At 72.3% G+C, this 56,546-nt stretch carries 52 protein-coding genes and 1 riboswitch (1 of these 53 only partly in view); of the genes, 35 read left to right on the top strand and 17 right to left on the bottom strand.

The features are described 5' to 3' along the window. Nucleotides 1-108: 108 nt before the first annotated feature. The 5 genes from AB0B35_RS14165 to AB0B35_RS14145 all read right to left on the bottom strand — a co-directional run bounded on the left by AB0B35_RS14165 (nt 109) and on the right by AB0B35_RS14145 (nt 5,191). The gene (locus AB0B35_RS14165; RefSeq protein WP_361044879.1) at nt 109-2,775 is read right to left on the bottom strand and encodes an ABC transporter permease; all 2,667 of its coding nucleotides are present in this window, start codon (nt 2,773-2,775) and stop codon (nt 109-111) included. After that, nucleotides 2,772-3,491 (bottom strand): ABC transporter ATP-binding protein, encoded by a 720-nt coding sequence (locus AB0B35_RS14160; RefSeq protein WP_361044876.1) that lies wholly within the window; start codon nt 3,489-3,491, stop codon nt 2,772-2,774. The genes AB0B35_RS14165 and AB0B35_RS14160 overlap by 4 nt, the downstream gene beginning before the upstream one ends. After that, nucleotides 3,488-4,051, bottom strand: a complete 564-nt coding sequence (locus AB0B35_RS14155) for a PadR family transcriptional regulator (protein ID WP_360540987.1) — start codon at nt 4,049-4,051, stop codon at nt 3,488-3,490. Before AB0B35_RS14155 ends, AB0B35_RS14160 begins: the two co-directional genes overlap by 4 nt. Before the next feature lie 68 nt (nt 4,052-4,119). Beyond that, a complete protein-coding gene (locus AB0B35_RS14150) occupies nt 4,120-4,557 on the bottom strand; it encodes a ferritin-like domain-containing protein (RefSeq protein WP_361044874.1) in 438 nt (145 codons plus the stop codon). Nucleotides 4,558-4,672: 115 nt separating this feature from the next. Beyond that, nucleotides 4,673-5,191: a hypothetical protein gene (locus AB0B35_RS14145; RefSeq protein ID WP_361044872.1), complete on the bottom strand. Its 519-nt coding sequence runs from the start codon at nt 5,189-5,191 to the stop codon at nt 4,673-4,675. 152 nt (nt 5,192-5,343) lie between these two features. Here AB0B35_RS14145 and rimP point away from each other — a divergent pair, with 152 nt between their 5' ends. The 18 genes from rimP (at nt 5,344) to dapB (ending at nt 24,691) form a co-directional block, all read left to right on the top strand. Next, a complete protein-coding gene (gene rimP, locus AB0B35_RS14140) occupies nt 5,344-6,000 on the top strand; it encodes a ribosome maturation factor RimP (protein WP_361044870.1) in 657 nt (218 codons plus the stop codon). Continuing rightward, nucleotides 5,997-7,052, top strand: coding sequence for a transcription termination factor NusA (gene nusA, locus AB0B35_RS14135; RefSeq protein WP_360540997.1), 1,056 nt, complete (start codon nt 5,997-5,999; stop codon nt 7,050-7,052). Before rimP ends, nusA begins: the two co-directional genes overlap by 4 nt. A gap of 69 nt (nt 7,053-7,121) precedes the next feature. Further along, nucleotides 7,122-7,388: a YlxR family protein gene (locus AB0B35_RS14130; RefSeq protein WP_203736382.1), complete on the top strand. Its 267-nt coding sequence runs from the start codon at nt 7,122-7,124 to the stop codon at nt 7,386-7,388. Nucleotides 7,389-7,608: 220 nt separating this feature from the next. Continuing rightward, the gene (gene infB, locus AB0B35_RS14125; protein WP_361044868.1) at nt 7,609-10,692 is read left to right on the top strand and encodes a translation initiation factor IF-2; all 3,084 of its coding nucleotides are present in this window, start codon (nt 7,609-7,611) and stop codon (nt 10,690-10,692) included. Between the two features lie 155 nt (nt 10,693-10,847). After that, nucleotides 10,848-11,864 (top strand): SAM-dependent methyltransferase, encoded by a 1,017-nt coding sequence (locus tag AB0B35_RS14120; RefSeq protein ID WP_361044866.1) that lies wholly within the window; start codon nt 10,848-10,850, stop codon nt 11,862-11,864. A gap of 21 nt (nt 11,865-11,885) precedes the next feature. Continuing rightward, nucleotides 11,886-12,179, top strand: coding sequence for a DUF503 domain-containing protein (locus AB0B35_RS14115; RefSeq protein ID WP_360530182.1), 294 nt, complete (start codon nt 11,886-11,888; stop codon nt 12,177-12,179). Between the two features lie 219 nt (nt 12,180-12,398). Then, on the top strand, nt 12,399-12,887 hold the full coding sequence (gene rbfA, locus AB0B35_RS14110) for a 30S ribosome-binding factor RbfA (protein WP_203693942.1): 489 nt from the start codon (nt 12,399-12,401) through the stop codon (nt 12,885-12,887). After that, complete coding sequence (locus AB0B35_RS14105; protein ID WP_361044864.1) at nt 12,884-13,918, top strand: bifunctional oligoribonuclease/PAP phosphatase NrnA; 1,035 nt, start codon at nt 12,884-12,886, stop codon at nt 13,916-13,918. Before rbfA ends, AB0B35_RS14105 begins: the two co-directional genes overlap by 4 nt. Before the next feature lie 66 nt (nt 13,919-13,984). Then, nucleotides 13,985-14,392, top strand: coding sequence for a hypothetical protein (locus AB0B35_RS14100; protein ID WP_361044862.1), 408 nt, complete (start codon nt 13,985-13,987; stop codon nt 14,390-14,392). Then, nucleotides 14,389-14,607: a DUF6186 family protein gene (locus AB0B35_RS14095; RefSeq protein WP_361044859.1), complete on the top strand. Its 219-nt coding sequence runs from the start codon at nt 14,389-14,391 to the stop codon at nt 14,605-14,607. The genes AB0B35_RS14100 and AB0B35_RS14095 overlap by 4 nt, the downstream gene beginning before the upstream one ends. Before the next feature lie 588 nt (nt 14,608-15,195). Further along, nucleotides 15,196-15,972 carry a hypothetical protein gene (locus AB0B35_RS14090; protein ID WP_361044856.1) on the top strand — a complete coding sequence of 259 codons (777 nt, stop codon included), beginning with the start codon at nt 15,196-15,198 and terminating at the stop codon, nt 15,970-15,972. Nucleotides 15,973-15,977: 5 nt separating this feature from the next. Beyond that, on the top strand, nt 15,978-17,306 hold the full coding sequence (locus tag AB0B35_RS14085; RefSeq protein ID WP_361044853.1) for an MATE family efflux transporter: 1,329 nt from the start codon (nt 15,978-15,980) through the stop codon (nt 17,304-17,306). Nucleotides 17,307-17,317: 11 nt separating this feature from the next. Next, nucleotides 17,318-18,229, top strand: a complete 912-nt coding sequence (gene truB / locus AB0B35_RS14080; protein ID WP_361044850.1) for a tRNA pseudouridine(55) synthase TruB — start codon at nt 17,318-17,320, stop codon at nt 18,227-18,229. Continuing rightward, nucleotides 18,229-19,164: a bifunctional riboflavin kinase/FAD synthetase gene (locus AB0B35_RS14075; RefSeq protein WP_361044847.1), complete on the top strand. Its 936-nt coding sequence runs from the start codon at nt 18,229-18,231 to the stop codon at nt 19,162-19,164. The genes truB and AB0B35_RS14075 overlap by 1 nt, the downstream gene beginning before the upstream one ends. A gap of 299 nt (nt 19,165-19,463) precedes the next feature. Then, on the top strand, nt 19,464-19,733 hold the full coding sequence (gene rpsO, locus AB0B35_RS14070) for a 30S ribosomal protein S15 (RefSeq protein WP_203693934.1): 270 nt from the start codon (nt 19,464-19,466) through the stop codon (nt 19,731-19,733). A 230-nt stretch (nt 19,734-19,963) separates the two neighbouring features. After that, a complete protein-coding gene (locus AB0B35_RS14065) occupies nt 19,964-22,285 on the top strand; it encodes a polyribonucleotide nucleotidyltransferase (RefSeq protein ID WP_361044844.1) in 2,322 nt (773 codons plus the stop codon). A gap of 99 nt (nt 22,286-22,384) precedes the next feature. Further along, nucleotides 22,385-23,776: a pitrilysin family protein gene (locus tag AB0B35_RS14060; protein ID WP_361044841.1), complete on the top strand. Its 1,392-nt coding sequence runs from the start codon at nt 22,385-22,387 to the stop codon at nt 23,774-23,776. A 159-nt stretch (nt 23,777-23,935) separates the two neighbouring features. Beyond that, nucleotides 23,936-24,691: a 4-hydroxy-tetrahydrodipicolinate reductase gene (gene dapB / locus AB0B35_RS14055; RefSeq protein ID WP_361044838.1), complete on the top strand. Its 756-nt coding sequence runs from the start codon at nt 23,936-23,938 to the stop codon at nt 24,689-24,691. A 226-nt stretch (nt 24,692-24,917) separates the two neighbouring features. Here dapB and AB0B35_RS14050 read toward each other — a convergent pair whose 3' ends face one another. After that, on the bottom strand, nt 24,918-25,490 hold the full coding sequence (locus AB0B35_RS14050; RefSeq protein ID WP_203693930.1) for a GNAT family N-acetyltransferase: 573 nt from the start codon (nt 25,488-25,490) through the stop codon (nt 24,918-24,920). 49 nt (nt 25,491-25,539) lie between these two features. On the opposite strand from AB0B35_RS14050, the gene AB0B35_RS14045 reads away from it, so the two are divergent. Continuing rightward, nucleotides 25,540-26,781, top strand: a complete 1,242-nt coding sequence (locus AB0B35_RS14045) for a glycosyltransferase 87 family protein (RefSeq protein WP_361044835.1) — start codon at nt 25,540-25,542, stop codon at nt 26,779-26,781. Here the strand turns inward: AB0B35_RS14045 and AB0B35_RS14040 are convergent. Beyond that, nucleotides 26,692-27,222 (bottom strand): GNAT family N-acetyltransferase, encoded by a 531-nt coding sequence (locus AB0B35_RS14040; RefSeq protein WP_361044832.1) that lies wholly within the window; start codon nt 27,220-27,222, stop codon nt 26,692-26,694. The genes AB0B35_RS14045 and AB0B35_RS14040 overlap by 90 nt on opposite strands. A gap of 165 nt (nt 27,223-27,387) precedes the next feature. Between AB0B35_RS14040 and AB0B35_RS14035 the strand changes: the two genes are divergently transcribed. Together AB0B35_RS14035 and AB0B35_RS14030 are read left to right on the top strand one after the other, a co-directional pair. Further along, nucleotides 27,388-28,578 (top strand): crosslink repair DNA glycosylase YcaQ family protein, encoded by a 1,191-nt coding sequence (locus tag AB0B35_RS14035; protein ID WP_361044964.1) that lies wholly within the window; start codon nt 27,388-27,390, stop codon nt 28,576-28,578. Continuing rightward, nucleotides 28,575-29,093, top strand: a complete 519-nt coding sequence (locus AB0B35_RS14030; RefSeq protein WP_203693928.1) for a DUF2752 domain-containing protein — start codon at nt 28,575-28,577, stop codon at nt 29,091-29,093. Before AB0B35_RS14035 ends, AB0B35_RS14030 begins: the two co-directional genes overlap by 4 nt. 258 nt (nt 29,094-29,351) lie before the next feature. Here AB0B35_RS14030 and AB0B35_RS14025 read toward each other — a convergent pair whose 3' ends face one another. Next, on the bottom strand, nt 29,352-30,164 hold the full coding sequence (locus tag AB0B35_RS14025) for a DUF4097 family beta strand repeat-containing protein (RefSeq protein WP_360530140.1): 813 nt from the start codon (nt 30,162-30,164) through the stop codon (nt 29,352-29,354). A gap of 16 nt (nt 30,165-30,180) precedes the next feature. Continuing rightward, nucleotides 30,181-30,666 carry a toxin-antitoxin system HicB family antitoxin gene (locus AB0B35_RS14020; RefSeq protein WP_361044829.1) on the bottom strand — a complete coding sequence of 162 codons (486 nt, stop codon included), beginning with the start codon at nt 30,664-30,666 and terminating at the stop codon, nt 30,181-30,183. Between the two features lie 177 nt (nt 30,667-30,843). Here AB0B35_RS14020 and thyX point away from each other — a divergent pair, with 177 nt between their 5' ends. The 4 genes from thyX (at nt 30,844) to AB0B35_RS14000 (ending at nt 36,944) form a co-directional block, all read left to right on the top strand. Continuing rightward, a complete protein-coding gene (thyX, locus tag AB0B35_RS14015; RefSeq protein ID WP_361044961.1) occupies nt 30,844-31,587 on the top strand; it encodes an FAD-dependent thymidylate synthase in 744 nt (247 codons plus the stop codon). Between the two features lie 41 nt (nt 31,588-31,628). Then, nucleotides 31,629-32,525 (top strand): 4-hydroxy-tetrahydrodipicolinate synthase, encoded by an 897-nt coding sequence (gene dapA / locus AB0B35_RS14010; protein ID WP_361044826.1) that lies wholly within the window; start codon nt 31,629-31,631, stop codon nt 32,523-32,525. Between the two features lie 138 nt (nt 32,526-32,663). Next, nucleotides 32,664-34,334 (top strand): ribonuclease J, encoded by a 1,671-nt coding sequence (locus AB0B35_RS14005; RefSeq protein ID WP_275412067.1) that lies wholly within the window; start codon nt 32,664-32,666, stop codon nt 34,332-34,334. A gap of 114 nt (nt 34,335-34,448) precedes the next feature. Beyond that, a complete protein-coding gene (locus AB0B35_RS14000; RefSeq protein ID WP_361044824.1) occupies nt 34,449-36,944 on the top strand; it encodes a DNA translocase FtsK in 2,496 nt (831 codons plus the stop codon). A 104-nt stretch (nt 36,945-37,048) separates the two neighbouring features. On the opposite strand, the gene AB0B35_RS13995 is transcribed toward AB0B35_RS14000, so the two are convergent. Then, nucleotides 37,049-37,309, bottom strand: coding sequence for a hypothetical protein (locus AB0B35_RS13995; protein ID WP_361044822.1), 261 nt, complete (start codon nt 37,307-37,309; stop codon nt 37,049-37,051). 12 nt (nt 37,310-37,321) lie between these two features. Next, nucleotides 37,322-37,389: riboswitch (guanidine-III (ykkC-III) riboswitch) on the bottom strand. Nucleotides 37,390-37,543: 154 nt separating this feature from the next. Here AB0B35_RS13995 and rimO point away from each other — a divergent pair. From rimO to AB0B35_RS13970, 5 genes are all read left to right on the top strand, one after another. Next, complete coding sequence (rimO, locus tag AB0B35_RS13990; RefSeq protein ID WP_361044819.1) at nt 37,544-39,025, top strand: 30S ribosomal protein S12 methylthiotransferase RimO; 1,482 nt, start codon at nt 37,544-37,546, stop codon at nt 39,023-39,025. Nucleotides 39,026-39,035: 10 nt separating this feature from the next. Beyond that, a complete protein-coding gene (gene pgsA / locus AB0B35_RS13985) occupies nt 39,036-39,620 on the top strand; it encodes a CDP-diacylglycerol--glycerol-3-phosphate 3-phosphatidyltransferase (RefSeq protein WP_360530122.1) in 585 nt (194 codons plus the stop codon). Beyond that, a complete protein-coding gene (locus AB0B35_RS13980; RefSeq protein ID WP_361044816.1) occupies nt 39,617-40,540 on the top strand; it encodes an arylamine N-acetyltransferase in 924 nt (307 codons plus the stop codon). The genes pgsA and AB0B35_RS13980 overlap by 4 nt, the downstream gene beginning before the upstream one ends. Continuing rightward, a complete protein-coding gene (locus AB0B35_RS13975; protein ID WP_361044813.1) occupies nt 40,537-41,010 on the top strand; it encodes a CinA family protein in 474 nt (157 codons plus the stop codon). The genes AB0B35_RS13980 and AB0B35_RS13975 overlap by 4 nt, the downstream gene beginning before the upstream one ends. A gap of 214 nt (nt 41,011-41,224) precedes the next feature. Continuing rightward, the gene (locus AB0B35_RS13970; protein WP_360530113.1) at nt 41,225-41,668 is read left to right on the top strand and encodes a helix-turn-helix transcriptional regulator; all 444 of its coding nucleotides are present in this window, start codon (nt 41,225-41,227) and stop codon (nt 41,666-41,668) included. Between the two features lie 135 nt (nt 41,669-41,803). Here the strand turns inward: AB0B35_RS13970 and AB0B35_RS13965 are convergent, their stop codons facing one another. The 4 genes from AB0B35_RS13965 to AB0B35_RS13950 form a co-directional block, all read right to left on the bottom strand. Then, nucleotides 41,804-42,679 (bottom strand): hypothetical protein, encoded by an 876-nt coding sequence (locus AB0B35_RS13965; protein WP_360530110.1) that lies wholly within the window; start codon nt 42,677-42,679, stop codon nt 41,804-41,806. Between the two features lie 386 nt (nt 42,680-43,065). After that, nucleotides 43,066-43,845, bottom strand: coding sequence for an SAM-dependent chlorinase/fluorinase (locus AB0B35_RS13960; protein ID WP_361044810.1), 780 nt, complete (start codon nt 43,843-43,845; stop codon nt 43,066-43,068). A gap of 35 nt (nt 43,846-43,880) precedes the next feature. Beyond that, a complete protein-coding gene (locus AB0B35_RS13955; protein WP_361044807.1) occupies nt 43,881-45,083 on the bottom strand; it encodes an acyltransferase in 1,203 nt (400 codons plus the stop codon). 96 nt (nt 45,084-45,179) lie between these two features. After that, on the bottom strand, nt 45,180-49,625 hold the full coding sequence (locus AB0B35_RS13950) for an ATP-dependent helicase (protein WP_361044804.1): 4,446 nt from the start codon (nt 49,623-49,625) through the stop codon (nt 45,180-45,182). 217 nt (nt 49,626-49,842) lie between these two features. Between AB0B35_RS13950 and AB0B35_RS13945 the strand changes: the two genes are divergently transcribed. Further along, on the top strand, nt 49,843-50,223 hold the full coding sequence (locus AB0B35_RS13945) for a hypothetical protein (protein WP_361044802.1): 381 nt from the start codon (nt 49,843-49,845) through the stop codon (nt 50,221-50,223). A 206-nt stretch (nt 50,224-50,429) separates the two neighbouring features. Here the strand turns inward: AB0B35_RS13945 and leuE are convergent, their stop codons facing one another. Both leuE and AB0B35_RS13935 read right to left on the bottom strand, forming a co-directional pair. After that, nucleotides 50,430-51,086, bottom strand: a complete 657-nt coding sequence (gene leuE, locus AB0B35_RS13940; protein WP_361044799.1) for a leucine efflux protein LeuE — start codon at nt 51,084-51,086, stop codon at nt 50,430-50,432. Nucleotides 51,087-51,374: 288 nt separating this feature from the next. Next, nucleotides 51,375-52,577: a bifunctional pyridoxamine 5'-phosphate oxidase family protein/GNAT family N-acetyltransferase gene (locus AB0B35_RS13935; RefSeq protein ID WP_361044958.1), complete on the bottom strand. Its 1,203-nt coding sequence runs from the start codon at nt 52,575-52,577 to the stop codon at nt 51,375-51,377. Between the two features lie 88 nt (nt 52,578-52,665). Between AB0B35_RS13935 and AB0B35_RS13930 the strand changes: the two genes are divergently transcribed. Beyond that, entirely contained in the window at nt 52,666-53,991 is a 1,326-nt protein-coding gene (locus tag AB0B35_RS13930; RefSeq protein ID WP_361044796.1) for an aminotransferase class I/II-fold pyridoxal phosphate-dependent enzyme, read from the top strand. Between the two features lie 90 nt (nt 53,992-54,081). Here AB0B35_RS13930 and AB0B35_RS13925 read toward each other — a convergent pair whose 3' ends face one another. Further along, nucleotides 54,082-54,387 carry a zf-TFIIB domain-containing protein gene (locus AB0B35_RS13925; protein ID WP_361044793.1) on the bottom strand — a complete coding sequence of 102 codons (306 nt, stop codon included), beginning with the start codon at nt 54,385-54,387 and terminating at the stop codon, nt 54,082-54,084. An 84-nt stretch (nt 54,388-54,471) separates the two neighbouring features. On the opposite strand from AB0B35_RS13925, the gene AB0B35_RS13920 reads away from it, so the two are divergent. From AB0B35_RS13920 to AB0B35_RS13910, 3 genes are all read left to right on the top strand, one after another. Continuing rightward, a complete protein-coding gene (locus AB0B35_RS13920) occupies nt 54,472-54,978 on the top strand; it encodes a GNAT family protein (protein WP_361044790.1) in 507 nt (168 codons plus the stop codon). A gap of 92 nt (nt 54,979-55,070) precedes the next feature. After that, nucleotides 55,071-56,477, top strand: coding sequence for an MFS transporter (locus AB0B35_RS13915; RefSeq protein WP_361044787.1), 1,407 nt, complete (start codon nt 55,071-55,073; stop codon nt 56,475-56,477). A 4-nt stretch (nt 56,478-56,481) separates the two neighbouring features. Next, on the top strand, nt 56,482-56,546 hold the 5' end (the start) of the coding sequence (locus tag AB0B35_RS13910) for a DUF3046 domain-containing protein (RefSeq protein WP_203693909.1). 136 nt of this gene lie beyond the right edge of the window; the window shows 65 of its 201 coding nt (coding positions 1-65); the start codon lies at nt 56,482-56,484; its stop codon lies beyond the right edge, outside the window.

Raw genomic sequence — 56,546 nt, 5'->3', positions numbered from 1 at the left:
GAAAAGTCTTCATGTCTGTGGTGCGGCCGACCGGCTCAGCCGCCACCAGGCGTGAGGAAGGGCGCCTTCCACAGCGCGGAGCGATGTGAAGGCGCCCTTCCTTCGCCGTCACAGGCGGCGTTCGATGGGGAGGCGGGAGCGGGTGAGCAGGCCGGCGGCGGCCATCGCCACGAGCGGGACGGCCAGCACGACGGCGATGGTGTCCCAGGGCAGGACCAGCCGCATCGGGACGTCGCCGATGCGGATGTGGCCGCCCGCGTTCATGGCGAAGATCAGCACGGCTGCGGTGCCCGCGCCGGCCAGCACTCCGAGCAGCGCGCCCAGCCCGGAGATGACCCCGGACTGGCTCAGCGACAGCAGCCGCCTTACCCGCGGGCTGGCCCCGACAGCGCCGAGGGTGGCCAGGTCGGCGCGGCCGTCCGCGGCGGCCAGGCCGGTGGCGATGCCCGCCGCGCCGAGCGCGACCAGCGCCGCTACCACCGCGAGGACCCAGATCACCGGCTCCTCGCGGTACTGCGCACCCAGCTCGATGTCCACGTTGAGGTTGTCGGCCACCGCGTGCACGGCGGCCCTGAGGTGCTCGGATTCGGCCGGGGAGGGGATGTGCCCGACAGCCGCCAGCACCGTGTCGCGGCGCAGGCCGAGACCCAGCCGTTCGGCCAGCGCGGGCGTGGTGACCGCGAACGCGGCCGTCTGCGTGCCGCCGGGCAGCGCCGCGCCGGGCACGGTCACCGGCGTGCCGCGTACGCCCTCCTGCTGCTCCTTCCAGTCGGTCACGAAGACCGTCACCATGCCGTCGTCCAGGTATTTGGGGTCGGCGACCACGATGCCGCCCGCGGCCAGGACCTGCCGGGCCGGTGCCAGGTCTGCCGAGGGCGCGCTGCTGATCGCCGCCAGGGCGGCCACGTCGTCGATGACCGCGAACTGCATCGAGCCGATGCCCATCTGGTAGGCGCAACGGGAATCCTCCCGAGCGGCCCGGTCCCGTTCCTCCGGCGTGGTGTTCGGGTCCTCGACGGCCGGGCAGCGTTGCGCCGGCGGCAACTCGAGCTCCGGCGAGCAGTAGTGCTCCTTGGCCCGGTCGGCGCAGACGACCGACTGGAGCACGTACGGCCGCGCACCGGGCAGTGCCTGGCGTACCGCGTCGGAGATCCGGGCGACGTCCGGTTCGGGTGCGCTGTTCTCGGCCATCTGCTGGACCAGCACGTTGCCGACGGGCAGCCGCGGGTCGTAGCTCTCGTACGCCTGCTGCTGCTCGCTGCCGAGGAACGCCCCGATCGCGACCGCCCCGGCGACCGCGGCCATCACGGCCGAGATGGCGGGTGCGGCGGAGCCGCGGTTGCGGGCGGTGTCGCGCAGCGCGATGCGCGGCGCGAGCGGCAGCCACCGTCCGGCGCGGGCGATGAGCCCGACCAGCGACGGGGTGAGCAGCACCAGACCGAGTTCGCCGAGCACCAGGCCGGCCATGATGGCGGTGGTGCCTGCCGTTGCGGCCCCGGCGACGGCGATCGCCGCGCCCACGGCGACCAGGACCAGGCCGAGGGTGATCCAGCGTTTGCGGGAGCGGGTCTGGCCCCGGCGTCCCGCCAGCACGGTGACGACGCTCTGCCGTGCGGCGGTGAACGCGGGCACCATCGCGGCGGCGAGTCCCGCGGCGACCGCGAGCGCCACGACGCCGAGCTGAGCGGCGGGGAAGAAGCGCACGCCCCCGGCGCGGGCCAGGACCAGGTTCTGTTCGAACAGCGGGAGGGTCAGCACCGCGGTGGTGATGCCGACCGCGACGGCGGCGACCGCCGCGGCCAGGCCGAGCACCACCCCGTCGGCGAGCACGATGCGCCGCAGGTGGGAGGGGGTGCCACCGGTGGCGGCGACCAGCACGAGGTCGCGGCTGCGCCGCCGGGCGCCGACCGCGAAGGCCGGCCCGGCCAGCAGCACGACCTCCAGCATGATCAGCACGACGAGGATCGCGCCGAGGGCGATCTCCTCGACGTCGCTGCTGTTGCCCGCCACGACGACGTCCGGCACGGTGGGCGGGTCGAGGACGACCGCGCGGCTCTTGACCAGGATGCCGCGCTGGTTGAGCTGCTGAACGTCGGCCCAGAGCAGGGGTGCGGGCGTGTCGACGACCCAGCGGGCCGAGGGCGGCAGGATGCCCGGTCGGAAGACGACCGTCTCGCGCAAGGAGGTCGGGAACTCGACGATCGCGGTGACGGTGTACGTGTAATCGGGCCGCGCCGTGCGGATGGTGCCACCGACACCCACGCCGAGCCGGTCGGCCAGCCCTTCGTTGAGCGCGACCTCGTCGTTGCGCGTCGGCGCGGAGCCGTCCAGCAGTTCGACGAAACCGGACAGCCGCGGGGAGGTCAGGTCCACGCCCCGGGCGCTGACACCGCCGATGCCGTCCGGGGTGTGGACGTCGACCCCGCCCTCGGTGATCTGGCTGACGGTCGAGCCGGCTGGCAGCGCCGCGAGCAGCTCGGCTGCGCTCGGCGACGACGGGCGCGGCGCGCCGGTGCTCTCGTATCCGTCCCCGGCCGGCGACTGGGTGAGCGGGCCGTCGCTGATCCATTCGACCTGGGCGTCGTGCTGCCCGATCTGGCGGGTCAGCTCCTCGACCGGGGTCAGCCGGTGCATGTCGTACGCGGCCGCGACGAAGGACATCATCGCGATCGGCAGCCCGATCATGGCGACGACGAGCGCGGACCGGCCCCGGGAGCGCAGCACCTCCCGGCGTGCCATCCGCAGTGCCGGGGCCCAGCCCCGCAGCCACCTCATGACGCGGTCTCCAGCAGCTGCTCGGGCTGGGTCAGCGGGCCGGACGCGTCGACGATCCGGCCGTCGCGCAGGAACACCACCCGGTCGGCCCAGGCGGCGTGCCGGGCCTCGTGGGTGACCAGGACCGCCGCCGCCCCCGCGTCGACGCGGGCCCGCAGCAGCCGCAGGACCGCCTCGCCGGTCACCGAGTCCAGGGCGCCGGTCGGCTCGTCGGCCAGCACCAGGCGGCGCTCGCCGACCAGGGCGCGCGCGATGGCGACGCGCTGCTGCTGGCCGCCGGACATCTCGTCGGGGAAGCGGTCGGCGTACCCGTCGAGCTCCACCTCGGACAGTGCCGTCTCGGCCAGCGGGCGGGCCTTGCGGGCCGAGACGCCGTCCAGCTCCAGCGGCAGTGCCACGTTCTCCGCGGCGGTGAGGCTGGGCAGCAGGTTGAGGGCCTGGAAGACGTAGCCGACACTGCGGCGGCGCAGCCCGGCCAGCTCCCTGCGGCGCAGCGTGGACAGGGCGAGGCCCTCGACCAGCACCTCGCCCGTGTCCGGGGCGTCGAGCCCGCCGGCCAGGTTGAGCAGGGTGGACTTGCCGGAGCCGGACGGGCCCATGACGGCCACCAGCTCCCCGGCCAGCACGTCGAGGGTCACTCCGGCCAGGGCGTGCACGGCCGCCTCGCCGGTGCCGTGGGTGCGGTGCACGTCGCGCAGTTGCAGGACGGCGGTCATCGCCGGGCCTCCCGTGGGGTGTCGTCGTGTGACGGCAGCGGTGCGGCGGCGGGCTTCTCGTAGCGCACCAGGGCCGTCTCGCAGTGGTCGAGCCAGCGCAGCTCGGCCTCGGATTGGAAGATCATCGCCTCGAGCACGAGCCGCCAGGGCAGCTCGGCGTCGGTGCGCTTGAGCCGGGTGTACTCCTGCAGCGCGCGCATCGTCGCGCTGCGCTGGGTCTGCACCACCGCCTGCACGTCTATGCCGGGCGTGGTGATGGCGAGGGCGAGTTTGATCGCCAGCTCGTCGCGGGGCCGGTCGGCGCGGGCGATCGGGGTCGCGAACCAGAGCGCGAGCTCGGTGCGGCCCTCCCCGGTGATCTCGTACGGGCGCTGCCCCCCGTCGTTCTCCGGCAGCGCGCGCACGAGGCCGTCGCGTTCGAGGCGGTTGAGGGTGGTGTAGACCTGGCCGATGTTGAGCGGCCAGGTGGAGCCGGTGGAGTCTTCGAATTCGGCGCGCAGCTGGTAGCCGTAGCGGGGGCCGCGTTCGAGCAGGGCGAGCAAACCATGCCGGATGGACATGGCTACTGAGTATGCATACCCGGTATGCGGAAGGCAAGACGCCCGCCCCTGGTGGGACGGAAGGCCTGCTACTGGGTCTTGCGACCCGGGTACGGCACGGTGGCCGGGGCGATCTCGGCGAGCTTGCGCCAGCGGGTGCCGCGTACCGCGGCGTCGGTGTAGGCGACCAGGATCCGGCGGCGCACCTCGCCCTCGGCGTCGGCCAGCGCGGCCCGCCAGGTGGCCGCCACCCCGTCCTCGACGTAGGCGGCGAGCTTCAGCGCGGTGGCGTTGTCGGTCACCGGGAACGGCAGCGCGTAGCCCGCCTGGGCCACCGGCGCGGTCGCCTTCAGCTCGGCGAGCTGCACGAGCAGCGCGTCACGCCGGGTGCGGTGCATCTCCTCACCGGTTCGGGCCTCTTTCTGCGCCGACTTGTCGAGCCGCACCCCGAGCCGGGCGTACGCGAAGATCGCACTGTGCTCGGCACTCAGTGCCGCCTGCAGCCGCTCCACCAGCTTCTCGCTCACGCCTTCTCCTGCCTGCGGTCATGATCGCCCGACTTGCCAGGCACCTGGGCGAAACCGGCCTCAAGATACGCACACCTGCCCGGCAAGTCCGATGATCTTGGCGGGGTGGCCCGGGTCATACGAGCACCTCGGCGTGGGTGGCGCGGGCGGCGGCGATCTCGCCGACAAGTACGGCGCGCGATGTGGTGGTCGTTACACACGCCTCGGCGGCCTGCTTGGCGGCGGACGCCTCGGCCGTGCGCAGGCTCTTCAGGATCGCCTTGCGGTCGCCGGTCACCGGGGCGGTGCTTGGCGCGGTGAACGAGCTGGGCGAGGGCCGCGGGCTCATGATCGCGTCCAGGGCGGCGGCGTGGGTGCGGTGGGTCTCGCGCAGCGGGGTGAGCAGCGTGGTGAGGGTGGTGTCCGCGGCGAGCGCGGCGTCATAGGCCGCCACCAGGGCATAGGTGCCTGCCAGCAGGCCGGTCAGGGCATCCGGCGCGGGCGGGGTGTCCGGGCCCGGGTCGAGCAGGTCGCAGCCGGCCAGTGCGGCCCCGGCGAGCCCGGCCGCCGCCGTCGCGGCGCTCGCCCGCAGCAGCCGCCGTCGATTCGGTCGGAAACCCGCCGACCAGCTATGATCATTTCCCCGCGTACGCACCGCGCCAGTCTTCCTTAAGCCAGCCGCCGCTGCCACTCCGTGATCACGTGTCGGACGCCGCACGCGGCGACCGCAGCGCGCCGCTGGTCGTTGCCGCGTGCTCGCGGGTTACGCTCTGCGCAGTCGATGAATCACCGAGAGGGGTGCCCCAGATGGCTCAGCGTGGCCGTGCCTCAGGCCGACCGGCGGGCAAGGCGCCTGCCCGGACGGCGGCACCGGCTCCTGCCAGGACCTCTCCGGCCGAACTGGCGGCGCGCCGCGCCCGGTTGCAGGCCGTGATCGACCCCGTGGTGGCCGGCACCGGCTACGACCTGGAGGAGCTGTCGGTCAAGCAGGTCGGCCGGCGGCACCTGGTCCAGGTGGTCATCGACGGTGACGGCGGGGTGGGTCTGGACGCCATCGCCGACGTGTCCCGCGCGGTGTCGCGGGCGCTGGACGAGGCCGAGGAGTCCGGCACAGATCTGATCATGGGCGAGTACCAGTTGGAGGTCTCCTCGCCCGGAGTCGACCGGCCGCTGACGCTGCCGCGCCACTGGGCCCGCAACGTGGGCCGCCTGGTGAAGGTGAAGGCGGGGGAGAAGTCGCTGACCGGCCGGGTCCTCGACGCCGACGCCGACGGGATCACCCTCGACGTGGACGGCAAGGAGCACGCGCTGAGCTTCGACGCGCTGGGCCCGGGGCGTGTCCAGGTCGAGTTCAAGCGCATGAACGAGATCTCCGATGAGGAGCTCGCGGAGTTCGACGACGACTCGTCCGACGACGAGGAGCTCGACGACGACGAGCGGGACGACGAGGGGGAAGAGCGGTGAACATCGATCTTGCGGCGCTCCGGGCGCTGGCACGCGACAAGGAGATCTCCGAGGAGACCATCCTGCAGGCCATCGAGTCTGCGCTGCTCACTGCGTACCGGCACACCGAGGGCGCGCAGTCGCATGCGCGCGTGGAGATCAACCGCCAGTCCGGTGCGGCCGTGGTGTACGCGCAGGAGTACGGCGGCGAGGGTGAGCTGCTGCGGGAGTGGGACGACACCCCGCACGACTTCGGCCGGATCGCGGCGATGACGGCCAAGCAGGTCATCCTGCAGCGCCTGCGCGAGGCCACCGACGAGGTGCACTTCGGGGAGTACGTCAACCGCGACGGCGACCTGGTCACCGGCGTGATCCAGGCGCACGAGACGCGTACCGAGAAGGGCATCGTCTCGGTCGACCTGGGCAAGGTCGAGGCCGTGCTGCCGCAGTCGGAGCAGGTGCCGGGCGAGACCTACCCGCACGGCCAGCGCATCCGCTGCGTCGTGGTGCACGTGGCCAAGAGCTTCCGCGGCCCGCAGGTGACGCTGTCGCGCTCGCACCCGGCGCTGGTGAAGAAGCTGTTCGCACTGGAGGTTCCAGAGATCGCCGACGGCACCGTCGAGATCGCCGCGATCGCCCGCGAGGCCGGTCACCGCACCAAGATCGCGGTACGGTCCACCGTGCCCGGGGTCAACCCGAAGGGCGCCTGCATCGGCCCGATGGGCCAGCGCGTGCGCGCGGTGATGAGTGAACTGCACGGCGAAAAGATCGACATCATCGACTGGTCGGACGACCCGGCGGAGTTCGTGGGCAACGCGCTCTCCCCGGCCAAGGCCCTGAAGGTCGAAGTGGTGGATCTCGCAACGCGTGCGGCGCGCGTCACGGTGCCCGACTACCAGCTCTCGCTGGCGATCGGCAGGGAGGGGCAGAATGCCAGGTTGGCTGCCCGTCTGACCGGTTGGCGCATCGACATCCGCTCCGACGCGGCCGACTCCGGGTCGGCGCAGCCGCGCGGACCGCGTCCCGCGGCCGATCACGAGACGGAGCCGGGCGGCACTCCCGTCTCCGCGTAGGGGTAGACTCATCAGGTGGTACGACGCTCGCGGCCCGCACCGCTTGTGGCGGCCTCATCAGTCACGCCTGTGCCGCCTCCGGTGCGCACGTGCGTCGGATGCAGGCAGCGGGCGTCCGCTACCGAACTGCTCCGCGTCGTGGCGGTGGCGTCGGGAGCTGACCAGTTCAGTCTCCGACCCGACCCGCGACGCAGATTGACCGGCCGTGGTGCCCACGTGCACCCGACAGCGGCCTGTCTCGAGCTGGCGCTGCGACGTCGTGCCTTCGGGCGCGCGCTGCGGATAACCGGGGTCATCGACACCGGGGAGCTGGCCGGGGCGATCCACGGACCGTGACCGGTTCAGGGATCACGAACCGATCCGAAGGATCACCGCCAGACCATCACGGGGTGGCGGACCACCGTAGGCGGCGGCCTCATCAGCCCCGTCTGAGGATCAAGCAAGGTAGGACTACCGGCATGGGCACACGATGAAGTCGCAAAAATGATCAGGCTTCAAGTGCACAAGTGAGGTCGTAGCGGGTCACTGCCCGTGCGACCTCGGAGTGAGGAGTGCAGTGGCAGGCAAGGCCCGCGTACACGAGCTTGCTAAGGAGCTCGGCGTCGAGAGCAAGAACGTTCTCGCCAAACTCAAGGAGATGGGCGAGTTCGTCAAGTCCGCGTCGAGCACCGTAGAGGCTCCCGTCGCCCGTCGGCTGAAGGACGCCTTCGCGGCCGGCTCGGGAGCGCCCAGCGCCCCGAGTGCGCCGTCGGCGCCCCCGGCAGCGGCGACCACGGCGGCGACCGCGAACGAACCACGGGTGACGGCTAGGCCGGCGCCCCCCAAGAAGCCCTCGGCGCCCATGAAGCCGAAGGCACCGACCTCCATGGTCCCGCCGACCCCGGTGACGAAGCCGGCCAGCGCCCATGACATCGAGGTCGCCGCAGCCGAGGCCCGCGCTTCGGCGCTCAAGGCCGAGCAGGAGGCCTCCGTCCGGGCGGCCCAGCAGGCCGCCAAGCAGCGTGAGGACCAGCCCCGCGGCGACGGCCCGAAGCCCAGCTTCATGCCGCCCCGTCCCGGGTCCAGCGCGGCCGGCGCAGGCCGTCCGGCGGCTCCGGCCGGCCGTCCCGGCGTGCCCGGTGGCGAGCGCCGCGACGGGCGTCCCGGTGGCCCGCGTCCCGAGGGCGGCCGCGACGGCCGTCCGAGCGGTCCGCGCCCCGACGGCGGCAACCGTGAGGGCCGTCCGGCCGCTCCCGGCGCCGGTCGTCCGCCGCGCAGCGGTGGCAACAACCCGTTCGGCATCTCGCAGGGTGGCGGCGCTCCGTCGCGTCCGTCCCCGGCCGGCATGCCGCGTCCCAACCCGGCCTCGATGCCGCCTCGGCCCAGCCCGGCTTCCATGCCGCCGCGGCCGAACCCGGCGTCGATGCCCAGCCAGCGTCCGGCCCGTCCGGGCGGCGGCGCGGGTCGTCCCGGTGGTCCCGGTGGCGGCGCGGGCCGTCCCGGCGGTCCCGGTGGCGGCGGCTTCCGCGGCGGCCCCGGTGGCGGCGGCGGTGGCGGCTTCCGTGGCGGTCCCGGTGGCGGCGGTGGCGCCGGCACGGGCTTCCGTCCCGGTGGCGGCGCGCCCGGTGGCGGCGGCGGTTACCGCGGCGGTCCCGGTGGTGGCACCGGTGGCCCGCCGGCGGGTGGCGCAGGCCGTCCGGGTGGCGGTGCCGGCGGTCGCGGCCGTGGTGGCGGCGCTGCCGGTGCGTTCGGTCGTGGCGGCGGCAAGTCGCGCGGCCGCAAGTCCAAGAAGCAGCGGCGTCAAGAGTTCGACAACCTGTCCGCGCCCACGATGAGCTCGGGCGCACCGCGTGGCCAGGGGCAGCAGCTCCGGCTGCCGCGCGGCGCGTCGCTGTCGGACTTCGCCGAGCGCATCAACGCCAACCCGGGCTCGCTCGTCCAGGAGATGTTCAACCTGGGTGAGATGGTCACGGCGACGCAGTCGTGCACGGACGAGACGCTGATGCTGCTCGGCGAGCACCTCGGCTTCGAGGTGCAGATCGTCAGCCCCGAGGACGAGGACCGCGAGCTGCTCGCGCGCTTCAACATCGACCTCGACGCCGACATCGACGAGGAGCGCCTGGTCAGCCGGCCGCCGGTGGTGACCGTCATGGGTCACGTCGACCACGGTAAGACCAAGCTGCTGGACGCGATCCGGTCGGCGAACGTGGTCGAGGGCGAGGCCGGCGGCATCACCCAGCACATCGGCGCGTACCAGGTGCACGTTCAGCACGAGGGTGAAGACCGGGCGATCACGTTCATCGACACCCCGGGTCACGAGGCGTTCACCGCCATGCGTGCCCGTGGTGCCCAGGCCACCGACATCGTCGTGCTGGTCGTGGCGGCCGACGACGGCGTCATGCCGCAGACGATCGAGGCGCTCAACCACGCCAAGGCGGCCGATGTGCCGATCGTGGTCGCGGTGAACAAGGTCGACAAGCCGGAGGCCAACCCGGGCAAGGTGCGTCAGCAGCTGACCGAGTACGGCCTGGTCGCCGAGGAGTACGGCGGCGAGACCATGTTCGTCGACATCTCCGCCAAGAGCCGTCTCAACATCGACGGCCTCCTGGAGGCGGTGCTGCTGACCGCGGACGCGTCGCTGGAGCTGCTGGCTCCGATCGACGGGCACGCCCAGGGTCTGGCCATCGAGGCCCGGCTCGACAAGGGCCGCGGCCCGGTGGCGACGGTCCTGGTGCAGAAGGGCACCCTGAACGTCGGCGACTCGATCGTGGCGGGCAACGCCTACGGTCGCGTCCGGGCGATGCTCGACGAGAACGGCCACCCGCTGGCCGAGGCGGGCCCCGCCCGTCCGGTCATGGTGCTCGGTCTGACCGCGGTGCCGGGTGCGGGTGACACCTTCCTGGCCGCCGACGACGACCGGACCGTGCGCCAGATCGCCGAGCAGCGCCAGGCCCGCAAGCGGGCGGCCGAGCAGGCGAGCCTGCGCGGTCGGGTCTCCCTGGAGAACCTGCTCGAGAAGATCAAGGAGGGCGAGCGCACCTCGCTCGACCTCATCATCAAGGGCGACGTTTCCGGTTCCGTGGAGGCACTGGAGGACGCGCTGGTCGCGCTGCCGATCCCGGAGGAGATCCAGCTTCGGATCATCCACCGCGGCGTCGGTGCGATCACGGAGAACGACGTCAACCTGGCGTCGGCCTCGGCGAACTCGACCGCGATCATCATCGGCTTCAACGTGCGGCCGATGGACCAGGCACGCGACCTGGCCGAGCGCAACGGCGTGGAGATCCGTTACTACACGGTCATCTACCAGGCCATCGAGGAGATCGAGGCGGCCCTCAAGGGCATGCTCAAGCCGGAGTACGAGGAGCACGCGCTGGGTTCGGCGGAGGTCCGCGAGGTCTTCCGTTCGTCCAAGGTGGGTCTCATCGCCGGCTGCATCGTCCGGTCGGGTCTCATCCGCCGCAACGCCAAGGCGCGGGTCGTCCGCGACGGCGCGGTCGTGGCGGAGACCGCCTCGATCAGCTCGCTCAAGCGGTTCAAGGACGACGCGACGGAGGTCCGCGAGGGCTTCGAGTGTGGTCTGACCCTGGGTGGCTACAACAACCTGCAGGTGGGCGACATCATCGAGACCTACGAGATGCGCGAGAAGCCGCGGGTGTGATCCCGTGACGCGGGGCGGGGCCCCGGTGCTGTTCGGCACCGGAGTCCCGCCCCGCTCCATGTCCGCGCGTGCGCGGGTAGCAGCTCAGGCGTGGTGAGCGGGCAACAGTTCAGGCGTGATCGTCGTTGAGAAGGCGGCGGAGGGAGTTGGCACAGGTGGCTAGGTACGGGCTTCTGGTGGCGCCGTCGGCGAACCGGGTCTACACGCAGTCGGCGCCGGAGTTGATGGCGGCCGAGCTGGCGGTGTTCTCCGAGCGGGCGCTGGGCGGGCGGATCGAGCCGGCCGAGGTCGTCGAGTTCGCGGGGCGGCCGTACCTGACGTTCGAGGTCGAGGACGGTGTGCTCGGGGCCGACGAGCTGCGGGTGCTGGCGAACCTGTCGTCGGCGTACGCCCTGTTCGAGATGGTCGAGGGCGGGCTGCTGCGGCCGCTGGGCGAGCCGTCGCTGGACCGCTTCGACGACGACCTGATCACCATCCAGAAGTACGCCGGCAAGACCAACGAGCACTTCACCAAGCTGCTGCTCAACGTCACCGTGCTGGCCACGTCCTGGGCCGATCAGCTGCTCACCAAGCGGTTCACCGTGCTCGACCCGGTCGCCGGCCGGGGCACCACGCTCAACCAGGCGCTGATGTACGGCTGGGACGCGGTCGGCATCGAGCTCGACGGCAAGGACGTCGAGGCGTACAGCGCGTTCCTCAAGACCTGGCTCAAGAACAAGCGGATCAAGCACACCACCGACATGACGCCGCTGCGCCGCGAGGGCAAGCGGCTCGGCCGCCGCTTCGACGCCCGCATCGGCGACGTGCGGGACCAGCCGCAGCACCTCTCGCTTTTCGAAGCGGACACGATCCAGTCCCGGGCGCTGCTGAAGGGCAACTCGGTCGACGTGATCGCGGCCGACCTGCCGTACGGCGTGGTCCACGGCAGCCGCAGCGCCAAGGGCCTGTCCCGCGGCCCGCAGGAGCTGCTGGAGGAGGCGCTGCCGGGCTGGTCGTCCCTGCTGCGCCCCGGCGGCGCGCTGGGCATCTCCTGGAACACCCATGTGGCCCCGCGCGAGGACGCGCTGGACCTGCTGGAGGAGCACGGACTGGAGGCCGTCGACTACGAGGGCTTCGAGCACCGCGTCGACCAGGCCATCACCCGGGACATTCTGGTGGCCCGCAAGGTGTGACCTGGCGTACTGTCATCGCTCGTGCATACCGGAACATCCGTTTTCGACCTGCTCCTGCCGGGTGACTCCCGGTCGCTGAAGGAGAAGCGGTCGTACATCCGTCCGATCATCGCGGCGCTGAAGAAGTACGAGGTGGCCGTCGCCGAGGTCGGGGCCATGGAGCTGCACGGGCGCGCCGAGATCGGCGTGGCCGTGGTCGCCGCCGACCCGGCCCACGTGAATGAGGTCCTCGACAACTGCGAGCGCCTCGTGGTGGGCCGCCCGGAGGTCGAGGTCCTCTCGGTCAAACGCCGCTGGTACGGCGACGACGATTGAATGGCGCCCGCCTTCGCGGGCGCGGCCGAACAGAGGACGGCCGCAGGTGTATTCGTGATCACAGTCCCTGGGCTGGTTAGGCGTCCGGGCTCCGCTCCCACGAATGAGGGTCGGGCCCGGCGGGTAGTGTCATGGTGTTGGTTTCGACCCTGGCTCGTCACCGCGGCCGGCGTGAGTCGGCGCGGGCGCGCCGTGGTCGTCGGTCGCGGAGGTGACGTGATGGCTGATCCGGCCAAGGTTCGCAAGCATGCGGAGCGAGTGCGAGAGCTCGTCGCATCGGCGGTTCGTACCCAGATCAAGGACCCCAGGCTGGGGATGATCACGATCACGGACGCGCGGATCACCGCCGACCTGCGCGAGGCGACCGTCTTCTACACCGTGCTCGGCGACGCCGAGGAGCAGGCCGGCACTGCCGCGGCGCTGGAGAGCGCGAAGGGCATGCTGCGCGGCGTGGTGGGCCGGGCGCTGGGCCTGCGCCACTCGCCGTCGCTGGCGTTCGTCTCCGACGACGTGCAGGAGCACGTGAAGCACATCGACGACCTGCTCGCCGAGGCGAAGCAGCGCGACGAGCAGGTGCAGCAGCTGGCCGCGGGCGCGGCGTACGCCGGTGAGGCGCAGCCGTACAAGGTCGAGGAAGACGACGACGAGGGCTCGTCGGACGACGATGACGAGGACGAGCCGGCGCTGCGCGCGGCAGCTCAGCGGTGAAGGCGACCACGCCGGCCGCCGGGACCACGGGCCGCCCGACCGAGCAGGATTGGGCCGCCGCGGTCGACGCGGTGCGTTCCGGCCTGCGGCCGGGGGCCCGGGTCCTGCTGGTGTGCCACGTCAACCCCGACGGTGACGCGCTGGGCAGCATGCTGGGCTTCGCCCAGGGGCTGCGCCGGCTCGGCGTGACCTCGCTGCAGTGCACCTTCCCCGGCCCGCTCACGGTTCCGGAGCCGCTGCACATGCCGGCGATGGACCTGCTGATCCCCGAGTCCGAGGCCGACCCGGCCCCGGACCTGCTGGTGACCTTCGACGCGGCCAGCGAGTCGCGGCTGGGCGCGCTGGTGGACCGGCTGGAGACGGCGACGGTCAGCCTGGTGCTGGACCATCACGCCTCCAACACCGGCTTCGGCAAGGTGTCGCTGGTCGACCCGTTCGCCGCCGCGACCTCGGTGGTCGCCGCGGAACTGCTGCGCCGCCTGGACGTGCCGCTGGACCGGGACATGGCCGAGTGCCTGTACATCGCCCTGGTCACCGACACCGGCTCGTTCAAGTTCGACCTGACCACGCCCGAGGTGCACGAGCTCGCGGCACGGCTGGTGGCGACGGGCATCGACGTCGGGGCCATCTCGCGCCGCATCTTCGACAGCCGCCCGTTCGGCGCGGTGCGCCTGTTCGGTGAGGTGATGGGCCGTGCCCAGCTGGAGCCGGCGTCGGCGGGCGGGCGCGGGCTCGTGTACGCCGTGGCCACGCTGGCCGACCTGGCCAAGCACGACCAGCCGCCGTACGTGCTGGAGGCGCTCATCGACTCGGTGCGCTGCGTGGCCGAGGCCGACGTGGCGCTGCTGCTCAAGCAGGTCGCGCCCACCGAGTGGGCGGTCTCCATGCGCAGCAAGGGCGGCGCGGACGTGAGCCTGATCGCGGTCGCCATGGGCGGCGGCGGGCATCGGCTGGCGGCCGGCTTCACCGGCCACGGCAATGCCGAAGAGATCATCGACGCGGTACGCGACCGCCTGGCGGCGCAAAGCTGATCACCGAGACCGGCTTCCGGGTGGAAAGATCTCCCGGAAGACCGGTCAACGGAGCACAATCAGGTCATGGAACAGCGTCCTGAGCTCACCGTCGAGCCGGTGTCGCCCTGGGCGCGGGCACAGGTCATGCTGCCGGTGTTCGTCCCGTTCGCGCTGATCGGCGGGCTGCTTCCCTCGTTCTCGCTGGCCGCGAACCTGTACGTGCTGGCGCTGGGCGGCGGTCTGATGCTGGCGGGCCTGTCCTCGCGCCTGCCGCGCCGGGCCGCGCCGGTGGCCCTGCTGCCCGGGGTGGCGTGGTGGCTGGTCCCGGTGGGCGTGTTCGCGATCGCCGAGATCGTCACCTTCGCCATGGGCTCCACGCACGACTACCCGACGCTGTCCCTGCTGGCCGACCCGCTGCTCGACGGCTACCTGCTGCGGTCCATGGCGTACTTCGCCTGGCTCGCCGGTTTCTGGGGGCTGGTGCGCCGATGACTCTGACCCGTTTCCTCGCCATCGCCGGGTTCGTGCTCGCCGGGCTCGCGGTGCTCGCCGTCGAGTGGGCCGCCCGCCGCCCGGACTCCCGCATCCCGACCATCGGCGACGTATCCGCCCTCGTCATGCGCTATGACATCGGCGGAATCCCGGTCGGCCGCCTCGCCCTGCTCAGCTTCTGGTTCTGGCTCGGCTGGCACTTCCTCGCCCGCTGACCCGCCCCCCGCCTCCGCGCGCGCCCCGCCTCCGCGCGCCGCAACCCTGAAGAGTTGCGGCGCTTTAGGTCCTTCGACGCCGCGACTCTTTGAGAGTTGCGGCGCGGGGCGAGTGCGGTCGGTGTGGATGTGATGGATCAGCAATCGGACATATCCGACTGGTCGTGCGTTAAGGCGACGTTCAGCAGGGGTGTCGTGTGCTTGACGTTCCGTGATGTGGGAACAGCTGTGCAGGATGTGGACCTGAACGATAGTTTTGCCTCTAGCGGTACCGCCTGTGGTCCACAACGACCTGCGGCTTCCGCGGCAGTCACACCGGCGATACAGCTCGGCGATCCCGAGAGCGGCGGCGGACTAGACGAGCACGGCGCGTCCCTGACGCGATCGCGCGACGAAGTTGACCCGTTGTTGTTCTGGAAGGACCGTGCCATGCCCACGTCGAAGAAGCCCCAGCCGCAGCCCACCGAGGAAGAGCGCGAGCGCGAGCAGGCCCGCCGCGCCCTGCAGACCTCCATGGACACCCGGCAGTAGTCCACCCCGCAGGAAACGGGGACCCGGCGGGGTGATCGCTGCGTCTACGCTGTCGTGATGTCCTCGACAGCCGCGCCGGCGGCCCCCGCCATCGACGAAATCCTCGCCGACCTGGCACTGCAGACCCGCCGGCAGCGTATCGCGGCCTGGGCCGCCGGCGGTGCCGGCCTGCCGGCCGCCGCTGTCGTCGCGAGCCTGCCGGACGAAGTCTGGATCGGACAGCTGCTGTCCGGTGGGGTGGCACTGTCCATCGTCGTCGGCCATCACCTCGCCGTACGGCCGCTGTGGCGGCTGCGCCGCGCGCCGGTGCTGGCCCCGCTGGCCCCGGCGGGCTTCGTGACCGCCGCTTCGCCGCGCAGCCTCGCGGCCCCGGCCTACCTGCTGACGCTCGCCGGGTACGCGTGGGGCGTGGGCGCTGACGGTGTGGCCGTCGGAGCCCTGCTGCTCGCCGTGCTGACAGGACTGCGCCCGGCACGGGTCGTGCTCACACCCGGTGCCGTGCTCGTCCGTCGCCTCCGCACGCGGCGAGTGCCGTGGGCACAGCTCACCGGGGTGCGGGTGACGAATTCAGGGCTGGCCGACGAGCTGTCGCTCGCCGTGGACGTGCCCGGCCGAGGGCTGGGGACCGTTCGCGCCCCGCTCAACCCGCTCGACGTCGACCGGGCGTTCCTCCTCCACCTGCTGCGGCACTACGCCGCCGTGCCCGAGGACCGGACGGCGATCGGCGCGCCGGCCGAACTCGCCCGCCGCCGCAGGGACTACCTGGCCGCCCCCGGGCCGGCTGTCGATCCGGTCACCGATTCGGGCCTGGAGCCCGCCGCGGCAGTACCGTGACCGCTGTGCGACAGCAATCCGCGACCGACTACCGCCGGATCGCGTCGCTGGCGCTGCCGGCGCTGGTGGTGCTCGCCGCCGAACCCCTCTACGTGCTGGTCGACACCGCCGTGGTGGGCCACCTGGGCCGCGTGCCGCTGGCCGCGCTCGGCATGGCCGGCACCGTGCTCGGGCTGGCCGTCTGGCTCGGCAACGTGCTGGCGTACGGGACCACGGGCCGGGCCGCGCGCCGCTTCGGAGCGGGCGACCGGGCCGGGGCCGTGCAGGAGGGCGTGCAGGCGTCCTGGCTGGCCGTGCTCGCCGGACTGGGGCTGGTCGTCGCGGCGCAGCTGTTCGCCGGGCCGCTGACCCGGGCGCTGTCCGGCAACGGCCCCGAGTCCGCCGAGGTCGCCGCGCAGGCCGAGCTGTGGCTGCGGGTCGCCTGCCTGGGCGCGCCGTTCATCCTGCTGGCGATGGCCGGCAACGGCTGGATGCGCGGGGTGCAGGACACCCGCCGCCCGCTGCGGTACGTGCTCGGCGCGAACCTCGCCTCGGCCGTGCTGTGCCCGTTGCTGGTGTACGGGCTGGGCTGGGGCATGGTCGGCTCGGCCTGGGCCAACGTGGTCGCGCAGGCCGCCTCGGGCGGGTTGTTCCTGCGGGCGCTGGTCGTGGAGCGGGTGCCGCTCGCGCCGCACTGGCACGTGCTGCGCCGCCAGTTGTCGGTCAACGGCAACCTGATCGTGCGGGGCGCGGCCTTCCAGGCCTGCTTCCTGTCCGCGGCGGCGGTGGCGGCCCGGTTCGGCGCGGCCGCGCTGGCCGCCCACCAGATCGCCCTGCAGCTGTGGTTCTTCAGCGCGCTGGTGCTGGACTCGGTGGCGATCGCCGCACAGTCGCTGGTCGGCGCGGAGCTGGGGGCCGGGGACGCGCCCGCGGCCAAGCGCACCGCGCGCCGCATCGCCTGGCTGGGCGGCTGGTGCGGGGTCGCGTTCGCCGTCGTGCTCGGCGCGGGCGTGGCGGTGCTGCCCGCGCTGTTCGTCGACGATCCCGCGGTATGGGAGCAGACGGCGCTGATCTGGCCGTGGTTCCTGGTGCTGCTCCCACTGGGCGGACTCGTGTTCGCCCTCGACGGGGTGCTGATCGGTGCCGGCGACGTGGCATACCTGCGCAACCTGACGATCGTCGCGGCGGTGGCCGGCTTCCTGCCGCTGACCTGGCTGGCGTACTACCTCGACCTCGGCCTGAGCGGGGTGTGGGCAGGGCTGACCATGTTCATGGTGGTGCGTTTCGTGGCCCTGCTGCTGAGGATGCGCACCGGCGGCTGGGCCGTGCCGAGCCCGGTTCCCACCTCGCCCTAGGCTGGTCTGTTGTGAGCAGTGGGAAGAGGGAACAGCGCCCGGTGACCGACGGGCTGATCGTGGTCGACAAGGCGGGCGGCATGACGTCGCACGACGTGGTGGCCAGGGTGCGCCGCATTGCGGGCACCCGCAAGGTCGGCCACGGCGGCACGCTGGACCCGATGGCGACCGGGGTGCTGGTGCTCGGCGTCGGCAAGGCCACCCGGCTGCTCACGTACGTGGTGGGCACGGCCAAGGTCTACCGGGGCGTCATCCGGCTGGGGCAGGACACGGTCACCGACGACGCCGAGGGCGACGTCACCACCACCACCCCCGCGGGGCACGTCACCGACGACCAGATCCGGGCCGGGCTGGCCGCGCTGACGGGCGAGGTCGACCAGGTGCCGTCGGCGGTCAGCGCGATCAAGGTGAACGGGGTGCGCTCGTACCACCGGGTGCGCCAGGGCGAGCAGGTCGAGCTGCCCGCGCGCCGGGTGACCATCTCCCGGATCGACGTGTCCGAGATCACCCGGACCGAAGACGTCGTCGACGTCGCCGTCGAGGTGGCCTGCTCGTCGGGCACCTACATCCGGGCCATCGCCCGCGACCTGGGCGCCGCGCTGGGTGTCGGTGGTCACCTCATCGCGCTGCGGCGCACGGCCGTGGGCGGGTTCACCCTCGCCGAGGCGTACACCCTGGAACAGCTCGCGGAGCTCGCCGACCCGGTGGCGCTGCCGTTGGCGCAGGCCCTGCGCCGCGCCATGCCGGTGCGCACCGTCGACGCGGACGCCGCGAAGATCGTGTCGCACGGCGGGCCGCTGCCCGCGGTCGGCCAGGCCGGGCCGTACGGTGTGGTGGGCCCGGACGGGGCCGCGCTCGCCGTCATGTCAGAGCGCGGCGGCCGGGCCAAGGCGGAGATCGTCCTGGTGGGAGGCGAGCAGTGATGCAGCGTTGGCGGGGGTATGACGCGGCGCCGGGCGGCTGGGGCCGCGCGGTCGTCACCATCGGCGTCTTCGACGGCGTGCACACCGGGCACCAGCAGACCATCGGCCACGCCGTGAAGCGGGCCCGCGAGATGGGCCTGCCCGCCGTGGTGCTGACCTTCGACCCGCACCCGTCCGAGGTGGTACGGCCCGGCTCGCACCCGGCGATGCTGACCTCCCCGCAGCGCAAGGCCGAGCTGCTGGCGGGCCTGGGCGTCGACGTGCTGTGCGTGCAGCCGTTCACGCTCGACTTCTCGAAACTCGACGCGGACCGGTTCGTGCACGACGTGCTGGTCGAGCACCTGCACGCGGCGCTGGTCGTGGTGGGGGAGAACTTCCGCTTCGGTCACAAGGCGGCCGGGGACGTGGAGCTGCTGGCCAAGCTGGGCCGCACGTTCGGCTTCGCGGTCGAGTCGGCCCCGCTGGTCACCGGCGACGGCACCGTCTACTCCTCTACGTACGTGCGGGCCTGCGTGGACGCCGGTGACGTGGAGGCGGCCGCGGCGGTGCTGGGCCGCCCGCACCGGCTGGAGGGCGTCGTGGTCCGCGGCGACCAGCGCGGGCGGGAGATCGGCTTCCCGACCGCCAACCTGATGGTCGCCAAGTACGCGGCGGTGCCCGCGGACGGCGTGTACGCGGCCTGGCTGGTGCGCGGCAACGAGCGCCTGCCCGCCGCGGTGTCGATCGGGACGAACCCCACGTTCGCGGGACAGGACCGGCGCGTCGAGGCGTACGTGCTCGACTTCTCCGGCGACCTCTACGGCGAGCGCCTGGCCCTCGACTTCGTCAGCCACCTGCGCCCGACGCTGAAGTTCGACGGCGTCGCGGCCCTGGTCGAGGCGATCGAGGACGACGTGGCCCGCACGCGAGCGGTGCTGAGCGTGCCCAAGCCGTAGGATCGGCGGCTGTGAACACCCCCTGGCGCGCCTGACACGATGGAGGCGCGGTGGCCTGAGGTCGAGGAACTGCTTGATCGGACGTTCGCGCTCGCGGTCGATCGGTTCTCGCGGCGGCTCTACTGAGGGCTGGATCGGCCACAGCTCGCCGCCGGTTCCGCGCGGTTTGCGTATCCCGGCGGGGTGGTGTCTCACCGACTGGTAGCCTGGAGGGGACACCGGGTCACCGGTGTCGGCCTGGTATGCCTGCACGACGCCGCGGGATATCGGGTGGCACAGAACCCACAGTTAGGGAGACCATGGCGCTCGACGCTGAAGTCAAGACCCAGATCATGGCGGACTACGCCACCGTCGAAGGTGACACCGGTTCGCCGGAGGTCCAGGTGGCGGTCCTCACCAAGCGGATCCAGGATCTTACGGAGCACCTCAAGCAGCACAAGCACGACCACCACAGCCGTCGTGGTCTGCTGCTGCTGGTCGGCCGCCGCAAGCGGCTGCTGGCCTACCTGCAGAAGTCGGACATCGCCCGCTACCGTGCGCTCATCGAGCGCCTCGGCCTGCGCCGATAGTTCTGACGGGGGAGCGGCGCCAGTCGCTCCCCCGACGTTTGAATACACCTGGCACGGACCCGCCGTCGGGAGGAACACCGGGCCTGGCGCAAGCAACACACCCAGGCCGGCCGGTTTGGGTCGGTCCTCGGTAGTGGTGTCCGGAGCGAGCTCCGGGCGCTTCGATCGAAGACCGACTGTCCTACCGGCAACGGGCGGCACGTGCCGCGACAGAAGGAGCACACAGCTTCATGACCGAGCACAACCTCGGCGAACAGACCAGCAAAGCAGTGATCGACAACGGGTCGTTCGGCACCCGTGAGGTCACTTTCTCGACCGGACGGCTGGCCCGACAGGCCGCCGGCTCCGTCATCGCCCAACTGGGCGACACGGTGGTCCTCTCCGCGACCACCGCCAGCAAGCAGCCCCGCGACAGCTTCGACTTCTTCCCGCTGACGGTGGACGTCGAGGAGCGGATGTACGCCGCGGGTCGCATCCCGGGCTCGTTCTTCCGCCGTGAGGGCCGTCCCAGCGAGGACGCCATCCTCACCTGCCGCCTGATCGACCGCCCGCTGCGGCCGTCGTTCGTGAAGGGCCTGCGCAACGAGGTCCAGGTCGTCGAGACGGTGCTCTCGCTCGACCCGGAGCACCCGTACGACGTGGTCGCGATCAACGCGGCCAGCATGTCCACCAAGCTGTCCGGCCTGCCGTTCAGCGGCCCGATCGGCGCCACCCGCGTGGCGCACATCGACGGCCAGTGGGTGGCCTTCCCGACCCACGCCGAGCTGGAGCGCGCCACCTTCGACATGGTGGTCGCCGGCCGTGCGCTGGAGGACGGCGACGTCGCCGTCATGATGGTCGAGGCCGAGGCGACGGAGAACACCGTCAAGCTGGTCGCCGGCGGCGCGCAGGCGCCGACCGAGGAGATCGTGGCCGGCGGCCTGGAGGCCGCCAAGATCGCCATCCGCGAGCTGTGCCGGGCGCAGAGCGAGCTGGCCGCGGTCGCCGCGAAGCCGGTGACCGAGTTCCCGGTGTTCCTGGACTACCAGGACGACGTGTACGCGGCCGTGAAGGCGGCGGCGGGCTCCGAGATCGCCGAGGCTCTGAAGATCGCCGGCAAGGCCGATCGCGAAGAGGCCCTCGACCTGGTCAAGGAGAAGGTCGTCGGCCAGGTCGCGCCGCAGTTCGAGGGGCGCGAGAAGGAGGTCTCGGCCGCGTTCCGGTCCGTGACCAAGTCCGAGGTGCGCAACCGCGTGCTGCGTGACGGCGTCCGCATGGACGGCCGTGGGCTGCGCGACATCCGCCAGCTCACCGCCGAGGTGCAGGTGCTGCCGCGGGTGCACGGCTCGGCGCTGTTCGAGCGGGGCGAGACCCAGATCCTGGGCGTCACCACGCTGAACATGCTGCGCATGGAGCAGGCGCTGGACACGCTGTCGCCGGCGAAGACCAAGCGCTACATGCACAACTACAACTTCCCGCCGTACTCGACCGGTGAGACCGGCCGGGTCGGCTCGCCGAAGCGCCGCGAGATCGGCCACGGCGCGCTGGCGGAGCGGGCCCTGATCCCGGTGCTGCCGGCGCGCGAGGAGTTCCCGTACGCCATCCGGCAGGTGTCGGAGGCGCTGGGCTCCAACGGGTCGACCTCGATGGGTTCGGTCTGCGCGTCGACGATGTCGCTGCTGAGCGCCGGTGTGCCGCTGAAGGCCCCGGTCGCCGGCATCGCCATGGGCCTCATCTCCGACGAGGTGGACGGCAAGACCCAGTACGTGACGCTGACCGACATCCTCGGTGCCGAGGACGCGTTCGGCGACATGGACTTCAAGGTCGCCGGCACGCCGGACTTCGTGACCGCCCTGCAGCTGGACACCAAGCTCGACGGCATCCCGTCGGACGTGCTGGCCGCCGCGCTGCAGCAGGCCCACGAGGCGCGCCAGACCATCCTGGGCGTGATGGCCGCGGCCATCGCCGCCCCGGGTGAGATGAGCGAGTACGCCCCGCGGGTGACCTCGGTCAAGATCCCGGTCGACAAGATCGGCATGGTGATCGGGCCCAAGGGCCAGACCATCAACGCGATCCAGGACGAGACCGGCGCCGAGATCTCCATCGAGGACGACGGCACGATCTACGTCGGCGCGACCAACGGCCCGTCGGCCCAGGCCGCCGTGGACCGGATCAACGCCATCGCGAACCCGACCCTGCCGAAGGTGGGCGACCGCTTCCTGGGCACCGTGGTCAAGACGGCGGCGTTCGGCGCCTTCGTCTCGCTGCTGCCCGGCCGCGACGGTCTGCTGCACATCTCCAAGGTGGGCGACGGCAAGCGGGTCGACCGCGTCGAGGACTTCCTCAACGTCGGCGACAAGGTCGAGGTCGTCATCGCCGACATCGACGCGCGCGGCAAGGTCTACCTGGACAAGATCGGCCCCGACGGCAACCCGATCGTCAGCGACAAGGCGCCCCGCGAGGGCGGCGAGCGCGGTGGCGACCGTGGCGGCGACCGCGGCCCGCGCCGCGAGGGTGGCGACCGCCCGTCCCGCGAGGGCGGCGAGCGCCGGCGCACCCAGCGCCGCGACTAGTCGGTGACCAGCAAGAACAGCTAGAACACAGCCCGCGGGGAAGGACTTCTTCCCCGCGGGCTGTGCCCGTTACCCGCCGTTGAGGAACTCGTGCCGCCCATGTCTTCTGCCTTCACCACCGGCGGCGAGCCCGCGCCGCAGCCCACCGGATCGGCCCCCGCCACCCGCCCCACGGGCGGCTCGCGGGCGGTGACCCGGACCGTCGACAGCGACCCGCTGGGCGGGACGGTGCGGCGTACCACGCTGCCCAACGGGATGCGCATCCTGACCGAGGCCGTGCCCGCGATGCGCAGCGTGACCTTCGGCATCTGGGTCGGGGTCGGCTCGCGCGACGAGGCCCCCCAGCTCGGCGGGGCCTCGCACTTCCTGGAGCACCTGCTGTTCAAGGGCACCCGCAAGCGGTCCGCGCTGGACATCTCCGCGCAGATCGAGGCGGTCGGCGGCGAGACCAACGCGTACACCGCCAAGGAGTACACCTGCTACTACGCGCGGGTGCTCGACGAGGACCTGCCGCTGGCCATCGACGTCATGTGCGACGCGGTCGCCGACTCGGTGCTGGCCGAGGCCGACGTCGAGACCGAGCGCGGGGTGATCCTCGAAGAGATCGCGATGCACGCCGACGAGCCCGGCGACGAGGTGCACGACCTGCACGCCGAGGTCGTGTACGGCGACCACCCGCTGGGCCGGCTGATCTCGGGCACCGTCGAGACGATCACGCCGATGACCCGCAAGCAGATCAACAGCTTCTACCGGCGGCGGTACGCCCCGCCGGTGATCGTCGTCGCGGCAGCCGGCAACCTCGACCACGCGACCGTGGTCAAGCAGGTCCGCGAGGCGTTCGCGGGCACCCCGCTCGGGGACGACGTGGCCGCCTCACCCGAGCCGACGCGTTCGTCGCACTCGCGGGTCAAGCACCGCGCCCCGGCCACCCTGGTGCGCCCCGACGACACCGAGCAGGCCCACCTGGTGCTCGGCGGCCCGGCCCTGCACCGCCACGACGAGCGCCGGTTCGCGCTCGGGGTGCTCAACAACGTGCTCGGCGGCGGCATGTCCAGCCGCCTGTTCCAGCAGGTCCGCGAGAAGCGCGGGCTGGCGTACTCGGTGTACTCCTACACCTCGCAGTACGCCGAGACCGGCACGTTCGCGGTGTACGCCGGCTGCGCCCCCGCCAAAGCCGAGGAGGTGCTCGCCCTGATCCGCCAGGAACTGTCCGACGCCGCCGCCCACGGCATCACCGCCGAGGAACTGCGCCGCGGCAAGGGCATGCTCAAGGGCTCCCTGGTCCTCGGCCTGGAGGACACCGGCTCCCGCATGAGCCGCCTCGGCAAGGGCGAACTCCTCCACGGCGACCTCATGTCCGTCGACGAACTCCTCCGCCGCATCGAGTCCGTCACCCTCGACGAGGTCAACCACATAGCCGCCAAGATCCTCAACACCCCGATGTCCCTCGCGGTAGTCGGCCCCTTCGAGGAGACCGCCTTCCAGCCCTGACCCTTCTTGCGGGTTGATCATGAACTTATGGCACGGGTCGGCGGTGTGTCGTGGGCACAAGTTCATGATCAAGTGGCGGTTGGCGGTCCCGGTTGGCAGGCATCCCAGAAAGGCGTGGTTGGCGCGGGCGAGGCGGTCTGATCCGCTAGGTTGGGGCGCGTGACTGATGACGTGGAGCTGCTGCGGGTCGGTGTGCTGGGCGCCCGGGGCCGGATGGGCATCGAGGTGTGCCGGGCCGTCGACCAGGCCGACGACCTCGACCTCGTGGCGATGATCGACCAGGGCGACTGGCTGTTCAACGCCTCGGACGCCGGCGCGCAGGTCGTGGTGGACTTCACCGCACCCGACGTGGTGATGGACAACCTGCACTGGTGCATCGACCAGGGCATCAACGTGGTGGTCGGCACCAGTGGCTTCACCGACGAGCGCCTGGCGCAGGTCAAGGGCTGGCTCGACCAGAAGCCCGGGGTCGGCGTGGTGATCGCGCCCAACTTCGGCATCGGCGCGGTGCTGATGATGGAGTTCGCCGAGCGCGCCGCCCGCTACTTCGACTCGGTGGAGATCATCGAGCAGCACCACCCGAAGAAGGTCGACGCCCCCAGCGGCACCGCGCTGCACACCGCCCGCCTCATCGAGCAGGCACGCAAGGCGGCGGGCAAGGCGGCGATGCCCGACGCCACCACCGACGAGATGGCCGGCGCGCGCGGGGCCGAGGTCGGGGGCGTACGCATCCACAGCGTGCGCGCCGCAGGCCTGGTCGCCCACCAGGAGGTCCTCTTCGGTGCCACCGGCGAGACCCTGACGATCCGCCACGACTCCTTCGACCGCGTCTCCTTCATGCCCGGCGTCCTTCTCGCCATCCGCGAGGTCGTCAACCGCCCCGGCCTCACCCTGGGCCTCAACCACCTCCTCTGACCCGACCGCTCCCGGCCCCTGCCTGCCCGCAGACATCTCGCGCAAGATCGTCGCGATCATGACGGGCCTGCGGGGGCGGGGGTGCTCGGGCGAGGTTGGGTGATCATGAAGTTGTGGACATGACGCGCCGTCGAGCCGTGCCATAAGTTCATGATCAACGGGGCACGGCACGGCACCCCCACGGCACGGCGGACCGGGGCGGGCGGCCGTGGTGGTGCGGGGTGGGTCAGAGGGTGGTGTGGAGGCGGAGCTGGGGGACGAGGAGGTCGTCGACGTCGAGGGCGCGGGTCGCGCCGTCGGGGGCCCAGCCGGCTGAGGTGAGGAACTTGCGGGTCGCGGCATCGGCGTCGAAGGCCCAGCAGACGGCGCTGTCGAACTTGTCGCCGCGCCACAGGTCGACGCTGGCGGCCAGCAGCCGGCTCCCGTGGCCGCGGCGGCCCCAGCGGGGCTCGACGAGCATGTCCGTGATCGCCGCCACATTCTCGCGGTCGGGCGTGTGATCCTCGTCCGCGGCCAGCGCACCGTCGTCGAAGGGACCGGAGGCGGCGAATCCCACCACGTATTCTTGGACGGCCTGCTCGACCGCGTTCTGCTCCACGGCGACGAGGACCCGGTGGCGGGCGCTGGGGGGCGTGGTCACCGCGTCGAGCCAGCGCTGCGCCAGGAACGCCTCGTCGATCTCGTCGAGGACGTGTTTGGGCAGCACCCGGCGATAGGCGACCCGCCAGGTCGCCAACTGGATACGTGCGATCTCGCCGGCGTCGTCAGGACGCGCCGGTCGGACGAACCCGACTGCCACGCCCGAAAGCGTACCGAGCCCATCCGGGCACTGATCAGGAGGTCTGAGCTTGAGCCGCGGACGGCAGATCGCGACCGTGTCGGCACTGGCCGTCGCGTCGCTGGTGTTCGTCGCGCTCTTCGCGCAGCGGCACGGCTTCTTCGACCTGAACGTCTACTACGGCGCCGTCCGGTTCTGGACCAGTGGCGGCGAGATCTACGACTTCGTCCGGCCCTACAGCACGTACGGCTTCACGTACCCCCCGTTCGCGGCGCTGGCCATGCTGCCGATGGCACTGCTGTCCTGGCCCGCCGCGATCGTGGTGAGCTCGGTGGCGACGGCGCTGGTGACCTGGTGGCTGCTGCGGCTGCTGCTGGGCCCGGTCATCGCCGCACAGCGCTGGACGCCGTGGTTCGTGGTGGCGGTCGCGCTGTGCCTGGTCACCGTGTACGAGCCGATGCGTGAGACGTTTCTGTTCGGCCAGGTCAACATGTTGCTGCTGGGGCTGGTCGCGGCGGACCTGCTGCTGTTCACGCGTAAGGGCAGCAAATGGGGCGGCGTGGGCATCGGCCTGGCCACGGCGATCAAGCTGACCCCGGGCATCTTCATCGTGTACCTGCTGATCACGAAGCGCTGGCGGGCGGCGGCGGTGGCCAGCGGCACGGCCGCGGCGGCCACGCTGGGCGCGGCGGCGGTCGCGCCGGACGCCTCGCGCGAGTTCTGGACCAGCGCGCTGTGGGACACCGACCGGGTCGGCGTGCTGTCGTTCATCTCGAACCAGTCGCTGCAGGGCGTGGTGGCCCGGCTGACCGCGGGTCACCCGAGCAAGGCGCTGTGGGCGGTGCTGGTGCTGGCCGTGCTGGCGGTGTGGTTCGTCCGTTCCCGGGCGGCGGTGGCGCGGGGTGACGAGGTCGCCGGGCTCGCCTTCACCGGCATCATCGGTGTGCTGATCAGCCCGGTCACCTGGGTGCACCACCTGGTCTGGCTGATCCCGGCGCTCGTGCTGCTGGTCGAGCGCGGCTTCGCCGCCGAGCCGGGCAGCAGGCGGCGGTGGTGGCTGCTGGGGCTGGCCGCGGTGTCGTACGTGATCCTGTCCAGCCGGGTGGTCTGGCTGTGGGAGGGCGAGGTCGGCGGGGTCGGCACGCTGCTCGGGTCGAACCTGTACGTCTGGGTGTGCCTGGCGCTGCTGTGCTGCACGCCGCTGGCAGCCCGGTCCGGCGGGTCAGCCGCGCCGGAGGGTGCAGCGCAGCTCGGGGATGTCGACGTCGCTGCCGGTGGGCCGGTACGTCGCCCGAAGGCCGTCCGGGTGTAGCCCGTGCCGGGCGTAGAAACGCAGCGCCCGGTGGTTGTCGGCGAGCGCCCACAGCCGCACCTCGGGTTGCGGCAGCGCGTCCAGCGCGGCCAGCAGCAGGGCGTCGCCCGCGCCGGTGCCCCAGTGGTCGGGGTGCACGTAGATGGCGAGGATCTCGCCGTACTCCGGCTGCAGCGGGCTGCCGTCCAGCTCCTGGGCGCGGTAGGGGCCGTGGCAGACGAAGCCGGCGACCGTGTCGTCGTCGAGCCCGACGAGGTTGCGGAAGGGGCTGTCCGGGTCGGCGAGCCGTTCGAGCCGCCAGGCGGTGCGGGCGGACACGTCGAGGGCTCCGAGCACGTGGTCGGGCACGATTCCGGCGTACGCCACCTGCCAGGCGCGTACGTGCAGCGCCGCGACGGCCGCACAGTCGGTCGGCGTCTCGGGACGGACGGTGATCCCCATGGCCGCTGAGCCTAGGAAAGCCTGCTCACCCGGTGCAAACCGTTAAGAAGGTGCCCTTCCTCTACGTATGGCGATGGCAAGGTGCCCTTCCTTCGCGGAAGTCGTCGGGGGAGCGGGGTAGCGTCGGGCGGCGTGGAGACGGTGACGGTGGCGCAGGCGCGGCGGATGGCGCTGGCGGCGCAGGGGTTCGCGGACCGGGGGCCGAAAGGGCCGGTGGGGGCGCGGCAGCTGCGCAAGGTCGTGGGGCGCACGGGGCTGCTGCAGATCGACTCGGTGAACGTGTTGCAGCGGGCGCACTACCTGCCCGCGTACAGCCGGATCGGGGCGTACGACCCGGCGGTGCTGGACGGGGCGAGCGCGCGCCGGCCGCGCTGGCTGTTCGAGTACTGGGGACACGAGGCGTCGCTGCTGCCGGTAGAGCTGCAGCCGCTGATGCGGTGGCGCATGGCGACCGCGCAGGGCGTGTGGGGCGGGCCGCGCAACATCGCCGCGCAGCGGCCGGACCTGGTGCGGTGGGTGCTGCAGGAGGTGCGCGACCGGGGCCCGGTGACCGCCGCCGTGATCGAGCAGGACGTGCCCAAGCCCAAGGACAACTGGGGCTGGAACTGGTCGGACGTGAAGAAGGCGCTGGAGTGGCTGTTCTACTCCGGCGAGATCACCTCGGCGGGCCGGACCAGCCAGTTCGCCCGGCTGTACGACCTCACCGAGCGGGTGCTGCCCGCCGCGGTGATGAACACCCCGACACCGGAGCCGGCGGCGGCGTACCGGGCGCTCGTCGAGATCGCGGCGCGCGGCCTGGGCGTGGCCGCGGAACCGGAGCTGCGCGACTACTTCCGGCTGCCGCTGGCCGGGGCCCGCACCGCGATCGCCGAGCTGACCGAGGCCGGGGTGCTCATCCCCACCCAGGTCCAGGGCTGGAAGCACCGGGCCTGGCGGCACCGCGACGCCGCCCTGCCCCGCAAGGTCGCGGTGTCCACGCTGGTCAGCCCGTTCGATCCGCTGATCTGGGAACGGTCGCGCACCGAGCGGCTGTTCGACCTGCGCTACCGCATCGAGATCTACGTGCCCCAGGAGCAGCGCGTGCACGGCTACTACGTGCTGCCGTTCCTGCACGGGGACCGGTTCGCGGCCCGGGTGGACCTGAAGGCCGACCGGCGGGCCGGGGTGCTGCGGGTGCCCGCCGCATGGGCCGAGCCCGGGGTCGACGAGCACGCCACGGCCGAGGCCCTCGCGGTCGAGTTGCGCAGGCTGGCGGCCTGGCTCGGACTGGGCGAGGTGGCCGCGCCCGAGCGCGGCGATCTGGCTGACGCGCTCGCCGACGCGGGTATGCGGGGCAGTGTAAGTTCGGTGTTGTGACCGAGGCCTCCGCCGCTGTGAACCCGCACGGCCCGCAGTTCGCGGGCGACCCCTTCACGCCTCCGCCGGCCGACCGGATCACCCGGTTCACCGACTGGCTGCGCGCCCATACGCCGGTCTGGGCGGGCCCGCTGGCGGCGCTGGCCTGCATCGGCGGCGCGCTGACCTACACCCAGCTGGCCGACCCGGCCAACGTCGGCGCGAACGCGACGCCGACCTGCCTGGTCAAGATGCTGACCGGCTTCGACTGCCCGGGCTGCGGCGGCACCCGCGCCGCCTGGTATCTGATGCAAGGCGACCTGCCCGCGGCGGCCCGCCACCACATCATGTTCGTCTTCGCCGTGCCGTTCCTGATCTACATGTACGTGGCCTGGGCGGGCAACACCACCTTCAAGTGGAAGCTGCCCCAGCTCAAGATCACTCCCAAGCACCTCGCCTGGTTCCTGGGCGCGTGGGCGGTCTTCATGGTGCTGCGCAACCTGCCCTGGGCCCCGTTCACGTACTTCTTCGTCTGACCGAGCGCGCCCGCCGCTCTCGGGCGCGGCCTGCCGGACCACGTCCGGGCTGGTTCGTGGCCGGCGGCCGCAGTTGACATCGACATTGGCCTATCCCGTCGACTTTCCGTGCCTCGGAGTCGATGTGATAGGCCAGCGTCTATGGCGACCGGCGACCGGCGAGCGGCGACCGGCGAGCGGCGAGCGGCGAGCGGTCGACGGTGCGCGGTGGTTGGTGAACGCGCAGGTCGACGGGGACGCGCGGATCGTCGTGCGGGGTCAGGCGGGGACGACGCGGCGGAGGGTGATGTCGCCGGAGGCGGTGCGCACCTTGAGGCTGAGGGTGCCGCCGGTGGTCTCTGCGGGTGGTGCGGTCGAAGACATGTTCAGATCGCTGCGGGTGCGCCCCGCGGCGGTGCTCAGGTCGAGCCAGACGGCCGTCCCGGCGGCGACGCCGACGGTGATGTCGCCGCTGGCCGAGTTCAGTCTGGCCTCGCCGCCGCGGGCGACCCCGACGACGATGTCCCCGGACGCGGTGGTGGCCCGCGCGTCACCGACCACGCCGGCGAGCTCGATGTCGCCGCTGGCGGTGTTGACGGTGGCGGAGCGGCCGATCTGCCCGGTGCGCACATCGCCGGAGGCGCTGCTGGCGTGCAGGTTTCCGCCGACCGTGCTCAGGCGTATGTCGCCGCTGGAGCTCTTGACGGTGACGTCTCCGGTCACCGGTCCCAGGGTGATCTCGCCGCTGGCGGTGCTCACCACCGCGTCGTGGTAGGTGCCCTCGCACACCGCGTCGGCGGAGGCGATCTTCACGTTCAGCGCGCTGCCGGTGGGTAGCTCGACGCGGACGAGGATGCGGGCCCGGCGGAACAGCCGCCAGCCGCCGTGCTCAGGCGCCTGGACCAGCAGGTGCCGGCCCTCCACAAAACTGATCTTGGTTTCGCGTACCGCCTCGGCGCTGGACTCGCTGTTATCCATCGCCGTGACGCTGACGGTGGCGGTGTCGCGGTCGGAGGCGACGACCTCCAGGCGGCCGGCGGCGACGCGCAGGTCGGCCCGGATGGTGCCGGTGCAGGGGAAGGTCTGGTTCATGGTCGGCTCCTTGGGGTCAGGCCTGGGCCCAGCCGGTGACCCGGCGGCCGAGGTGGGAGGTGGGTGGCGGGGCGACCGGGCGCAGCGCGTTCGCGGTGGCGCGTACCAGCCAGGAATTGACCGAGATGCCCTCGGCCGCGGCGGCCCGCTCGGCCGCCTCCTTGAGCTGCTCGGGCAGGCGCAGGGTGAGTCGGGCCTGGTCGCCGCCCTCGGTGAGCAGCGGGTCGGGCGCGGCGGGGGGCGCCTCGTGTGCCGGGGCGGCGAGCGTGGTGACGACCAGGTCGGCCTCCCGCCCCCGGATGCGCACCTCGACGGTCGGGCCGTCGAGCTTGGTGGTGATCTCGGCGCTCGCGTCGGCCAGCACCTCGATGAGGCAGAGCCGGGCCGACGCGTCGAGGGCGAGGGTCAGCAGTTCGGCGGTGCGGGCGACGTCGTCGCCGGCGGGTGCGGCCGCGGCGGCGAGATCCCGCCGGAGCGACTCGAGGTACGGGGACAGGTCCATGACATCACTATGACGTCAAAGATGACGTCATGCAAGTGTCAACCTGGTGTCAGCACGACGCCGTCCTGACGTCGCACCAGAGAGGCGGCTGGCGGCTATCGCCTTACGGACAATGGCGGCTATATCCCGCCAGCGGGTCGGCGGCCGCGAAAGGCTAAGCTGGCGCGTGTGACTGAGATGGTGAAGCCCTCCGTGCAGCTGATCGCCTGGACGAACTTCCAGGCGCCGGCCGACGTGCCGTGGGACACCGATGCCGAGGGCGGCCAGGCGCTGGCGGAGTTCGCCGGCCGGGCCTGCTACCAGTCCTGGTCCAAGCCGAACCCGGCGACCGCGACCAACGAGGGCTACCTGCGCCACATCCTCGAGGTGGGCCACCTGTCGGTGCTGGAGCACGGCACCGCGACGTTCTACTTCACGGGCGTCTCACGTTCTTTCACGCACGAACTGATCCGGCACCGGCACTTCTCGTACTCCCAGCTGTCCCAGCGCTACGTCCCGGAGCGCGACGCGGCCATGGTCGAGCCCGAGGTGATCGCGGCCAACCCGGAGCTGCACAAGAAGTTCGTCGAGGCCAGTGAGGCCGCGGTGCGGGCGTACAACGAGCTCCTGGAGGGTCTGGAGGCCACCTTCGCGGACGTGCCGAACGCCACTCTGCGGCGCAAGCAGGTCCGTCAGGCGGCCCGCGCCGTGCTTCCGAACGCCACCGAGACCCGGATCGTGGTCACCGGCAACTATCGCGCGTGGCGGCACTTCATCGCCATGCGGGCGACCGAGCACGCCGACGTGGAGATCCGCGAGCTGGCCATCGCCACCCTTCGTGAACTGCAGAAACTCGCACCGAGCGTGTTCGGTGACTTCTCGATCAGCGCCCTTCCGGACGGCTCGGAGATCGCCTCCAGCGTCTACACCTGGGAGTCCTGAGGGCCACGATGGCGCCCGTCGTATTCCGCTAGGTTGTGTGCATGACGAACAACGCTCAACGGCCGTTCGGCCGCCTGCTCACCGCGATGGTGACGCCCTTCGCAGCCGACGGGTCCGTCGACCTCGACGGTGCCGCGCGGCTCGCGGCGTACCTCGTCGACGAGCAGCGCAACGACGCGTTGGTCGTCAACGGCACCACCGGTGAGTCGCCGACCACGACCGACGCTGAGAAGGACGCTGTGATCCGGGCCGTCGTCGAGGCCGTCGGCGACCGGGCCCAGGTGGTGGCCGGGGTCGGCACCTTCAGCACGCACCACACCGTCGAGCTGGCCCGCTCGGCCGAGAAGGCGGGCGCGCACGGCCTGCTCGTCGTCTCGCCGTACTACAACAAGCCGCCGCAGGCGGGCCTGGTCAAGCACTTCACCACCGTTGCCGACGCGGTCGACGTGCCGGTCCTGCTGTACGACATCCCGCACCGCACCGGCGTCGCGATCTCCACCGACACCATGGTCACCCTGGCCGGGCACCCGCGCATCGTGGGCGTCAAGGACGCCAAGGGCGACCTCGCCGCCGCGTCCTGGGTCATGCACCGCGCCGAGTTCGCCTACTACAGCGGCGACGACGCGGCCACCCTCCCGCTGCTGTCGATCGGCGGCGTCGGCGTGGTCGGCACCTCGACCCACTTCACCGGGGTCGGCACGAAAGACCTGATCGAGGCGTACGAGCGCGGAGACGTCACGCAGGCGCGTCGCCTGCACCAGGCGCTGCTCCCGCTGTACACCGGAATCTTCCGCACCCAGGGCACCATCCTGGTCAAGGCGGGCCTGAACGCCCGCGGCCTGCCCGCCGGGCCGGTCCGCCCGCCACTGGTCGACGCGACCGAGGCCGAGCTGGCGCAGCTGCGCATCGACTGCGCGGACGCCGGCCTGCCGCTCTAGACGCCACCGGGGCGCGAAGCCCCAGCACGAACGGCGCGCCGCGTGCCGCAGCCCTGAAACGGCGGCACCCGCGCCGGAGAACATAAGGAGTGATGTTCATTGACCTCGCCGCAACTGGAGACCGGGCGTAGCGCCAATCTGGGTGCGCCGCCACCGCTGCCCGAGGGCGGCCTGCGGATCATCCCGCTGGGCGGGCTGGGGGCCATCGGCCGCAACATGACCGTGTTCGAGTTCGGCGGCAAGCTGCTGATCGTCGACTGCGGCGTGCTGTTCCCGGACACCGCCGACCAGCCCGGCGTGGACCTGATCCTGCCGGACTTCGCGCCGATCCTGGACCGCCTCGGCGACGTCCAGGCCATCGTGCTGACGCACGGCCACGAGGACCACATCGGCGCCGTGCCGTACCTGCTCGCCCACAAGAACGACATCCCGCTGGTCGGCTCGCAGTTCACGCTGGCGCTGATCGAGGCGAAGCTCGCCGAGCGGCGCATCACGCCGTACACGCTGACCGTCGCCGAGGGCCAGCGCGAGCGCCTCGGGCCGTTCGAGCTGGAGTTCTTCGCGGTCAACCACTCGATCCCGGACGCGCTGGCGGTGGCCATCCGCACCGAGGCCGGCCTGGTGCTGCACACCGGCGACTTCAAGATGGACCAGCTGCCGCTGGACGGGCGCATCACCGACCTGGCCGGCTTCGCCCGGCTCGGTGCGGAGGGCGTCGACCTGCTGCTGTCGGACTCCACCAACGCCGAGATCCCCGGCTTCGTCTCGCCGGAGAAGCAGATCGGCCCCGTGCTCGGCTCGATATTCGGCAAGGCGACCGGCCGCATCATCGTGGCCTCGTTCGCCTCGCACGTGCACCGCGTGCAGCAGGTGTTCGACGCCGCCGAGGAGCACGGCCGCAAGGTCGCCCTGATCGGCCGGTCCATGGTCCGCAACATGGGCATCGCTCGCGACCTTGGCCTGCTGAAGGTCAAGGCCGGCCTGGTGGTGAACATGGAGGAGGCGGCGAGCCTGCCGCCGAACGAGATCGTGCTGATGTCGACCGGTTCGCAGGGCGAGCCGATGAGCGCGCTGGGCCGGATGGCCACCGGCGACCACCGCCACATCACGGTCGGCCCCAACGACACCGTGGTGCTGGCCAGCTCGCTGGTCCCCGGCAACGAGACCAGCGTGTACCGGGTGATCAACCAGCTGGCCCGGCTCGGCGCGAACGTCATCCACAAGGACGTGGCCAAGGTCCACGTCAGCGGCCACGCCCCCGCGGGCGAGCTGCTCTACCTGCTCAACGTCGTGAAGCCGAGCAACCTGATGCCGGTGCACGGCGAGTGGCGGCACCTGCGGGCGCACGCGCAGCTCGGCGTCGACTCCGGGGTGGACCCCTCGCGGGTGGTGCTGTGCGAGGACGGCGACGTCGTCGACCTCGTCGAGGGCCACGCCAAGCTGGTGGGCCACGTCAAGAGCCGGTACGTCTATGTGGACGGTCTGGCCATCGGCGACGTCGGCGAGAGCCTGCTGACCGAGCGCCGGGTCCTGGGCGACGGCGGCTTCATCGCCGTCACCGTGGTCGTCGACTCGGTCACCGGCAAGGTCGTCGGCGGCCCGCTGCTGTCGGCGAAGGGCTTCTCCGAGGATCCGACCGCGTTCGACCCGGCGCTGCCGCTGGTCACCGAGGCCCTCGACCGCGCGGCGCTGGACGGCGTGACCGACGCCCACCAGCTCCAGCAGATCGTGCGCCGCGTCGTCGGCCGCTGGGTCAACGAGGCCTACCGCCGCCGTCCGATGATCGTCCCCTCCGTCCTGGAGGTCTGATCCCCACTGTCCGCCGTGGACCCCCTCCACGTTGATCATGAACTTAGGGTAGCGACACGCCGTCGAACCGTTCCATAAGTTCATGATCAACGTGGAGGGGTTACGGTGTGGGACATGGCGGGCGGTACTTCCTCATCGAGCCGTCGTCGAGCTGCCACGCCGACGAAGGCCGCGTCCGCGCGTACCCGACAGACGGGACGGACGCCCGCCCGGCGTGCGCCGGCGCGGCGGCCCGCGGTGCGCCGCCGGACCCGCGCCACGATCAACCCGGCCGCGCTGTTCGGACGGCTGGCCGGCGGCATCTGGATGGCGATCGCGCACGGTCTCGGCTGGATGGTGCGTGCCGTCGGCTCGCAGGCGGCCAAGGCCCGCGACCTCGACCCCGAGCACCGGCGCGACGGGCTCGGCCTGCTGCTGATCGCCCTGTCCATCCTGTTCGGCGTCGCCGTCTGGGGCTCGGCCCAGGGCAGTGGCGGCACGTTCGGCGCCTGGCTGGCCGACACCACCCGCTTCTTCATCGGCGCCACCGCCGCCGCGCTGCCCCTGCTGCTGTTCGTGTGCGGCGTACGGGTGATGCGCTCCGATCCCGACCCCGCCCAGCGCGGCCGGGGCATCGTCGGCTGGACGGCGCTCACTCTCGCCTCGACCGCACTGCTGCACATCGCGTTCGCCCCGGTCGAGGTCCAGCAGATGGAGCAGAGCGGCGGGCTGCTCGGCAAGCTGGTCGGCGGCGGGCTCGCCGGTGTGCTGTCGAGCTTCGTCGCGGTCCTGCTCTTCATCCTGCTGCTGACCTTCGGCGTACTGGTGATCACGGCGACGCCGGTCAACAAGATCCCGGAACGGCTGGCGAACCTGCGCGACAGCCTGCTCGGCGTGGCCACCCCCGAGCGCTCCGACGAAGACGTCGACGAGGAGCAGGAGGTGCCCGCGCCGCGGCGGCGCAAGCGGCTCACCCCGCCCGCGGCGTTCCAGCCACCGGACCCCGACGACGACTTCGACAACGCGGCGTACGAGCGGCACCTCGCCGAGCAGGAGACCGTCGCCATCGAGCGGCCGGCCAAGCGGCGCAAGCCCGACCCGCCCCAGCACACGCCGCCGCCCACCAAGACCGAGCAGATGATGCTGCCCAGCCTGGGCGGCGACTACACCCTCCCGCCCGCCGGCCTGCTCAAGCCCGGCGAGGCCGCCAAGACCCGGTCCAAGGCCAACGACGAGGTCATCGCCGCGCTCGCGCACGTGTTCGACCAGTTCGACGTGGATGCCGCGGTCACCGGATTCACCCGCGGGCCGACGGTCACCCGCTACGAGGTCGAGCTGGGGCTCGGCGTGAAGGTGGAGCGCATCACCGCGCTGTCGCGCAACATCGCGTACGCGGTGAAGAGCCCCGACGTGCGCATCCTCAGCCCGATCCCGGGCAAGAGCGCGGTCGGCGTGGAGATCCCCAACACCGACCGGGAGGACGTGGCGCTCGGCGACGTGCTGCGCTCCCGGGTGGCCGCAGCCGAGACGCACCCGATGGTGGTCGCGCTCGGCAAGGACATCGAGGGCGGCTACGTGGTGGCCAATCTCGCCAAGATGCCGCACATCCTCATCGCCGGCGCGACCGGCGCGGGCAAGTCGTCCTGCCTCAACTCGCTGCTGGTGTCGATCCTGGTGCGGGCCACGCCGGACCAGGTGCGGCTGCTGCTGATCGACCCCAAGCGCGTCGAGATGACCAACTACGAGGGCATCCCGCACCTGGTGACCCCGATCGTGACGAACCCGAAGAAGGCCGCCGACGCCCTCGAATGGGTCGTCCGCGAGATGGACATGCGCTACGACGACCTGGCGGCCGCAGGGGTGCGCCACATCGACGACTACAACCGCAAGCTCCGGGCGGGGCAGATCAAGCCGCCGCCGGGCTCCGAGCGGGTGCTCAAGCCGTACCCGTACCTGCTGGTGGTCGTCGACGAGCTGGCCGACCTGATGATGGTCGCGCCGCGCGACGTCGAGGACTCGATCGTGCGCATCACCCAGCTGGCCCGCGCCGCCGGCATCCACCTGGTGCTGGCCACCCAGCGCCCGTCGGTGGACGTGGTGACCGGCCTGATCAAGGCGAACGTGCCGTCCCGGCTCGCGTTCGCGACGAGCTCGCTGGCCGATTCCCGGGTCATCCTCGACCAGCCCGGCGCGGAGAAGCTGATCGGCCGCGGCGACGCGCTGTTCCTGCCGATGGGCGCGAGCAAGCCGCAGCGTATCCAGGGTTCCTGGGTCAGCGAGAACGAGATGAACGACATCGTCGCGTTCTGCAAGCGTCAGCGCGAGCCGGAGTTCCGCCCCGAGGTGCTCGCCCCGGTGCAGGACGCCAAGAAGAAGATCGACGAGGAGATCGGCGACGACCTGACGCTGCTCGTCCAGGCGATCGAATTGGTCGTGGTGTCCCAGCTCGGCTCGACCAGCATGCTGCAGCGCAAGCTGCGCGTCGGCTTCGCCAAGGCGGGCCGCCTGATGGACCTGATGGAGACCCGCGGCATCGTCGGCCCGTCGGAGGGCTCCAAGGCCCGCGAAGTGCTGATCAAGCCGGACGAGCTGGCCGAGGTCCTCGCAGCCCTCGGCGTCGACGACGACTGATCCCCACCCCTTTCTGCGTGATCATGAACTTATGGCACGGCTCAGCGGCGTGTCCATGCCACAACTTCATGATCATCGCTTCGGGGGCGGGGCAGCCCTGATCTTCAGGACGGGGTGGGGTCCGGGGTGCGGCGGGCGCGGAGGATCGAGATCAGGGCGAACGCGCTGACCGCGGACCAGACGCCTTCCAGGAGGAGGAAACCCCAGTCCCGGCTGGTCCAGGCGAGCCAGGCGAGCGCGCCGGCGCCGAGGGTGTTGGCGGTCAGGTAGCCGATCGAGCGGGGCGTGGTCCAGCCGAGCTGCGCGGCCACGTATCCCGCCAGCACGGTCAGCGCGCCCAGGATCTGCAGGACGTCATGATTCATGATCGTGTCTTCTGCGCGCCGTCTTGTCGTTCCGGGTACGGCAGGCACTCGTCCGGGGCGGGCGCCGGAAGGCGCTGCCGCGGCCAAGGGTAGCTCCAACGAGTTAAGAAGGGCGCCTTTTATCACCGATAGCGGGGAGAAGGTGCCCTTCCTTACATGGAAGGCGGTAGGCGGTTTGTCGCGGGGGGCCGGTAGCCTGGTCGGGTGCCAGTCAACTCTTCCCATGATCTTTCCGTGCCCGAGAACGGGCGGCGGGTCGCGCTGCTGACCCTGGGCTGCGCCCGCAACGAGGTCGACTCCGAAGAGCTGGCCGCCCGCCTGGCGGCCGACGGCTGGCAGGTCAGCACCGACGGCGAGGGCGCGGACGTGGTCCTCGTCAACACCTGCGGCTTCGTCGAGAAGGCCAAGCAGGACTCGATCGACACGCTGCTCGCCGCCGCCGACACCGGTGCGAAGGTCGTCGCCGCGGGCTGCATGGCCGAGCGGTACGGCAACGAGCTGGCCAAGAGCCTGCCCGAGGCCGATGCGGTGCTCGGCTTCGACGACTACCCGTCGATCTCCGCAGCTCTCGGCTCGGTGCTGCGCGGGGAGCACCACGACGCGCACACCCCGCGCGACCGCCGCGAGCTGCTGCCGATCGCCCCGGCCAAGCGCCGCGAGACCGGCGTGATCGTGCCCGGCCACGCCGCGTTCACCAACGACGAGCACACCCCGGCACACCTGCGGCCCGTGTTGCGGCACCGGCTCGACAGCAGCCCGGTCGCCTCGCTGAAGCTGGCCAGCGGCTGCGACCGCCGCTGCTCGTTCTGCGCCATCCCGGCGTTCCGCGGCTCGTTCGTCAGCCGCACCCCCGACGAGCTGCTCGCCGAGGCCGAGTGGCTGGCCGGCACGGGCGTGCGTGAGCTGGTGCTGGTCAGCGAGAACTCGACGTCGTACGGCAAGGACCTGGGCGACCCGCGGGCGCTGGAGAAGCTGCTGCCGCAGCTCGCCGCGATCAAGGGACTGGTCCGGGTGCGGGTGAGCTACCTGCAGCCCGCCGAGACCCGGCCGGGCCTGGTCGAGGCGATCGCCACCACGCCGGGCGTCGCGCCCTACTTCGATCTGTCGTTCCAGCACTCGTCCGAGCCGGTGCTGCGCCGGATGCGCCGTTTCGGCTCCACCGAGCGTTTCCTGGAGCTGCTGGACAGCGCCCGCAAGCTCGCCCCGGAGGCGGGCGCGCGCAGCAACTTCATCGTCGGCTTCCCGGGCGAGACCCGCGCCGACTACGAGGAGCTGGTGCGCTTCGTCAGCGAGGCGCGCCTCGACGCGATCGGCGTGTTCGACTACAGCGACGAGGACGGCACCGAGGCCGCGACGATGGACGGCAAGGTCGGCGCGAAGACGATCCGCGGCCGGTACGACCGGATGCTGAGCCTGGTCGAGGAGCTGTGCGGGCAGCGGGCCGAGGAGCGGCTGGGCACCCTGGTGGACGTGCTCGTGGACACCACCGACGGGAAGACCGTCGAGGGCCGCGCCGCGCACCAGGCGCCCGAGGTCGACGGCTCGACCACGCTGGTCGCGGGGAAGGGCGGCGTCGACCTCGGCGCGCTGCACCCCGGTGACCTGGTGCGGGCACGGGTGACCGGGACCGAGGGCGTGGACCTGGTGGCCGTACCCGTGGAAATGATCGACGCGGCTCCCGCCGGTCGGCCTGCGCTGGCCGTGGTGGCTGGTTAGCGTGTCTGCCGTGCAGGAACGTTCACGCCGGGTGCCACCGCTGCTCAACGCCGCCAACGTCCTCACGGTCGTGCGCATCGTGCTGGTGCCGGTCTTCGTGGCGCTGGTGATCGTTTCTGGGATGACCGACAACCGCTGGCGGATCGCGGCCGCGATCACGTTCGGCGTCGCGTCGTTCACCGACTACGTCGACGGCTGGATCGCCCGGCGCTTCGAGCTGGTCACCTCGTTCGGCAAGGTCGCCGACCCGATCGCGGACAAGGCCCTGACCGGCTCCGCGCTGGTCCTGCTGAGCTGGTACGACCTGCTCCCGTGGTGGGTCACCCTGGTGATCCTGGTCCGGGAGTGGGGCATCACGCTGCTGCGCTTCTGGGTCATCCGGTACGGCGTGATCGCGGCCAGCCGCGGCGGCAAGCTCAAGACCGTGCTGCAGATCGCGGCGATCGCCTGGTACCTGTGGCCGTTCCCGGCCCCGTGGTCGGCGGTCGGCCCGTGGCTGATGGGCGCGGCGCTGCTGGTGACCGTGGTCACGGGCATCGACTACGTGGTGGCGGCGATCCGCCTGCGGCGCGGCGCGCTCCGCCCGGCCCCGTGATCGAGGCCTACCTGAGCCTGCTCGGGGTGCCACGCCGGGCGCCCTCGGCGGCGTACCTGCGGGAGCTGCACCAGGCCCAGGTGACCCGGGTGCCGTACACCAACCTGGAGATCATGCTGGGCCGGCCCGGCACGGTCACCGCCGACGAGGCGCTGCGCCGGGTCACGGGCGGCGTCGGCGGTTACTGCTTCCACCTGAACACGGCGTTCAGCGAGCTGCTGCGCGCGCTGGGCTTCACGGTCACCCTGCACCGCGCGTACGTGGTGGCCGCGCTCGACGAGGTGGACCCCGCGCTGAACCACCTCGCCCTGCTGGTGCACGACCTGCCGGACGCGGCGAACCCGGGCGGGCGGTGGCTGGCCGACGCGGGGCTCGGGGACGCCCTGCACGACCCGCTGCCGCTGGTCGACGGGGAGCACGTGCAGGGCCCCTTCGCGTACGCCCTGACGGCCTCGCCACGGCCGGAGGCCGGCTGGCGGCTGGTCCACGACCCGGCCGGCTCCTTCGCGGCCTGCGACATCTCCGCCGCCCCGGCTGCGCTCGGGGACTTCGCCGCCGCGCACGACTACCTGTCGACCTCGACAGAGTCGCCGTTCACCCGGCTCCTCACCGCCCAGCGCCGGACCGCCGCAGGAGTCGACATCCTGCGTGGCTGCCTGCTGCTCACCATCGACGCGGCCGGGCGGCGAGAGGAGCACCTGTCGACGCGGGAGCGCTGGCGGGAGGCGCTCGCCGGGATCTTCGGCCTGACCGGTGCGGACCTCGACGAACTGTGGCCCGGCGCGGTGGCCGCGCACGAGGAGTGGGCCGCCCGGCGGCGCGCCGCCCAGGAAGCCGACACGTCGGCGCTGCCGGGATCCGCCGGTCATGTGCCCGTGGCGCGAGCGGCGGCGCACCTGGCACCGGAACCAGCTTCATGATCGACGTTCCTGGACTGGTCGGCGTGCTCGCCGCGCGGCGGCAGACCGTCGCGGCGGCGGAGTCGCTGACCGGCGGCCTGCTCACCGCGACCCTGGTCACCGTGCCCGGGGTGAGCAAGGTGCTGCGCGGCGGCCTGGTGGTGTACGCCACCGACCTCAAGCACAGCCTGGCCGGGGTGGACGCGGCGCTGTTGGCGCAGCGGGGGCCGGTGGACCCGGACGTGGCGCTGGCGCTGGCCCGGGGAGCCCGCGAGCGCTGCGAGGCGGACTGGGGCCTGGCCACCACCGGGGTCGCCGGACCGGGCCCGCAGGACGGGGTGCCCGCCGGGACGGTGTACGTCGCGCTGGCTGGTCCGGACGGTCAGGCCCAGGTCAGCGAGCTGCACGTGGAGGGTGAGCGGCAGCACGTCCGGGACACCGCGGTGGCGGCGGCGCTGGGCCTGCTCCGTGCGGCCGTCATCGATCCGTAAGGCGTGATCTCTTCGTGACCTGAGCGGGGTTTGGCCGGACTGTCGTAGTGTGTATGAAAGTGGCGTCGGCCGCCGATAGTCAACCTGCCCCGGCGGGGCGGGGTGTCGAACTGGCATGAAGAGAGTACGGTTCTTCTCAGCCGTCGGTGACAACCGGCGGCTGAGCGCATATCAGCCGAGCGTCGTGACGGGGAACAGTACAGGGGGTGCGAACATGGTGCTTCTGCGTCGAGTGATCGGTGATGCCCTCCGTGCCCGCCGGCAGGGGCAGCACCGCACCCTGCGTGAGGTATCCACCGCTGCCAACGTGAGTCTCGGATACCTGTCCGAGATCGAGCGGGGGCAGAAGGAGGCGTCCAGCGAGCTGCTGACCTCGATCTGCGACGCGCTGGGTGCGCGGCTGTCCGAGGTCCTTCGCGAGGTCAGCGACACCATGGCCGTCGCCGAGCAGGTCGAGGGCGTGCTCACGCCGCTGCCGCGCGGTGACCAGCCGGTGCCCGAGCTGGCCCACCGGCCGCGTACCGAGGTGGCCACCGACGGCCAGGTCTCGGTCACGGTCCGGCGGGACAATCCGCTGCGGACCACGCTGCGGACGTCCCGCAACATGCGGCCGGGCAACACCGGCAACGCGCGCGGCCGCGAGGTCGTCGGCGTCTGACGCGGACCCCCGGCTCGGCTCGCCGCCGGCCGGGTCAGCCGGTTCAGCTTGCCGTCGCCGTGTGCCGAGGACCGGCATGCTCGGCGGCTGCCGGATGCTCGTGCCGAGATGTCGGCCCATGCCGCTTCAGTGTGTTCAGCGCCGTGCGCCGAGGCCGAGCGTGCTCTGTCGGGGGAAGATTCCCGAGCGAGCCAGCGCGACCGCTGACGGCCCGACCAGCTGGGCAAGTCTGCCCGCGCCCGCCGTGCCGAGGGCCCGCCACGGGCCGGCGGCGAGTTCGTCGGTGAGCCGCTCGATCTCGGCGCGACCGGCCGCGCCCACCTCGGTGGCCTGCCCGTCCGTGTCGATCCAGCCCCGGGCGGCCAGGCGGGCCTGGGCGGCCTGCCACTCCTGTAGGGTCCAGCCGCGGCCGGCGAAGACCTCGGCGGGTGCCGCGCCGATCGCCGCGAACGAGACCAGGGCCTCGCACGGGTCCAGCCCGGCGGCGAGCAGCGCCGCGAGGTGACCGTCGCCGCGATGCTCGCGCAGCACCGTGGCGGCCTGCCACAGCACCAGATGCGGCTCGTCGGGCCAGGCCAGGTCGGCGTTCGCGGCGGCCAGTGGGCGTCCCGCGGTGACGGCGGCCTCGGCGGCGCGGCGGGCCAGCGCGGCGGCTTCGGCCAGTTCCGGCGTGCCGATGACCTCGGGCAGCAGCCCGCGCAGCGTACGGTCCACCGCCCTCAGTCGTGAGGCCAGCACGGTTTCCGGGGTAGCGGTGTCCCAGATCGCCGGGACGTGGTCGCGGATCATGGCTGGGCTGAAGCTGTAGTAGGTCGCGGCCACCAACTCGGGTCCGGCCGCGCCGAGCGGTGCCGAGCGCCATGCGAAGTAGCTCGGCCAGCGGGTGCCGGTGTCGTAGCCCAGCGCCGCGGCCTCCTCGTTCGCTTGGGGCGAGTAGTAGATCGCCGCGTGCACCGGCTCCAGCACCTGCCACATCTGGCGCACCAACCCCAGTCCGACGGTCTCCGACATCGCCCATACCTCCGCATCTAGTGGCACTCATCATGCATCTTGACGTCGCCAAGATTGCCACGCACGCGAGAACTTGTCAATGACAAGATTTCGCACGCCGGGGCTCGTCGCTGAGGGCAGCGTGCCGAGTGGTGCCTGGCGGCTTGTAGGCCCGTGTCGGGCGCTGCCCTGGGCGGCAAGTGCGCCGGTCCGCGCTTGCGGTGCGGTCGACTGCCGTGCGCGGGCATGTCGTTGCGGGCCGCTACATCTTTTTTGATGTGGCCACATCAAAAAAGATGTAGCCCGTCGACGCGACATGTGGTCTGGCCGCTGCGGTCGATCATGAAGTTATGGCAGGGACACGCCGTCGAGCCGTGCCATAAGTTCATGATCGACGCAAGGAGCGGTCAGGAGATGCGGAGGAGGTCGCCGGGGGTAACGGCGAGCATGACCACGGCGCGGCCGCCGTTGACGGCGATGGCGACGCGGTCGGCGGAGTCGGCGAAGACGACCAGGCCGCCGGACGGGGCGTCGGCGAACGTGGTGCCGCGAATCGCTCGGCAGCCGCCGACGGTGAGCCGGTCGGGGAGCTGATCCAGGGCCGAACCGGGGGCGGCGAGCTGCACGTTGCCGAAGCGGTCCACGGTCAGGACCTCGGCTTCCAGCCAGCCGTCGCCCCAGGCCACCACCGGCTCGGGCAGCACGACCAGGTCGTCCGGCGCGACCGGCGGGCCGGCGTCGGCGGGGTCCGCGCCGCGCGCCAGCCGGGCCGCCACCGGGGAGAACACGTCGCGGCCGTGGAAGGTCCGCGACACGTTGGGGGCGAACCAGTCCTCGCTGGCGAGCTCGTACGCCGCGGACGGGCCACCGAGCGCCTGGGCGGCCCAGATCAGCAGCCCGTTGTCGGGTCCCACGAGCAGGCCGCGGGGAGTCTGCACGACCACCGCGCGGCGCGGGGTGCCGACACCGGGGTCGACGACCGCGAGGTGCACGGCGTCGGGCAGGTACGGCACGGTCTGGGCCAGCACCGCCGCGCCGCGGGTCACGTCGCCGGGCGCGATCAGGTGCGTCACGTCGATGACGCGGGCGGCCGGGGCGGTGCGCGCGATCGTGCCATGGCAGGCCGCGACGAAACCGTCCGACAGACCGTAGTCGGTCGTGAACGAGATGTAGTCGAATCCGGGCATGCCTAAGAAGGTAGACCGATCCGGCCCGTTGTCCACTATGGCCGCCGCGGCGAGCCGATCTCCTCCGGCGCCTCGGCGTCGACGGCCGACTGCTCGGCGTCGCGTTGCGCGGGCACGGCCGGTGGCGTCGCGGCCGCGGCACTCGCCGCGCCCCGGCGCTGGATCTTCCGGAACAGCAGCAGTACGGGGATCGTGCAGATCAGCGGTCCGATGATGGCCAGCGGTCGGGTCAGCCACCAGCCCAGGTCCACGTCGGCGGGCTTGTCCATGTCGTAGCGCAGCCACAGCCAGGTCAGGAACAGGAACAGCGCCATGCCGGTGGTGTGCACCAGGTACAGCGGCAGCGAGAACTCGTTGATCAGTTCATTGAGGCGTTTCCAGCGTGGGCGTTCCAGCAGGATCTGCATCCGGGGTCGCAGCAGCTCGGCGAATCCGATCTGGAACAGCAGCAGCGCCACGATGACGAAGGTGGGCGGGGCCATGTTCGAGAAGCGCTCGCCCGGCACACCGACCATGGAGCCCGGATACAGCCCCGACCCGACGAGTCCCACCAGGCCGAACAGCCCTGCCCAGAGCAGGGCCCAGTCGTTGCGGCGGGGTGAGTCGACCACGTTCTGGTAGAAGAAGCCGGCCTGGTGGGCCAGGCCCCACACCAGCACCATGTTGAGCCAGCCGATGTCCTCCAGGCCCTTGCCGAAGCGGGCCACGTCGACCACCATCGCCGCACCGGCCAGCCAGACCAGGGCCAGCACGCCGACCTTCTTGTGCAGCCACAGGCCGAGCGGCAGCAGGGCGATGAGCATCAGGTACACGCCGAGGAACCACAGCGGGCTGACCACCAGCTTCACCGCCCGGCCGACGCCGGTGAGGTTGAAGTAGCTGCCGATCAGGCCGCCCACCGCGATCCACAGCAGCAGCACGATGCCGGCCGGGATGAGCAGCTGGCGGATGCGCCGCCAGACGAACGCGCCCATGCTGACCCCGCGTGCCCGCGCCCGCTCCCAGCTGCGGATGTGCACGAAGCCGCCGATGAAGAAGAACAGCGGCATGACCTGGAACAGCCAGGTCGCCAGCCACAGGCCGCGGGTGAAGCCGAGCGGGCTGGTGGCATGCGGGCCGTCGGCGCGCCAGTCGAGGATCGTGAACGCCCAGTGCCAGACCACGACCACGATCAGGCTCAACGCCCGGAGGAAGTCCACATAGGTGTCACGGCGCGCAGGGGCGGCGGCAGTGCTCATGAACCGCAGCATGCCACCGGCGTGGCGCGACCCGCCAGCGCGAATCCGACACCGGTTTCCCCGGTATTTCCCTGATGGCCGGGTCCGGGACCGCCCTCAGCCACGTAACCGCAGTCCACGGGGAGTGATCCGGAACCCGGCCGCCTCCAGCGCCGCGCCCAGCGGGCTGCCGGTGACGGACTCGCCGTCGGCCCGTTCCACGGTCAGTGGACCGAGCGCCCCGCTGGTCACCGCCTCGGTGAGCGACGCCGCCGCGGCGGCCATGACCGCCTCGTCGTCGCTGAAGGACAGCAGGGTGCGCCCGCCGCGCTCGACGTACAGGGCGAGCGCGCCGGAGACCAGGACGACCAGTGCGCCCGCCTTGCGGCCGGGGCGGTGGCCTTCGGTGGTGTGCGGCCAGGGCAGGGCGGCGCCGTACGGGTTGGCGGGGTCGGTGGCGGCCAGCACGAGAGCGCGGGGTGCCCCGTCGCGGGTGTCAGCGTACGAGCGCAGCCGGTCCACCGCTCCGGGCAGCGCGAACTGGGCCGCGCCCAGCCCTTCGACGAAGTAGCCGCGCCGGGCCGCGCCCCGGTCCTCCAGGGCGGCCAGCACCGGGTACACGGCGGCGAAACCGCCGGGCTGGTTCTCGGCGGCGACCGCGCCCCGGATCACCACGCCGTAGCGTTCCAGCAGCGCGTCGGCCAGTGCCGCGGCCCGCGCGGTCGGGTCGGTGTCCCGCTCACCGAGCGCGTGCCAGCGGCCTGCCGCGGCGGGCAGGTGCGCCGGTCCCCGGGCGGCGGCCAGGGAGCGGCCCCCGGTCAGGCTGGGCCGCCGGTAGCGGGCCCGGCCGGGGGTGGGCTTGGCCCGGTGCGCGCCGCCGCCGGACAGCCTCGCCCGCACCGGGGCGAGCGTGTCGTTGCCGACCAGCCCGGCCCAGACCAGGTCCCACAGCGCGGACAGCAGCTCGTCGTGCTCGGCCTCGATCTGGTCGGCGAGCTGCCGGAAGAACAGCGCGCCCCCGCCGAGCGCGCCCAGCAGAGCCTCGTGCACCCCGGTCTGGGCGAGTTCGGTGGGCGGGGGCAGCAGCAGCGGAGCGGCGTCGGCGAAGGCGAGCACGATCCAGCCGTCGTTGCCGCCGATCGGCCCCGCACCGGCCCACACGACCTCACCGGTGGCGCACAGCTCGTCCAGATAGGAGGGCCGGTAGTCGGCGACGCGCGCGGGCAGCACGAGGCGTTCCAGGGCCGAGGCGGGCACGGGCACGCCCTGGATCTGGTCGATGGCGGCGGCGACCGCGTCGATGCCCTCGCTGCGCCGCCCGATGTGCTGCCAGGCGGGCAGGAAGCGCCCGAGCACGTCCGGCGGCACCGGCTCGATCTCCTTGCGCAGCGCGGCCAGGCTGCGTCGCCGCAGGGTGCGTAGCACCTCCGCGTCGCACCACTCGATGAAGCCGCCGTCGGAGGACGCGGTGAACTCGCCCTGCACCAGCCGTCCCGAGGCGGACAGCCGCCGCAGCGTGTGCTCGACCACCGCCACGCCCAGCCCGAACCGGATCGCGCAGTCGTCGGCCCGGAACGGGCCGTGGGTGCGCGCGTACCGGCCGATCAGGTCGAGCAGGGGGTCGGCGACGGCGGCGGTGTACGCGGCGGGCAGGCCGGGCGGCAGGGCCACGCCGAGGGCGTCGCGGTAGCGGCCGGCGTCCTCGGCGATGATGTAGCGCTCCTGACCGGCGACCCGGACCGCCAGGACACGGCCGGTGCGGGCCAGCTCGTCGAGCCAGGCGGGCTCCACGCCGCGTTCGGTCAGCTCGTCGGGGGACAGGTCGCCGAGCTGGCGCAGCATCTCGACGGTGTCCTCGGCGTCGCGCACCCGCCGGTCGGTCCAGCGCAGCCGCAGCGCGGTCGCCTCGATGACCGCCGGGTCGAGCAGCTCGCGCAGCTCCACCCGGCCCAGCAGCTCCCCGAGCAGCGTCGGGTCCAGGGAGAGCGCGGCCGCCCGGCGCTCGGCCAGCGGGGTGTCCTCGCCGTACAGGAACGCGCCCACGTAACCGAACAGCAGCGAGCGGGCGAACGGCGACGGCTGCGGGGTGGCCACCTCGATCATGCGGATCCTGCGGGCGGCGATGTCGCGCATCATCGCCGACAGCGACGGCAGGTCGAACACGTCGCGCAGGCACTCCCGGGCCGCCTCCAGGGTCACCGGGAAGTCCGGGTACTCCCGGGCCACGTCGAGCAGCTGGGCGGCGCGCTGGCGCTGCTGCCACAGCGGCTGCCGCCGGCCCGGGTCGCGGCGCGGCAGCAGCAGCGAGCGGGCCGCGCACTCGCGGAACCGGGACGCGAACAGCGCCGACCCGCCGACCGTCTCGGCGACCAGCGGCTCGATCTCGTCGGCGTCGAAGGCGAACAGGTCCGCGCCCGGCGGCTCCTCGGCGGTCTCCGGCAGCCGGATCACGATGCCGTCGTCGGCGGCGTGCACCTGCGCGTCGACGCCGTAGCGTTCCCGCAGCCGCTGCCCGATGGCCAGCGCCCACGGCGCGTTGACCGGCGCGCCCAGCACGTTGTGCAGCACGATGCGCCAGTCGCCCAGCTCGTCGCGGAAGCGCTCGACCAGCACGGTCCGGTCGTCCGGCAGGTGCCGGGTCGCCGCCCGCTGCTCCTCCAGGTAAGCCGTGAGGTTGCCCACGGCGGACGGGTCGAGGTTGTCGAATCCGGACGGGTTGCGCAGGAAGGCCCCCAGCGCCTTGCCGAGCGCGACGGGCCGCCCCGCCTGGTCGCCCTTCCAGAACGGCAGCCGGGCGGGCTGGCCCGGGGCGGGGGAGACCAGCACCCGGTCGGGCGTGATGTCCTCGATGCGCCACGAGCTGGTGCCCAGCGCGAAGACGTCGCCGACGCGGGACTCGTACACCATCTCTTCGTCCAGCTCGCCGACCCGTGACGCCTTCTCCGACCCGGCCAGGAACACGCCGAACAGGCCGCGGTCGGGGATGGTGCCGCCGGAGGTGACCGCCAGTCGCTGGTTGCCGGGGCGGCCGGTGAGCCGGTCGGCCGCGCGGTCCCAGACGATGCGCGGGCGCAGCTCGGCGAAGGCCGTCGACGGGTAGCGCCCGGCCAGCATGTCCAGCACCGCGTGCAGGGCCGACTCGGGCAGCGCCGCGAACGGCGCGGCCCGGCGCACCAGGGCCGCCAGCTCGGCGACGGTCCACTCGTCCAGAGCCGTCATCGCCACGATGTGCTGTGCGAGCACATCAAGGGGGCTGTGCGGGAAGGTCAGCGGCTCCAGCTTGCCGCCGGTCATCCGGCCCGCGACCACGGCGCAGGACAGCAGGTCGCCGCGGTGCGTCGGGAACACCACGCCGCGCGAGACCGCGCCGACCTGGTGCCCGGCGCGACCGACCCGCTGCAGCCCGGCGGCCACGCTGGGCGGCGCGCCGACCTGCACGACCAGGTCGACCGCGCCCATGTCGATGCCGAGTTCGAGGCTGGAGGTGGCGACCACGGCGGGCAGCCGCCCGGACTTCAGCTCCTCCTCGATCTGCTTGCGCTCCTCCTTGGACACCGAGCCGTGGTGCGCGCGGGCGATCTGCGGCGCGGCCCCGTACGACGCGCCGGACTGGGCCATGATCTGCGCGGGCGGCGGCACCGCCGTGACCAGCCGCTCGGCCGCCAGTTCGTTGAGCCGGGCGCAGAGGCGCTCCGCGCCGCGGCGGGAGTTGGTGAAGACGATGGTGCTGCGGTGCTCGCCGATCAGCTCGTACACCCGCTCCTCGACCGCGGGCCAGATCGAGGCCCGGCGCGGGCCCTCGTCGTCGGCGTGGCCCTCGTCGAGCGCGGTCATGTCCTCGACCGGCACCTCGACGCTGACCTCGATGGTCTTGGCGGACTTCGGCTGCACCACGCGCACCGGCGCGGCCCCGCCCAGGAACTGCGCCGCCGCCTCGACCGGCTCGACCGTCGCCGACAGCCCGATCCGCTGTGCCGGTCCGGCCAGCAGCGCGTCCAGCCGCTCCAGGGACAGCGCCAGGTGCGCGCCGCGTTTGGTGCCGGTGACCGCGTGCACCTCGTCGACGATCACCGTCTCCACGCCGCGCAGCGACTCCCGCGCCTGGGAGGTGAGCAGCAGGAACAGTGACTCGGGGGTGGTGATCAGGATGTCCGGCGGCCGCCGGTTGAAGGTGCGGCGTTCCTCCGTGGGTGTGTCGCCCGTACGCATGCCGACCGTGATGTCCGGTTCGGGTAGCCCGAGGCGGGCCGCGGCGTGCCGGATGCCGGTGAGCGGGGTGCGCAGATTGCGCTCGACGTCCACGGCCAGGGCCTTGAGCGGGCTGACGTAGAGCACGCGGCAGCGCCGGGTGGGGTCCTCGGGCAGGGGCTCGTGGGCCAGCCGGTCCAGCGCCCACAGGAACGCCGCCAGGGTCTTGCCGGAGCCGGTCGGGGCCACGACCAGGGCGTGGTCACCGGCGCTGACGGCTTTCCAGGCGCCCGCCTGGGCCGGAGTGGGGGCGGCGAAGGCCGCGTCGAACCAGGCCTGCGTGGCAGGGCCGAACGGGGCGGCGGGCGTGTCCATCACCGCCCATCCTGCCCTCCGCCACCGACAATCGCCTGGCACACCTACGCGGTCTCGTCCGGGTGATGCCGCAGGTGAGGCGTTAACCACACGCTCCGCGCGGGTAGGCCCAGTCAATGAGACGGTTTCGTTGGGAGTCTTGCCCGGATGCGCCCGAATCACGTACCGTCTTGCTCACGATGAGTAGTCCATCGAACACGGTGTGCGGAGGGTGAGCATGACCGAACGACAGACCACACCGGCAGTCGACAGGAAGAACAGCCGCCACGAATCGGACGTCCTGCTGCGCCAGCTCGACGGGCACCTCGCCCGGCTGCAGGCGGGCCAGTCCCAGTCCCAGCACTCCGGCCACGAGTTGGCCCTGGCCGAGCGCATCGCGGCGCACCTGCGCCAGCTGATCCGCGACACGGTGCGTGCCAGCGCCGTCGACCGGGCCCGCGTGCGCGCGGCCGTGCACTACTTCGTCGTGCGCAACCGCGACGCCCGGCACCCGCACACGCACGTGCGCCCCGCGCACGTCGACGTGTGGGTGGTCAACGACATCATCCGCGACCTCGGCCGCCACGACCTGCTGATCCCGGAGCCGGCCATCGCCTGAGCCCCGCCCGCCCCGCCGACGCGCGACCGGCCCTGAGCCGACCGCCGTTTTTTGTGGACGTCGGCGTCCCGTCGCTTATAGACGTTGGCCTATCACGTCGACTTCGATCGCCGAACTTTCGATGTGGTAGGCCGACGTCTTTTTTGTGTACGGGGTCGCGGCGGCCGCGTGGCCGATCGTGGTGCGGTCGGAGTGCGCGGGGTGGGTCAGGTCACGGACGAGGTGGCGAGTTTGACGCCGAAGCCGATGAACAGTGCGCCGATGGCGCTGGTGCCGGCCGCGGCCAGTCTGCGCCGACTGCGGAACGCGGCGGCCAGCCGGTTGCCGCTGAAGATGAGCGCGCTGAGGTAGAGCGCGCTGCAGATCTGCACGATGATCGCCAGCAGCAGGAACGACACGGCGGGGTACGCGTACCCCGGGTCGACGAACTGGATGAAGAACGAGACGAAGAACAGGATCGCCTTCGGGTTCATCAGGCTGATCGTGAACGCCCGCCGGAACGCGTTCTCGGCCCTGGGCTCGACCTCCGGGGCGGGTGTGGCCGCCTGGCCCGCGGCCCGGTTGCGCCAGCCGCGGATCGCGCCGTACAGCATCTTCACGCCGACGAAGCCGAGGTAGGCGGCACCGGCGTACTTGACGACCATGAACAGCGCGGGCACGGCGCGCAGCAGCGAGGCCATGCCCGCGGCGGAGACCAGCATGAGCACACCGTCGCCGCAGAAGACACCCATCGCGCCGCGGTAGCCCTGGCGTACGCCGCGCCGGGCCGCGACGGCGAGCACGTACAGCGAGTTCGGGCCGGGCAGCAGGACGATCGCGATCGTGCCGAGCACGTAGGTGTAAAGGTCGGTAACGCCGAGCATGCCTTACATCCTCTCGTGGTCGCTGCTGTCACAGCGTCGTCCGATAGGCCATCTCGGCACGTGCTTTACGTCACCGCTGAGCCCGTCCCCTCGCCTCGGCCCCTACGAGCGCCACCGCAGACCTTGACGACCTGTGGTCGCCCTGGCGACCGTGAACCGTCAAGATCTGCCGCTGCCGCTGCCGCTGCCGCTGCCGCTGCCGCTGCCGCTGCCGTGCCGTCGCACCGGCGGAGGGGGAACTGGAAGGCCTGCTCGCGGCGGGTGTGGCGTTAAGAAGGTGCCCTTCCTCTACGCGGAGCGATGTGAAGGTGCCCTTCCTTCGAGGTGGCGGCGGGCGGTGGGCCAGTCGGCGGCGAGCATGGAGAAGGTGACGGTGTCGCGCCACTGGCCGTCGTGGTGCATGCGGTGGTGGCGGAGGACGCCTTCGCGTTGCGCGCCGAGGCGGGCGATGGCGGCCTGGGAGCGCAGGTTGTTGTGGTGGGTGTGCCATTCGACGCGCTCGGCTCCGAGGACGTCGAAGGCGCGTTCGAGAAGGAGCAGCTTGGACTCGGTGTTGACGCCGGTGCGCCAGGCCTGGCGGCCCAGGAAGGTGTGGCCGATGCCGAGCTGGCGCTGCACCGTGTCGATGGCGTAGTACGAGGTGGTGCCGAGGATCTCGCCGGTGGCGGTGGCGCGCTGCACCCACGGGACCCGGTCGCCGCGGGCCTGCATGGCCAATGCGTCGGAGACGACGGCGGCCATCTCCTCGCGGTTGCGCGGAGCGGGCTTGTACAGCCAGCGCCAGACCTCCTCGTCGTTGCCGGCGGCGGCGTACAGGCCGTCGACGTGCGACATGTCCAGCGGCTCCAGGGTGACCACGGAGCCGCGCAGGACCGCCGGCTCGTGCCAGGGGCTGCGGTCGGTGCGCAGGTAGGCGGGGGCGGGCACGGTGACGCCGGGCGCGGGTTCGGCCGGGCCGGCGGTGACCCGCAGCGGCAGCACGCCCGCCCAGTACGGCAGGGAAAGGTCTTCCTCGTCGTCGCCGGCGGTGCCGGTGCGGGCGCGCACCGAGACCTCGTCGAGCGGGAGCGCGAGCAGCGCCGTCTGGGCGAGTTCCTTGGCCGACGGGGGACGGGAGCGGGCGGCGTGGCCCTCGCCGATCTTCTCGGCCAGCGCTGTGAAGACGCGCAGCTTCTCCTGCTTGTCGGTGACCAGGGTGGCGGTGCCGTGCGCGATGACCGAGCGGTAGTTGGCGCTGTGGTGGAACTGCGAGCGGGCCAGCACCAGGCCGTCCAGGTGGGTGACGCAGGCGGCGACGCGCAGGCCGGAGCGCGCCTGCAGGCCCATCCGGCCGCCGCTGGAGCCGTGCAGGTAGAGCGTGTCGTCGACGCGTACGTGCAGGGTGGGCAGCGCCCGGGGCTCGCCGTCGAGCACGAAGGAGAGGGTGCAGTGCCAGGCTTCGTCGAGGATCGCGTGCGCGGCGCTGCGCTCGTAGGACATGCGCTCGCGCATCCGCAGTGCGGTGGTGCGCGAGGTCTGCGGGTAGGTGGTCACGCCCGCCTCCTTGACTCGAATAATGTATTAGTACATACTTGCCTTTGTGACAGTACGATATCCGATCACCGGGGGCACGGCAACGGCGATCGCGTCCTGCGTCGAGGAGGGTGTACGCCGCGGCGCGCTCACGCCCGGGGAAGCGCTGCCCAGCGTGCGCGCGCTGGCCGCGGAGCTGGCGATCAGCCCGGCCACCGTCTCCGCCGCCTACCAGCGGCTGCGTGACCGGGGCATCGTGGTGACCGCGGGCCGCCACGGCACCCGGGTGCGCCCGGTGACCCCGATCGCGACCGGCCGGGCGGCGCGCGTCGTGCCCGAGGGCGTACGCGACCTGTCCGACGGCGAGCCGAATCCGGCCCTGCTGCCCGCACTCGCCCCGGTGCTGCGGCGCGTGGCGGACTCGTTCGCCGCCGGTGCGGCCGCGCTGCGCTACGCCGACGGCGGGCCGCTGCCGGAGCTGCTCGAACAGGCCCGCACGCGGTTGACGGGGTTGCCGGACGGTGCGGCGTACACCCTGGTCAATGGGGCTTTGGACGGGATCGACCGGCTGTTCGGCGCACGGCTGCGGCCCGGCGACAGAGTGGCCGTGGAGGATCCCGGCTGGGCTGCGCTGCTGCACCTGATCGCGGCACACGGCCTGGTGCCGGTGTCCATGCCGGTCGACGACGACGGGCCGCTGCCGGACGGGGTGCGCGCGGCCGTCGCGGCCGGCGTCCGCGCCGCGGTTATCACGACGCGGGCGCAGAACCCGACCGGCGGCGCGGTGGGCGCCGAGCGGGCGGCGCGACTGCGGCCGCTGCTGCGCGACGTGTTCGTGATCGAGGACGACCACGCCGGGGAGCTCGCGGCGGTGCCGTCGCACCCGGTCGCCGGCGGGTCGCACTGGGCCTACGTGCGCAGCGCCAGCAAGCCGTACGGCCCCGACCTGCGCTGTGCGGTGCTCGCCGGGGACCCGGAGACGGTGTCGCGGGTGGAGGGGCGGCTGCGGCTCGGGCCGGGCTGGGTGTCCGGGCTGCTCCAGCGGACCCTGCTGGAGTTGTGGCGGGACCCGGCGGCGCGGCGGGCGGTGGCGGCGGCCGGGCGGGTGTACGACGAGCGCCGGGACGCCCTGGTCGCGGCGTTGAGCCGGCGGGGAGTGGCGGCGAGCGGGCGGACCGGGATCAACGTGTGGGTGCCCGTGCCCGACGAGACCGGGGCGGTGACGGCGCTGCGGGACGCCGGGTTCGCGGTGGCCCCGGGGCACGTGTTCCGCACCGCCGCCGGGCCCGGGATCCGGATCACGATCGCGACGCTGCGCGCCGAGGAGGTGGAGCCGCTGGCCGCGGCCGTGGCCAGCGCCGTGCTCCCGGCTCAGGGCGCGGTGCTGCGCTGACCCGGCTTGTCATCGACGTCGGCCTATCACATCGACTCCGATCGACGGAAACTCGATGTGATGGGCCGACGTCGGTTCAAAAGCGGGCGGTCAGCCGAAGAGGTCCTCGAAGAAGGACTCCTGGTGCTTGTGCTTCTTGTGGTGGCCGTGGCCGTGGTCGTCAGAGCGGTGCTGGTCGTGGCGGGGGTATGACGAGTCGTGGTGGCCGTGCTGCTGCGGGGGCGGCGGCGGGGCCTGCTGCCGGCTGCCGTGCCAGGCGTTCTCGGCCGCGGTCAGCCGCTCCAGCTCGCCGCGGTCGAGGAAGATGCCGCGGCAGTCGGTGCACTGGTCGACGGTGACGCCGTTGCGCTCGTACTGCCGCATCTGTCCGTGGCATTTCGGGCATGTCATCTGCATGCGCCCGAGCCTAGCGAGTCGCGTCCAGAGTCGATCATGGGTAATCCGCGGGCCGGGAGCCGGGCCGGGCCGTACGGTGGCGGCATGACGACGTTGCACGGCGAGCGGGTCACGCTACGGCCGGCCGGCCCGGAGGACGTGGACGGCCTCGCCGCGATCCGGGCCACGCCGGAGGTCCGCGTCCGGTGGCAGGGCGAGGATCTCGCCGCGGAGATCAAGGACGACCTGGCCGATCCCGATCTCGAACTGCTGGCGATCGAGCACGAGGGGCGGGTCGTCGGCGCCATCCAGTGGCACGAGGAGACCGACGCCATGTACCGGCACGCGGGCATGGACCTGTACCTCGACCCCGTGGTGCACGGCCGCGGCCTGGGCTCCGACGCGGTGCGCACCCTGTCCCGGCACCTGATCCACGAGCTGGGGCACCACCGGCTCGTGATCGACCCGGCCGCGGACAACACCGCGGCCATCGCCTGCTACGCCAAGGTCGGCTTTCAGCCGGTGGGCGTGATGCGCCGGTACGAACTCGGCCCCGACGGCTCCTGGCACGACGGCCTCCTGATGGATCTGCTCCCCGACGACCTGCGCTAGGGGCGACCGGCCGGGGGCGGGGCGGCGCGGACGGGCGCGGTCGGGCAAGGTAGAGCAAGCGCCCACACCCCTTACGCCCCCGGGAGCCCCTCATGACGTCCGCCGTCGCCGCGTACAGCGCGGTCCAGGCCAGGACCATCCGCCTGCTCATGGTCGTCGAGGTCGTCAGCGGTCTGGGCGTGGCCATGGGCATCTCGGTCGGTGCGCTGCTCACCAGGGCGATGGCGGGAACCGCCCTGTCCGGGGTGGCGCAGAGCGCGGCGGTCGTCGGCGGCGGGGTGCTGGCCGTGCCGGCCGCGGCCCTGATGAGCCGGTACGGCAGGCGGCCCGGCCTGGCCCTGTGCTACCTCACCGGCGCGGTCGGCGGCGTGGCGGTGCTGGCCTCGGCGACGCTCGACTCGATCCCGCTGCTGTTCGTCGGCTTCTTCCTGTTCGGCGCGGGCAGCACGGCGAAGCTGCAGTCCCGCTACGCAGCGACCGACCTGGCCGAGCCGCAGCGCCGGGGCCGTCAGCTGTCGCTGGTGGTGTGGTCGACCACGTTCGGCGCGGTGGTCGGCCCGAACCTGGCCGCCCCGCTGGGTGGTTCACTGTCCCGCTTCGGCATCCCCGAGCTGGCCGGCCCGTTCGCCTTCGCCTCCGTGTCGTTCCTGATCAGCGCCTTGCTGCTCACCCTGTTCCTGCGCCCCGACCCGCTGCTGCTGGCGCAGACCGCGGCCGGTGTACGCACCCCGGTCGGCCAAACCCCGGCGACTGCCGGAGCGGCGCTGCCCACGGGCGCGGCGCCGACCGGTGGCCCGGCGGTCGCCGCGGGTGCAGCGGCCGGTGGCGTCGCGGCGGCGGCCGGGGAGGGCACGGCCGACAGGGTGGCGGGCGGCAGCACAGCCGAGCGGCACACGCTGGGCTCGGCGGCGCGGGCGGTGCTGGCCTCGCCGGCCGCCCGGCTGGGCATGACCGCGATGGCGCTGGGCCACCTGGTCATGGTCGCGGTGATGGCGATGACGCCGGTGCACATCGGCGAGACCCACAGCGCTCCGGACACGCTGCGCATCGTCGGCTTCGTGCTGAGCGTGCACGTGGCCGGCATGTACGGCCTGTCGCCCGTGGTGGGCTGGCTCACCGACCGGGTGGGCCGGGTGCCGGTGATCCTGGGCGGGGTGGCGCTGCTCATCGCCGCGTGCGCACTCGCCGCGACCGCGGGCCACGACACGGCGCTGCTCACGGTGGCGCTGCTGACCCTGGGGCTCGGCTGGTCCGGGACCATGGTGGCCGGCTCGACGCTGTTCACCGAGTCGCTGCCGGCGGCGGTCAAGCCCCGCGCGCAGGGGCTTTCCGATCTGGTGACCGGCCTGTCCGGGGCGACCGCCGGGGTGCTGTCCGGGGTCGTGGTCGAGCTGTCCGGGTACGCGGTGCTCGCCCTGCTCGCCGCGCTGGCCACGATCCCGCTGATCGCGCTGGCGCTGCGGCCCTCCACGCTCGCCGCCGTGAAGGTGGCAGACTAGCCCGATGCGACGGACCGACTTCTACGAACGGCTGACCGAGGTCTTCGGCCCGACCTACGCCGCCAGCGT

The sequence above is a fragment of the Catellatospora sp. NPDC049133 genome, assembly GCF_040648455.1.
Taxonomy (GTDB): domain Bacteria; phylum Actinomycetota; class Actinomycetes; order Mycobacteriales; family Micromonosporaceae; genus Catellatospora; species Catellatospora aurea.
Note: the sequence above shows the minus strand (reverse complement) of the source record. Positions and strands in the feature narration are given on the sequence as shown.

Excerpts from the sequence above, each read along its gene's own strand:
- AB0B35_RS14165 (WP_361044879.1), bottom strand. The coding sequence starts at position 2,775 with ATGAGGTGGCTGCGGGGCTGGGCCCCGGCACTGCGGATGGCACGCCGG.
- AB0B35_RS14160 (WP_361044876.1), bottom strand. The coding sequence starts at position 3,491 with ATGACCGCCGTCCTGCAACTGCGCGACGTGCACCGCACCCACGGCACC.
- AB0B35_RS14155 (WP_360540987.1), bottom strand. The coding sequence starts at position 4,051 with ATGTCCATCCGGCATGGTTTGCTCGCCCTGCTCGAACGCGGCCCCCGC.
- rimP (WP_361044870.1), top strand. The coding sequence starts at position 5,344 with ATGGCTCAGCGTGGCCGTGCCTCAGGCCGACCGGCGGGCAAGGCGCCT.
- rbfA (WP_203693942.1), top strand. The coding sequence starts at position 12,399 with ATGGCTGATCCGGCCAAGGTTCGCAAGCATGCGGAGCGAGTGCGAGAG.
- AB0B35_RS14100 (WP_361044862.1), top strand. The coding sequence starts at position 13,985 with ATGGAACAGCGTCCTGAGCTCACCGTCGAGCCGGTGTCGCCCTGGGCG.
- AB0B35_RS14095 (WP_361044859.1), top strand. The coding sequence starts at position 14,389 with ATGACTCTGACCCGTTTCCTCGCCATCGCCGGGTTCGTGCTCGCCGGG.
- AB0B35_RS14090 (WP_361044856.1), top strand. The coding sequence starts at position 15,196 with ATGTCCTCGACAGCCGCGCCGGCGGCCCCCGCCATCGACGAAATCCTC.
- AB0B35_RS14075 (WP_361044847.1), top strand. The coding sequence starts at position 18,229 with ATGCAGCGTTGGCGGGGGTATGACGCGGCGCCGGGCGGCTGGGGCCGC.
- rpsO (WP_203693934.1), top strand. The coding sequence starts at position 19,464 with ATGGCGCTCGACGCTGAAGTCAAGACCCAGATCATGGCGGACTACGCC.
- AB0B35_RS14065 (WP_361044844.1), top strand. The coding sequence starts at position 19,964 with ATGACCGAGCACAACCTCGGCGAACAGACCAGCAAAGCAGTGATCGAC.
- AB0B35_RS14060 (WP_361044841.1), top strand. The coding sequence starts at position 22,385 with ATGTCTTCTGCCTTCACCACCGGCGGCGAGCCCGCGCCGCAGCCCACC.
- AB0B35_RS14040 (WP_361044832.1), bottom strand. The coding sequence starts at position 27,222 with ATGGGGATCACCGTCCGTCCCGAGACGCCGACCGACTGTGCGGCCGTC.
- AB0B35_RS14035 (WP_361044964.1), top strand. The coding sequence starts at position 27,388 with ATGGCGCTGGCGGCGCAGGGGTTCGCGGACCGGGGGCCGAAAGGGCCG.
- AB0B35_RS14025 (WP_360530140.1), bottom strand. The coding sequence starts at position 30,164 with ATGAACCAGACCTTCCCCTGCACCGGCACCATCCGGGCCGACCTGCGC.
- AB0B35_RS14020 (WP_361044829.1), bottom strand. The coding sequence starts at position 30,666 with ATGGACCTGTCCCCGTACCTCGAGTCGCTCCGGCGGGATCTCGCCGCC.
- thyX (WP_361044961.1), top strand. The coding sequence starts at position 30,844 with ATGGTGAAGCCCTCCGTGCAGCTGATCGCCTGGACGAACTTCCAGGCG.
- dapA (WP_361044826.1), top strand. The coding sequence starts at position 31,629 with ATGACGAACAACGCTCAACGGCCGTTCGGCCGCCTGCTCACCGCGATG.
- AB0B35_RS14000 (WP_361044824.1), top strand. The coding sequence starts at position 34,449 with ATGGCGGGCGGTACTTCCTCATCGAGCCGTCGTCGAGCTGCCACGCCG.
- AB0B35_RS13995 (WP_361044822.1), bottom strand. The coding sequence starts at position 37,309 with ATGAATCATGACGTCCTGCAGATCCTGGGCGCGCTGACCGTGCTGGCG.
- AB0B35_RS13975 (WP_361044813.1), top strand. The coding sequence starts at position 40,537 with ATGATCGACGTTCCTGGACTGGTCGGCGTGCTCGCCGCGCGGCGGCAG.
- AB0B35_RS13970 (WP_360530113.1), top strand. The coding sequence starts at position 41,225 with ATGGTGCTTCTGCGTCGAGTGATCGGTGATGCCCTCCGTGCCCGCCGG.
- AB0B35_RS13965 (WP_360530110.1), bottom strand. The coding sequence starts at position 42,679 with ATGTCGGAGACCGTCGGACTGGGGTTGGTGCGCCAGATGTGGCAGGTG.
- AB0B35_RS13960 (WP_361044810.1), bottom strand. The coding sequence starts at position 43,845 with ATGCCCGGATTCGACTACATCTCGTTCACGACCGACTACGGTCTGTCG.
- AB0B35_RS13955 (WP_361044807.1), bottom strand. The coding sequence starts at position 45,083 with ATGAGCACTGCCGCCGCCCCTGCGCGCCGTGACACCTATGTGGACTTC.
- AB0B35_RS13950 (WP_361044804.1), bottom strand. The coding sequence starts at position 49,625 with ATGGACACGCCCGCCGCCCCGTTCGGCCCTGCCACGCAGGCCTGGTTC.
- AB0B35_RS13945 (WP_361044802.1), top strand. The coding sequence starts at position 49,843 with ATGACCGAACGACAGACCACACCGGCAGTCGACAGGAAGAACAGCCGC.
- leuE (WP_361044799.1), bottom strand. The coding sequence starts at position 51,086 with ATGCTCGGCGTTACCGACCTTTACACCTACGTGCTCGGCACGATCGCG.
- AB0B35_RS13935 (WP_361044958.1), bottom strand. The coding sequence starts at position 52,577 with ATGCGCGAGCGCATGTCCTACGAGCGCAGCGCCGCGCACGCGATCCTC.
- AB0B35_RS13925 (WP_361044793.1), bottom strand. The coding sequence starts at position 54,387 with ATGCAGATGACATGCCCGAAATGCCACGGACAGATGCGGCAGTACGAG.
- AB0B35_RS13920 (WP_361044790.1), top strand. The coding sequence starts at position 54,472 with ATGACGACGTTGCACGGCGAGCGGGTCACGCTACGGCCGGCCGGCCCG.
- AB0B35_RS13915 (WP_361044787.1), top strand. The coding sequence starts at position 55,071 with ATGACGTCCGCCGTCGCCGCGTACAGCGCGGTCCAGGCCAGGACCATC.